Annotated in this window: 37 protein-coding genes (2 of these 37 only partly in view); 24 read left to right on the forward strand and 13 right to left on the reverse strand. The window is 45.4% G+C overall.

Going from position 1 to position 57,671, the window contains the following annotated elements:
• From hemH to K339_RS0111505, 3 genes are all read left to right on the forward strand, one after another.
• Positions 1 to 922: the 3' portion of a ferrochelatase gene (hemH, locus tag K339_RS0111495; RefSeq protein ID WP_028523702.1), read on the forward strand. Its footprint begins 140 nt before the window's first position; 922 of the gene's 1,062 nt are visible here — the last part of the coding sequence; its start codon lies off the left edge, out of view; its stop codon occupies positions 920 to 922.
• Between the two features lie 248 nt (positions 923 to 1,170).
• Positions 1,171 to 3,324, forward strand: coding sequence for a TIM-barrel domain-containing protein (locus tag K339_RS0111500; protein WP_028523703.1), 2,154 nt, complete (start codon positions 1,171 to 1,173; stop codon positions 3,322 to 3,324).
• Positions 3,325 to 3,376: 52 nt separating this feature from the next.
• On the forward strand, positions 3,377 to 5,563 hold the full coding sequence (locus K339_RS0111505) for an alpha-galactosidase (RefSeq protein ID WP_051397961.1): 2,187 nt from the start codon (positions 3,377 to 3,379) through the stop codon (positions 5,561 to 5,563).
• A 12-nt stretch (positions 5,564 to 5,575) separates the two neighbouring features.
• On the opposite strand, the gene K339_RS0111510 is transcribed toward K339_RS0111505, so the two are convergent.
• The 3 genes from K339_RS0111510 to K339_RS37870 all read right to left on the reverse strand — a co-directional run bounded on the left by K339_RS0111510 (position 5,576) and on the right by K339_RS37870 (position 8,575).
• The gene (locus K339_RS0111510) at positions 5,576 to 6,661 is read right to left on the reverse strand and encodes a T9SS type A sorting domain-containing protein (protein WP_028523705.1); all 1,086 of its coding nucleotides are present in this window, start codon (positions 6,659 to 6,661) and stop codon (positions 5,576 to 5,578) included.
• A gap of 142 nt (positions 6,662 to 6,803) precedes the next feature.
• Positions 6,804 to 8,291, reverse strand: coding sequence for an Asp-tRNA(Asn)/Glu-tRNA(Gln) amidotransferase subunit GatB (gene gatB, locus K339_RS0111515; RefSeq protein WP_028523706.1), 1,488 nt, complete (start codon positions 8,289 to 8,291; stop codon positions 6,804 to 6,806).
• Positions 8,288 to 8,575, reverse strand: coding sequence for a DUF6169 family protein (locus K339_RS37870; RefSeq protein ID WP_169731850.1), 288 nt, complete (start codon positions 8,573 to 8,575; stop codon positions 8,288 to 8,290). Before K339_RS37870 ends, gatB begins: the two co-directional genes overlap by 4 nt.
• Positions 8,576 to 8,780: 205 nt before the next feature.
• On the opposite strand from K339_RS37870, the gene K339_RS0111525 reads away from it, so the two are divergent.
• A complete protein-coding gene (locus K339_RS0111525; RefSeq protein ID WP_028523707.1) occupies positions 8,781 to 10,592 on the forward strand; it encodes an acyl-CoA dehydrogenase FadE in 1,812 nt (603 codons plus the stop codon).
• Positions 10,593 to 10,672: 80 nt separating this feature from the next.
• On the opposite strand, the gene purN is transcribed toward K339_RS0111525, so the two are convergent.
• Positions 10,673 to 11,245, reverse strand: coding sequence for a phosphoribosylglycinamide formyltransferase (gene purN, locus K339_RS0111530; RefSeq protein WP_028523708.1), 573 nt, complete (start codon positions 11,243 to 11,245; stop codon positions 10,673 to 10,675).
• 124 nt (positions 11,246 to 11,369) lie between these two features.
• Here purN and K339_RS0111535 point away from each other — a divergent pair, with 124 nt between their 5' ends.
• Positions 11,370 to 12,554 (forward strand): hypothetical protein, encoded by a 1,185-nt coding sequence (locus K339_RS0111535; protein ID WP_028523709.1) that lies wholly within the window; start codon positions 11,370 to 11,372, stop codon positions 12,552 to 12,554.
• Between the two features lie 65 nt (positions 12,555 to 12,619).
• On the opposite strand, the gene K339_RS33460 is transcribed toward K339_RS0111535, so the two are convergent.
• The 3 genes from K339_RS33460 to K339_RS0111550 form a co-directional block, all read right to left on the reverse strand.
• Positions 12,620 to 13,837: an N-acetylmuramoyl-L-alanine amidase family protein gene (locus tag K339_RS33460; RefSeq protein ID WP_051397962.1), complete on the reverse strand. Its 1,218-nt coding sequence runs from the start codon at positions 13,835 to 13,837 to the stop codon at positions 12,620 to 12,622.
• Positions 13,838 to 13,897: 60 nt separating this feature from the next.
• Positions 13,898 to 14,926, reverse strand: coding sequence for a LacI family DNA-binding transcriptional regulator (locus K339_RS0111545; RefSeq protein WP_028523710.1), 1,029 nt, complete (start codon positions 14,924 to 14,926; stop codon positions 13,898 to 13,900).
• Between the two features lie 136 nt (positions 14,927 to 15,062).
• Positions 15,063 to 15,854 (reverse strand): dolichyl-phosphate beta-glucosyltransferase, encoded by a 792-nt coding sequence (locus K339_RS0111550; protein WP_028523711.1) that lies wholly within the window; start codon positions 15,852 to 15,854, stop codon positions 15,063 to 15,065.
• A 250-nt stretch (positions 15,855 to 16,104) separates the two neighbouring features.
• On the opposite strand from K339_RS0111550, the gene K339_RS0111555 reads away from it, so the two are divergent.
• From K339_RS0111555 to K339_RS0111565, 3 genes are read left to right on the forward strand one after another with little or no spacing between them, the layout of a single operon-like run.
• On the forward strand, positions 16,105 to 19,158 hold the full coding sequence (locus tag K339_RS0111555; protein WP_028523712.1) for a putative glycosyltransferase family protein: 3,054 nt from the start codon (positions 16,105 to 16,107) through the stop codon (positions 19,156 to 19,158).
• Positions 19,158 to 20,102 carry a hypothetical protein gene (locus K339_RS37545; RefSeq protein ID WP_028523713.1) on the forward strand — a complete coding sequence of 315 codons (945 nt, stop codon included), beginning with the start codon at positions 19,158 to 19,160 and terminating at the stop codon, positions 20,100 to 20,102. Before K339_RS0111555 ends, K339_RS37545 begins: the two co-directional genes overlap by 1 nt.
• Positions 20,099 to 21,673, forward strand: a complete 1,575-nt coding sequence (locus tag K339_RS0111565) for a cellulase family glycosylhydrolase (RefSeq protein WP_051397963.1) — start codon at positions 20,099 to 20,101, stop codon at positions 21,671 to 21,673. Before K339_RS37545 ends, K339_RS0111565 begins: the two co-directional genes overlap by 4 nt.
• 68 nt (positions 21,674 to 21,741) lie before the next feature.
• Here the strand turns inward: K339_RS0111565 and K339_RS0111570 are convergent, their stop codons facing one another.
• From K339_RS0111570 to K339_RS33470, 3 genes are read right to left on the reverse strand one after another with little or no spacing between them, the layout of a single operon-like run.
• Complete coding sequence (locus K339_RS0111570; RefSeq protein ID WP_028523715.1) at positions 21,742 to 22,932, reverse strand: glycosyltransferase; 1,191 nt, start codon at positions 22,930 to 22,932, stop codon at positions 21,742 to 21,744.
• Positions 22,929 to 24,167 carry an oligosaccharide flippase family protein gene (locus K339_RS33465; protein ID WP_051397964.1) on the reverse strand — a complete coding sequence of 413 codons (1,239 nt, stop codon included), beginning with the start codon at positions 24,165 to 24,167 and terminating at the stop codon, positions 22,929 to 22,931. Before K339_RS33465 ends, K339_RS0111570 begins: the two co-directional genes overlap by 4 nt.
• Positions 24,160 to 24,480, reverse strand: a complete 321-nt coding sequence (locus tag K339_RS33470) for an STAS domain-containing protein (protein WP_037300192.1) — start codon at positions 24,478 to 24,480, stop codon at positions 24,160 to 24,162. Before K339_RS33470 ends, K339_RS33465 begins: the two co-directional genes overlap by 8 nt.
• Before the next feature lie 341 nt (positions 24,481 to 24,821).
• Here K339_RS33470 and K339_RS0111585 point away from each other — a divergent pair, with 341 nt between their 5' ends.
• Positions 24,822 to 26,864 carry a tetratricopeptide repeat protein gene (locus K339_RS0111585; protein ID WP_028523717.1) on the forward strand — a complete coding sequence of 681 codons (2,043 nt, stop codon included), beginning with the start codon at positions 24,822 to 24,824 and terminating at the stop codon, positions 26,862 to 26,864.
• On the opposite strand, the gene K339_RS0111590 is transcribed toward K339_RS0111585, so the two are convergent.
• The 3 genes from K339_RS0111590 to K339_RS0111600 are packed head-to-tail and all read right to left on the reverse strand — an operon-like array spanning position 26,861 to position 30,976.
• The gene (locus K339_RS0111590) at positions 26,861 to 27,550 is read right to left on the reverse strand and encodes a LytR/AlgR family response regulator transcription factor (RefSeq protein ID WP_028523718.1); all 690 of its coding nucleotides are present in this window, start codon (positions 27,548 to 27,550) and stop codon (positions 26,861 to 26,863) included. The genes K339_RS0111585 and K339_RS0111590 overlap by 4 nt on opposite strands.
• Before the next feature lie 29 nt (positions 27,551 to 27,579).
• On the reverse strand, positions 27,580 to 30,438 hold the full coding sequence (locus K339_RS0111595; RefSeq protein ID WP_028523719.1) for a PAS domain S-box protein: 2,859 nt from the start codon (positions 30,436 to 30,438) through the stop codon (positions 27,580 to 27,582).
• A 1-nt stretch (position 30,439) separates the two neighbouring features.
• Positions 30,440 to 30,976, reverse strand: a complete 537-nt coding sequence (locus K339_RS0111600; protein ID WP_028523720.1) for a heme NO-binding domain-containing protein — start codon at positions 30,974 to 30,976, stop codon at positions 30,440 to 30,442.
• Between the two features lie 130 nt (positions 30,977 to 31,106).
• On the opposite strand from K339_RS0111600, the gene K339_RS0111605 reads away from it, so the two are divergent.
• From K339_RS0111605 to K339_RS33485, 15 genes are all read left to right on the forward strand, one after another.
• Complete coding sequence (locus K339_RS0111605) at positions 31,107 to 33,527, forward strand: DUF4114 domain-containing protein (RefSeq protein ID WP_028523721.1); 2,421 nt, start codon at positions 31,107 to 31,109, stop codon at positions 33,525 to 33,527.
• A gap of 406 nt (positions 33,528 to 33,933) precedes the next feature.
• Entirely contained in the window at positions 33,934 to 34,695 is a 762-nt protein-coding gene (gene kduD / locus K339_RS0111615) for a 2-dehydro-3-deoxy-D-gluconate 5-dehydrogenase KduD (RefSeq protein ID WP_028523723.1), read from the forward strand.
• A 41-nt stretch (positions 34,696 to 34,736) separates the two neighbouring features.
• Positions 34,737 to 35,567, forward strand: coding sequence for a 5-dehydro-4-deoxy-D-glucuronate isomerase (gene kduI, locus K339_RS0111620; protein WP_028523724.1), 831 nt, complete (start codon positions 34,737 to 34,739; stop codon positions 35,565 to 35,567).
• Positions 35,568 to 35,604: 37 nt separating this feature from the next.
• Entirely contained in the window at positions 35,605 to 38,796 is a 3,192-nt protein-coding gene (locus K339_RS0111625; protein ID WP_028523725.1) for a SusC/RagA family TonB-linked outer membrane protein, read from the forward strand.
• Between the two features lie 44 nt (positions 38,797 to 38,840).
• Positions 38,841 to 40,631: a RagB/SusD family nutrient uptake outer membrane protein gene (locus K339_RS0111630; RefSeq protein WP_037300195.1), complete on the forward strand. Its 1,791-nt coding sequence runs from the start codon at positions 38,841 to 38,843 to the stop codon at positions 40,629 to 40,631.
• Positions 40,632 to 40,686: 55 nt separating this feature from the next.
• The gene (gene pelA / locus K339_RS0111635) at positions 40,687 to 41,769 is read left to right on the forward strand and encodes a pectate lyase (protein WP_211243797.1); all 1,083 of its coding nucleotides are present in this window, start codon (positions 40,687 to 40,689) and stop codon (positions 41,767 to 41,769) included.
• Positions 41,770 to 42,391: 622 nt separating this feature from the next.
• Complete coding sequence (locus tag K339_RS0111640) at positions 42,392 to 44,293, forward strand: pectinesterase family protein (protein WP_037300196.1); 1,902 nt, start codon at positions 42,392 to 42,394, stop codon at positions 44,291 to 44,293.
• Positions 44,294 to 44,679: 386 nt separating this feature from the next.
• On the forward strand, positions 44,680 to 45,816 hold the full coding sequence (locus K339_RS33475; RefSeq protein ID WP_051397965.1) for a sialidase family protein: 1,137 nt from the start codon (positions 44,680 to 44,682) through the stop codon (positions 45,814 to 45,816).
• 68 nt (positions 45,817 to 45,884) lie between these two features.
• Positions 45,885 to 46,775, forward strand: coding sequence for a sugar phosphate isomerase/epimerase family protein (locus K339_RS0111650; RefSeq protein ID WP_028523729.1), 891 nt, complete (start codon positions 45,885 to 45,887; stop codon positions 46,773 to 46,775).
• Positions 46,776 to 46,779: 4 nt separating this feature from the next.
• Positions 46,780 to 49,560, forward strand: a complete 2,781-nt coding sequence (locus K339_RS0111655; protein WP_037300199.1) for a glycoside hydrolase family 95 protein — start codon at positions 46,780 to 46,782, stop codon at positions 49,558 to 49,560.
• A gap of 18 nt (positions 49,561 to 49,578) precedes the next feature.
• Positions 49,579 to 50,211: a DUF3826 domain-containing protein gene (locus tag K339_RS0111660; protein ID WP_028523731.1), complete on the forward strand. Its 633-nt coding sequence runs from the start codon at positions 49,579 to 49,581 to the stop codon at positions 50,209 to 50,211.
• 154 nt (positions 50,212 to 50,365) lie between these two features.
• Positions 50,366 to 53,584, forward strand: a complete 3,219-nt coding sequence (locus K339_RS33480) for a SusC/RagA family TonB-linked outer membrane protein (RefSeq protein WP_051397966.1) — start codon at positions 50,366 to 50,368, stop codon at positions 53,582 to 53,584.
• An 81-nt stretch (positions 53,585 to 53,665) separates the two neighbouring features.
• The gene (locus K339_RS0111670) at positions 53,666 to 55,426 is read left to right on the forward strand and encodes a RagB/SusD family nutrient uptake outer membrane protein (protein ID WP_028523732.1); all 1,761 of its coding nucleotides are present in this window, start codon (positions 53,666 to 53,668) and stop codon (positions 55,424 to 55,426) included.
• A 104-nt stretch (positions 55,427 to 55,530) separates the two neighbouring features.
• The gene (locus tag K339_RS0111675; protein WP_229598727.1) at positions 55,531 to 57,258 is read left to right on the forward strand and encodes a pectate lyase family protein; all 1,728 of its coding nucleotides are present in this window, start codon (positions 55,531 to 55,533) and stop codon (positions 57,256 to 57,258) included.
• A 141-nt stretch (positions 57,259 to 57,399) separates the two neighbouring features.
• Positions 57,400 to 57,671 carry the start of a DUF6298 domain-containing protein gene (locus K339_RS33485; protein WP_051397968.1) on the forward strand. The gene runs 2,854 nt beyond the window's last position, so 272 of the gene's 3,126 nt are visible here — the first part of the coding sequence; it begins with the start codon at positions 57,400 to 57,402; its stop codon lies off the right edge, out of view.

The raw sequence follows: 57,671 nt of genomic DNA on the forward strand, positions 1-57,671 counted from the left end.
TGGGCGAGTGATTGACATTCCGTTTATCCCTCGTTTTTTGTTGGTTAATGGCATCATTGCACCGTTTCGCTCGCCAAAATCGGCCAAAACCTACAAAGAAGTATGGCTTCCCGAAGGCTCACCGCTGAAAGTGTATGGGTTGGCGGTTGAAAAAATGCTGCAAGAAGCGTTGGGCGACGATTACGTAGTCAAACTAGGAATGCGTTATCAAAATCCAAGTATTGAATCACGATTGATGGAGTTCCAAAAAATGGGCTTGACCGAAATCATCGTCATTCCATTCTTCCCTCAATATGCTTCCGCCACCACAGGTTCGGTATATGAAGAAGTAATGCGAGTGTTGTCTAAGTGGCAAGTGATGCCTTCGGTAAAGTTTGTGAACCAGTTTTTGGCACATCCTAAATTTTTGCAAGGATTTGTCCAAAATGCTCAAAAATACCTGCAAGCCAATAGTTACGACCATTTTATCTTCAGTTATCACGGGTTGCCTGAACGCCAAATTCGCAAAGGAGATTGTACCAAAGAGGTATGCAAACTGGGCAGCTGCTGCGATACCTTACACGCGATGAACCAACACTGCTACCGCGCGCAGTGTTTTGAAACGACTCGATTGTTAGTAAAAGCCCTCAACATTCCTGAAGGAAAATATACCACCTGTTTTCAGTCACGATTGGGCAACGACCCGTGGATTAAGCCCTACACTGAAGACGTTATCAAAGAGCTTCCCAAAAAAGGAATGAAGAGCGTTTTAGCTTTCTCTCCCGCTTTTGTTGCCGATTGCCTCGAAACCACCCTCGAAGTAGGTGAAGAATACAAAGAAGTATTTGAAAAAGAAGGTGGTAAACACTGGGATTTGGTCGAAAGCCTCAACGATAGCCCGATTTGGGTAGAAACGTTAGTGGATTTAGTCAAAACGTGTTAGCGCCCCGTGCCCGTGGTTGCCATTCCGTGCCCGTGGTTGCTTACAACCACGGAAAACGTGTCAGCGGTTGCTCACAACCGCGTTTGTTGGTGAAAGTGGTTGCTCACAACCACGCTTCCGCGTGTGTAGCGGTTGCTCACAACCGCGCGGTATAGAAATCAAAGTCGTTCAAAAAATGGTGAGTTTATAAGGAGAGTTGGCTTTTGTCTCTAATGTTCTATTGGGATAATTGCTAACCTTCCGATTTCATGCAACACCAACGACGTCTGTTCCTCACATTTCTACTCTTTACAGTACTTCATTGTTCCCGAGCCCAAGCTCCGCCCCAGTGGCAGGAAGTGCAGCCTGGCATTTGGAAAGCCACGGCGGGCAAGCCTGAGAAAATCAGCTTACTGAGCGCTGCGGGCGCCAAACCCAACCTGACAGCACTGGCAGCCTTGCCTAAAACGCCGTTTCCGCTGGCAAAAACCGACATCAGCGTGCGGGTTATCGACGGTAAAACGTACCTGCGCTTTCCGCTGGAAGAAGGCGAGCAGCTGTTTGGGCTGGGCCTGAATTTCCAGACCGTCAATCAGCGCGGACGAATCATGGAGCTGCACGTTGACCACTACGGCAGTAAAGACAATGGCCGTACCCACGCTCCCGTGCCTTTTTATGTATCGTCCAAAGGCTACGGCGTACTGGTAGATGCCGCGCGTTACATCACGGTCTATGCGGGTACGGCCGTGCGAACCGATGCCAAACACCCGCCCGTCCTGCGCGACCGCAACACCGACAAAAAATGGGAAGCCCAGCCGTATTCTGATGCGGTGGAAATGCTCGTTCCTGCCGAAGGGGCAACGCTGTATGTCTTTGGCGGACCTACGCCCATGAACGTGGTGCAACGGTATAACCTCATGAACGGCGGCGGTTATTTGCCCCCAAAATGGGGTCTAGGTTTCACCCAGCGCGTACCGACTTTGTACTCACAGGACGACATTCTGAACGAAGTACAGAGCTTTGAAGAACACAATTTTCCGCTCGACTTCATCGGCGTTGAGCCGGGTTGGCACAGCATGGCCTACCCGTGTACGTTTGAGTGGGAGAAAACCCGTTTTCCCGACCCCAAAGGTTTCTTGAAAAAACTGGCTGATAAAGGCATTAGCGCTAATCTCTGGATGAACCCGTACGTGTCGCCCGTCGGGACGTTGTACCCCAAAATCAAACCTTTTACGGGTTCACACACGGTTTGGAACGGGATTGTGCCTGATTTTACGATGCCGCAGGCTCGGCAGTTATTTAAAGAGCATTTTATGAGTCAGCACCTCAACATCGGAGTGGGCGGCTACAAAATCGACGAGGTGGACGGCTATGACAACTGGATTTGGCCTGATGTGGCCACCTTTCCGTCGGGAACGAGTGCCGAGCAAATGCGACAAACCTACGGGCTGATGGTGCAGCAGATGACGGGGAGCTGGTTCAGGGAAATTAATAAACGGACGTATGGGCTGGTGCGGGCATCCAACGCGGGCGCGAGCAGTTTTCCGTACGTGATTTACAACGATTATTACAGTCATAAAGACTTTATTACGGCATTGGTAAATAGTAGTTTTATCGGTGTCCTCTGGACGCCTGAGGTGCGCGCTTCCAAAACGGCCGAAGAATGGGTACGTCGGATGCAGTCGGTTTGTTTTTCGCCGATGGCCATGCTCAATGCCTGGGCCGATGGCACGAAGCCGTGGTCGTTTCCTGAGGTAGAACAAGCCGTTCGCGACGTGGCAAATCTCAGGATGCAGCTATTACCCTATCTTTATTCTACGTTTGCTCAGTATCGGTTTGAGGGAAAACCGCCGTTCAGGGCGATGAATCTGGTCGAAGGGTTTGGTTTTAAGTCGGTGACGGTGGCAGGAACGTTTGACGCGACGGGTAATCCGTACGCCATGAGCATCAAAAAAGACATCAAAGACCAGTACATGATGGGCGATTACCTGTTGGTGGCGCCGATGTTTGCGGGCGAAAAAAGCCGCGAGGTATATCTGCCACAGGGCAAATGGTATGATTTCTACACGGGGAAAGAGGTTGGCGAAAATCAGGTAATTACCGTTACGCCTGCATTGGACAAAATTCCGCTGTTTGTAAAAGATGGTGGCATTATCCCGATGACAACGACCCGTCGGCAAGCTCCTAAAAATGGTGAAGTACTTCCGCTAACCGTTCGTCACTACGGCACGGCGACAGGAAGTTTTCAGCTTTATGATGATGATGGAACGACCTTTGACTTTGAAAAAGGGGCGCGTTCGTTTACCCGATTATCGGTAACGAAAGGCGCTGATAGTAGGCTCAAAGGCGAAATGGATACGCCCACCAGCGGAAAGCCGTTTGGGTATTCAACAAAAATTAACTGGGAATTTATGACTCCGTAAATAAACTCCCCGAGCGTTTAAAACCCTCGGGGAGTTGAAAATACTATCTCTAATGAAAAATCTTTCCAAACTAAGCCGCAAGATATTGCGGCTTTATGTGATCTTCGCTGCCCTGACAGCACACGCCCAAACCCAACCCCGCTACAACCAACCCGCAACCGTTGACTGGCTGGTAACACCCGTTACCCAAAAGGCTGAAGTCATTACGGAAGGCAAAAACATCATTTTGTACAACGGACTGGTCAAGCGCGTTTTTCGCATCGAACCCAACGTCGCCTGTATTGATTACAAAAATCTGTCGAACGGTCAACAACTTTTACGGGCCGTTAAGCCCGAAGCCAAAATCGTAGTCAACGGAAAAATGTACAACATCGGCGGGTTAATGGGTCAAAAAGAAAATGCTTATTTGTTGCCCGAATGGGTTGATAAATTTACCGTCGGTAAAGACGATTTTGTAGCAGCGGGTCATTCAGTATCGGAAATAAAACCGTTTGTGAACTGGAAAGCCAATTCGTGGGCAGCGACCCAAAAAGGCCCTTCGGGCAAAGTGCTGACCTTCCGCTATAAAGCGCAGGCCGAAGCCGTGAAAGGGCTGGAAGTGACGGTTAACTATGAACTGTATGACGGTATTCCGTTGATTGTCAAGTGGGTGTCGGTTGAAAATAAACAAACGGGTGGGCTTAAACTCAATCGGGTGGTCAACGAGGTATTGGCATTGGTGGAAGAAGAAAGTGCCGTCGTGGGTAAGCCTACGGAAATGAAAAAACAGCACGGTATGTACGTAGAAACGAACTACGCCTTCAACAACGCCATGCGCTACGACATCAGCGACCAGACTACGCACTGGAAAATTGACTCGACTTATACCTCGCAGGTAAATTATAATTTTGAAACACCTTGCCTGCTGGAAGTATATCCCGAAAAAGCCCCGGGCATTGATCTTCAACCCAATGAGGTGTTCAAATCGGTGCGGACGCATGAGTTGTTGATGGATAGCTATGACCGTCAGCGGCGAGGGATGATGATTCGGAAAATGTACCGAACGGTGGCGCCGTGGACGACCCAAAATCCGATTTTTATGCACTTGGTGAGCAAAAATGATCAGGAAGTCAGGAGTTGTATTGACCAATGCGCCGCCACGGGTTACGAAGCGGTCATTCTGAGTTTCGGCAGTCACCTCAATATGGAAGATAGCACGGCCAAAAATATTGCTCGCTGGAAAGAATTGGCCGATTATGCGCATAGCAAAAACATTTTATTGGGTGGGTATTCGCTGTTCAGTAGCCGACGCATCAGTGACGAAGACGACGTGGTTGATCCGAAAACGGGTAAGCCCGGCGGCGCGTTTTTTGGTCATGCCCCTTGTTTTGGCAGTAAATGGGGACTAGCTTACCGCAATAAAATCAAGCACTTTTTTGCAAAAACAGGGTTTGACATCTGGGAAAACGACGGCCCTTACCCAGGCGATGTGTGCGGCTCAACCGTACATCCAGGCCACAAAGGGTTGGACGATTCGCAGTGGCGACAGATGGAAATCCAGAAGGAATTATATCGTTGGCTGAACGAGCGCGGGGTGTACATCAACGCCCCAGACTGGTATTTTCTGGACGGTACGCACAAAATCGCCATCGGGTATCGGGAAGTGAATTTCTCGTTGTCGCGCGAGCAGCAGCGTATTCTGAACCGCCAGAACATTCACGATGGCACGATGGAAAAAACGGCTTCCATGAGTTGGGGCTTTGTGCCGTTGACGCGTTATCAGGGCGGTGGGCCCGAGGCGGTGCTGGAGCCATTGAGCGAGCATTTGACGGATTATGAACAGCTAATGGTGCAGTACTACGGAGCGGGTGTGCAGGCTTGTTACCGTGGCCCGCGCCTGTACGATACCGAAACCACCCGTCAGCTGGTGTCGAAAACGGTGGCGTGGTACAAACAGTACCGCGACATTCTGAACGCCGACATGATTCACCTGCGCCGCGCCGATGGTCGCGACTGGGATGGTTTTATCCATGTTGACCCGCAACAGAAGCAGAAGGGGTTTCTCATGCTGTATAACCCGACCAAAGAGCGCATCACGCGGACAATCAACGTTCCGCTGTATTACACAGGCTTGACGTCGTCCGCTACGTTTAAAGAAAAAGGGGCAACTGCCAAAAAATACACCCTCAACCGCAACTACGAAGTATCGTTGACCGTCACGATTGACCCTGAAAGTTATACGTGGTTTACAGTGGAGTAACCGACTGAATGATTACTGTTTAATAAATTTACCCGTAGCGACTCTGTCGGCATTTATTCGAACCAAATAAGTGCCCGCAGAGAGCTGTGTCGTATCAAAACTGTGTTCGTGCAGGGAAGACAATCCCAACGATTGATATTCTGCAAGTACCTTGCCCGTCATGTCAATAAGCTGAAAAACAATAGGTAAAGTGGTTTTCCCTTGCCAAATGACATTGATTCTAGTATGAGCTATGGAGGGAACGAGGATAAGTTTGTTTGTCTCCAAATGATCTACTCCCGTAATGATGCCAGAAGGGTTATCAGGAACTTCAAAGGGCGGAACCTGAATGGGTGTACCCCCAAAATCGCCCACGGGAAGGGTGGTTTCGTACTGGGATTCGCTGATACGGACGCCGTTTCTCCATTCTTCCACGATGACTACAAAGCTATAATACCCAATTTTAGTGGGAGCGTTCCATGCCAACGAGCCTGTTCTTGAATCAACCCTAAACGTACCTTCGCGGGTTACTTCATTGGGGTAAAGGTACGAGCTGATAACTTCTCCAGTGCAAGAGGTTGTGCGGGTGGTCTTACTTTTACTAATTCGATACACAAGGCTGTCTCCTTCGGTGTCGGTGGCACGAAAGTCCCCATTGAAGGTTTGCCAAGTGCTCGCAACGTACGTACCGATGGCATCGTTGAACGTTGGTGTAGTATTGGTGACGTTGGCTGAAAAAGTTGTTTGAATGTAAAAAGGGGTATTTATGGCGTTGAAATTAGAAATGTTGTCACCGCGATTTTCGAGAGCTACCGATACCGTAAATGTGTTGGGAGTTGCGTAGGTGTATTGGGCTTGATAAGTATTCAGTGAAACCGCCCCTTGCGATAAAAGCTGTCGAGCTTGGCGAGAAGCCGTTATTGTTTGGCCGTTTTCTCCCGTGCAAACGTTGATGCTACTTTGCCCCTCAGCGGCAGCCATCAATAAGTAAACTGTAATGGAATAAGTTAAACCAGGGGTAGAAGTTCGTGCAACGCGAATGTAGCCTCCCTTGAGATGGGTGGCATAAGAAGTCAAAACAATGCCCCAAAAAAAGAAGAATATAGACAGTTTTTTCATGGCGTTATGTAGATAGAGTTTCTATTTAAACGCCTGAATATTAGAAGTTAGTATATTTTCAGTTGGTAAAATTTTAGCCAAAGAAAAAAGAAAAGCCGCCATTGTTGCCTAGCTTCTAACTAGGCAACAATGGCGACAGAGACTAGGCGAGCTTTTGCCCCAACAATTGATTGACAACTTTCGGGTCGGCGCTGCCTTTTGATTTTTTCATCACTTCGCCCACAAACAAGCCCATCAAGCCTTTTTTGCCTTTTTTGAATTCTTTTACCTTGTCGGGCATCGACGCTAGTACCTCATCTACAATGGTCTCCAGCGCACCTGCGTCGCTGTTTTGTAACCAATTGTTTTGCTGGGCAACGTCAAGCGGCGATAGAGACGGGTTTTCGAGTAAAACAGGCAATAGCTTTTGCGAAGCAGTGGTATGACTTACTTGATTGCTTTCTACCAATTTAATGACTTCAGCCAATTGAGCGGGCGAAAGCGGGAACTGTTCGGCCGTTGCGTCGTTGTTTTCGTTTAAGAAAGTTTTTACGGGGCCTAATACCCAGTTGGCCGCAGCTTGGTAATTGCCACAAGTGGCTCCGAGTGCTTCAAAGTAAAACGCCACGTCTTTGGTGTCAACGAGGGTAGTGGCATGACCTGCCGAAAGCCCATACTGAGTGGTGAATTTTTCGAACAAAACGCGTGGTAACGGAGGCATTTCGGCTTGAATTTGGTTCATCCATTCGTCCGAAATAAACACGGGAGCCAAATCAGGTTCGGGAAAATAACGATAATCGTTCATCGTTTCCTTTAGTCTCATCCCTGAAGTTTCGCCCGTTTCGGGGTCAAACATCCGCGTTTCTTGCAAAATCGTCTCACCGTTTTCGACCATTTGTACTTGACGAGGAAATTCTGTCTCCACGGCTTTCATGACGTTTCGGATGGAGTTCATGTTTTTGACTTCCACCTTTGTGCCAAATTCAGTTGCCCCTTTCAAACGCACCGAAATATTCAAATCGCAGCGGAGCGAACCTTCTTCCATGTTGCCATCGCAAATGTCAATAAAACGAACCAATTGGCGAACGGCTGTCAAAAACGCACCCGCTTCTTCGGCCGAACCGATGCAAGGATCAGTAACCATTTCGATGAGCGGCGTTCCTGCGCGGTTGTAGTCAAGCAAGGTATCCGTAGCGGCGCCATCGTGTACCGATTTTCCCGCATCTTCTTCTAAGTGAATGTGGTGAATTTTTACTGTCCGTTCCACGGTTTTTCCTGCTTTATCTTTGAACGAAACAGGAATTCCCCCTCCCACACAAATAGGGGCTTTGTCTTGCGACAATTGATAGCCTTTGGGTAGGTCGGGATAAAAGTAGTTTTTACGGTCAAAAATTGTGTGGCGAGTGATTTCGCATCCACACGCAATCCCCATCCGAACAGCGTACTCAACGGCTTTTTTGTTCAATTTTGGGAGAGTACCTGGGTGAGCCAATGTAATGACACTGATATTGGTATTGGGGTCGCTACCAAACTGGTTGGCGTCGGCCGCAAAAATCTTGGTTTGGGTCTGTAACTGACAGTGTACTTCTAAGCCAATTACGATTTCGTACTTGGCGAGTACTTCGGGCGATAGTGTAAGCGTTTCGGTCATTTATCTTCAGAATAGCCTCCCGTCACTTTTCGGAAGGCGTCGATGATTTCTACAAAGTAAGGATTCTCGCGGTGTAAAATTAAGGCATTCATATAAATGACCCCCATTTCGTCTGTAATAGAGGCATCAACTTTCATGAATTGAGTTGTTTTAAATTTCTCAAACCATAGCCCAAATTTTCGGGAGCGGGCGAGATGTCGTGCATCAGCGGTGTCACAGATGTAAACGATAATTCGTTCGCGACTTTTGAAAAAATCGGTTACGATATCTGCTATCGTAAACATAATGAGTCCGTTTCGCCCAGGCTACTGCCCGCTCTTGGCGCAACTGCTCCTCTGTTTTTGCGATAGTTTCCATGCTCGTTGGATTTTTTTTACAAAGATAGTAATTCAACCGCTAAAAATTTTTAATAGTATGCTTGCATACTATTTTTGTTTGTTCTAATTTTGTATGCAAGCATAACAACAGTTTAAAAATTCCTGAAAAACCATGACAACCGTAGAAAACCGTGCCAGTATCAAAGGTGGAGAATTCTTGATTAAAGATACGGAAGCCTCTCAAGTGTTTATTCCCGAAGAGTTTACCGAAGAACAGTTGATGATTGCCCAGTCGTGCCGTGATTTTTTGGCGACTGAAATTTGGCCTCGCGTGGAAGAAATCGACAAAGCAAAATCTCCTGAATTGATGTCATCATTGCTTGATAAAGCAGGGGAGTTGGGTTTGTTGGGAACGGCGGTTCCTGAAGAATATGGCGGATTTGGCATGAACTTTAATACGTCGATGCTTGTCGCTGAGGCAACGGGGGCAGGAAATTCCTTCTCAGTCGCATTGTCGGCGCACACGGGTATCGGTACATTGCCTATTGTTTATTACGGCAACGAAGAACAGAAATTAAACTACTTACCAAAGTTAGCTTCTGGCGAATGGAAAGCAGCTTACTGCTTGACGGAGCCAGATTCGGGTTCGGATGCAAACTCGGGAAAAACCAAAGCAGTGTTGAGTGAAGATGGCAAAAGCTACGTGCTCAACGGCCAGAAAATGTGGATTACCAACGGTGGTTTTGCCGATGTATTTATTGTATTTGCCAAAATCGAAGAAGGCGGCAAGACCGATAAAAATTTGACGGCTTTCATCGTAGAGAAAACGTTTGGTGGAATTACGATGAATGAACCCGAGCACAAAATGGGTATTAAAGGCTCGGATACGCGTCAGGTTTTCTTCAACGATTGCCACGTTCCCGTTGAAAATATGCTTTCAGACCGTGGAAATGGATTTAAGATTGCGGTTAATATCCTTAACATTGGCCGTATCAAACTAGCAGCAGCTACCATGGGTGGCGCGAAACAAGTAGCAGCACAGGCGGTACAATACGCCAACGAACGTAAACAATTCGGAACGGCGATTAGCAATTTTGGCGCTATTAAGCACAAATTGGGCGAAATGGCCGTGAAATTGTACGCTACCGAGTCGGCTTCGTATCGTGCAGGACAAAACATCGACGATGCCATTGAAGACCTCAAAGCAAAGGGTGTAAACGACGCTGAAGCGAAATTAAAAGCCTTGGAACAGTTTGCCATTGAGTGCGCCATGATGAAAGTACACGGATCGGAAGTGCTTGATTATGTGGTAGATGAAGGGGTGCAAGTATATGGAGGTATGGGCTTCTCGGCCGATGCACCGATGGATCGCGCGTACCGCGATAGCCGTATCAACCGTATTTTTGAAGGTACAAACGAAATCAACCGCATGTTGACGGTCGATATGATGCTCAAACGTGCGATGAAAGGTGAGCTTGATTTGATGGGGCCTGCGATGGCCGTAGCCAAAGAAATCATGTCGATTCCTGATTTTAGCAGCACTGACGATGAGGTGCCTTTTGCGGCGGAGAAAAAAGTAATCAAAAACTTGAAAAAAGCAGCCTTGATGGTAGCAGGAGCAGCTGTGCAGAAGTTTATGATGAAACTTTCGGACGAGCAAGAAGTCTTGATGAATGTTGCCGATATGGCCATTGAGATTTATGCGGCAGAATCAGCCGTTTTGCGTACCGAAAAACTAATCGGTATCAAAGGCGAAGCGGCTTGCGCATTGCAGAAAGACCTGGCTATGTGTTATTTACACGAAGCGGTAGAAAAAGTGAACAGTGCTGGTAAATCGGCTATTATGTCGTTTGCTGAAGGCGATGAGCTTCGCGTGATGCTCATGGGCTTGAAACGCTTCACGAAAATTGAGCCATTTAATACCAAAAACGCACGTCGTCGTATCGCAGATGCGATGATTGCCGAGAACAAATACGTTTTTTAATCAACGAACATAGTTACACTTTAAGCTAAGAACCAAATAGTTGTAAAGCCGTGTCTCGATGAGGCACGGCTTTTTTTATGCTATGCGTTCAACAATTGCTCCACTACTTCGGGAAAATGTTTGTGTTCTAATACTTGTATTTTTTTAGCAACATCCTCGGGGGTATCGGTTGATACGACGGGGCAGGTGGCTTGAAAAATAATGGCACCTTCGTCGTAATGCTCGTTTACGTAGTGAATCGTAATGCCCGATTCTGTTTCTTGAGCGGCGACTACTGCCTCATGGACAAAATGCCCATACATGCCTTTTCCGCCGTATTTGGGAAGAAGAGCGGGGTGGATATTGACAATCTGATTGGGAAATGCCTGCACCATTGCCTCAGGGATAAGCATCATAAAGCCCGCCAAAACGACTAGGTCGATGTGTTGGTTTTGTAAAAATTCGATAATGCGGGGTGAGTGATAAAACGTTGTTCGGTCGAATACCACCACAGGAATGTGAAGGCGGCGCGCCCGGGCAATCACCCCCGCTTGCGGATTGTTGGTGAGGATAAACGAAATCTCTACTTGGGGGTTAGTGGCAAAATGTTCGGCGATTTTTTCGGCATTAGAACCAGAGCCCGAAGCAAAAATCGCAATCCGTTTTTTAGTCATGGGAGGTGAGTTTTGATAGATTATCGGGGGCAAAGTTAGCTTTTTGTCACCTCAGATGCGCTATAATCGGTTAGAATCGCCTAATTTCGCTGTCCATTGATACCTGAGATTGATTTTTGAGACTATGCAAATTCTTGAAGTAGGCACCGATGCTGCCCGTCAGCGCGAGTTTTTGATGTTACCCGTGCGGCTTTATAAAGATAATACTTTCTGGATTCGTCCACTTGATAAGGACGTGGAGGACACTTTTAACCCTGACAAAAATAAATATTTTAAAGGTGGTGCGTGTGTACGTTGGATTGCCGTCGATGACCAAGGCCAGACCATCGGACGAGTGGCGGCTTTTGTGAACCAAGGAACGGTCCTGAAAGGCAACGACCAACCTACGGGCGGAATGGGATTTTTTGAGTGCATCGAAGACCAAGCTACGGCTTTTGCGCTTCTTGATACCAGTAAAACGTGGCTACAAGCACAAGGCATGGAGGCGATGGACGGCCCGATTAATTTTGGGGAACGTGACCGTTTTTGGGGGCTTTTGACCGAAGGTTTTGACAAAGAACCCCTTTATGGAATGGGGTATCATTTCCCTTATTATCAAACCTTCTTTGAAGCGTACGGATTTCAGACGTACTTCAATCAGCTCACGTTCTTTTTGCACATGTACAAAGAGAAATTTATGGAGCGAGTAAATATGGTGTTTTTTGAACGAGCAGAGCGTATTTTAAACAATCCAGAGTTTTCGTTTAAACACATTGATAAAAAAGAGTTGGGTAAGTTTGCGGAAGATTTTCGGACGGTTTATAACAAAGCCTGGGCAAAACACCTCGGTACCGACGATATGACTCCCGAAAAGGCCAAGGCCATTATGCTGCGGATGAAACCCATCATGGACGAAGAAATGATGTGGTTTGGCTACCGAGACGGCGAACCTGTGGCATTTTTTATTATGTTGCCCGAGCTAAATCAAATCTTCAAACACGTCAACGGCAAGCTAGATTTGATTGGGAAAATCAAGTTTTTGTACCACAAACTACGGAAGAAAAATTACAAAGCGTTTGGGGTGATTTTTGGCGTTATTCCTGAATATCAAGGCAGAGGTGTGGAGTCGGCCATGGCTCTTGCTTCGACGCGCGTGGCTTGGCGTCCCAATTACCAATATACCGAACTAGAATTTAACTGGATTGGTGACTTTAACCCTAAAATGGTGCGCTTTGCCGAGCTTTTGGGGGGAGTGCCTCATAAAATTCATACGACGTACCGCTACCTTTTTGACCGTACCAAAGAGTTCAAACGTCATCCGATGATTTAGAGTTTGCCGACATTAATAGTAAGCGTCGGGTTGTGAGCAACCCGACACACAGTGGAGAGGGTTGCTCACAACCCTCCTTTTTTGTCGTTACGCCTGATGGCTTTCAACCAATCTTCTACGCCTTTACGAATCTGTTTCGCCATTTTTTTGCGAAAATCATCTTCTATCAACAACGCTTCGTCTTCGGGGTGACTCATAAACGCGCCTTCTACAAGCACGTTGGGGTATTCGATGGGGCTATTCAACGCAAAGTTGAAGCGTCCAATGTTACCGTATTCTGTGAGTCCCATTTCGAGCAGACGCTCCAATATCGCTTGACTTAGTGGTCGGTAGCCAATGTGTTTGTAGTACGTACTTGTTCCGCGCGTTTTGGTGGTATCTCCTGCGGCATTGTTGTGAATACTAATCAACAAATCAGGTTGAAGCGCGCGGAAGTGTACAATGCGGTCGGTGTTATTAAAGAGGGTATCGTTAGTGCGGGTCATGAGCACGCGTGCCCCTTTGTCTTCAAGTTCTTTTTTGAGGTGTAAAGCGATGCTCAAATTCAGGTCTTTTTCCCATTGCTTAGAGCGTAATCCCCGCGCACCAAGGTTGGTGCCTCCGTGTCCTGCATCGATGGCAATTGTGAGGCCGTCAAGTTTAAGTTTTTCGGGTTGGTGTTTGATTCGAATCACGAGGCGGCGGCCTTCGTATCCAATCTTGTACCCCCAATGCTGGGCGTGGGCTAGTTGGATGGTTACACGCAAATGCTCGTCGGCAAGTTGTTCATAATCAACGTGTTTTATTTCGGTGGCGGACTTAAACTGCGTAATCCAGTTGGTATTGGTAGTTGCCCCAAAAATATCAACGACAATCCGAGAAGGATTCATTTCTTGCCAACTCCGATAAGGAAGACGCTCCGTGAGTGGAATAGAAATATAGTCAAAACGGTCATCGCCCCACGTTCTCCACGAAGTTGTTAAATATTGAATCGGTGGCTTGACGATGGTATCGCGACGGGTAAGGTTTTGCGGAACCCAAGCCGATAGCGTAGAAGTCAGCCGAACGCGGTATTGGTCTTTGTATCGCCCCGTTACTTTCAGCAATACGAGTGAGTCGAGGTAACCCATTTTTGCTCCTCCCAGACGGTCTTCGCCAAGGCCATAATTGAGGTAGGCCAATGGGCCTTTGGTGCGGACAAAAACGGCCGAGTCGGGGCGAAATTGGTAAAGTGTATCGCGGAGTTGGGCGAAACCAGTGACGTAAAAAAAGACAAGAAAGAGGCTATAAAACAGACGGGGCATTGGAGTAAGATTTGGCTAAAAGTACGTAAAATCTTACTCCAAATGAAAAAGAAGCTACCATCAAGCAGGTTTCAGCGACGATTCCCGAATGACCAATTTGGTTTCCAAACGCTTGGTTTCAAAGCGGATGGTACTTTTGGGGCGTTCGATTAAATCAATCAAAAACTCCGTAGCGAGTTGTCCCATTTCGTAGGCGGGCTGGGTGACGGCACTGAGTGCAGGACTGAGCAAATGCGCCGAAATGAGGTTGGTAAACCCGACGATGGCAACGTCTTCAGGAATGCGTAAACCTTCGCGTTTGATTAGCGACATCGACGAAGTAGTAAGGCGGTCGCCTGCGGAAAAAATTGCGTCGGGGCGTTCGGGATGATGAATGAGTTCGAGGACGGCTTTTTCCACTTCGTCAGGATTCATCCCACCGTGGCTACAGTACTTAATGTACGATTCTTCAATGGGTATTCCGTGGTTTTGCAGTGCCTTTTTGTAGCCTTCAAGTCGTTCGTAAGTGATTGATAACCAAGACGGACTCGTAAGGTGGGCAATTCTTCTAAAACCTTGTTGAATCAAATGAGCAGTGGCTTCATAAGCCCCTACAAAGTTGTCGGCGCTTACTTTGTGAGTGATATAATCTTGCGGAACGCGGTCAAAGAAGACAATCGGCATTCCTTTCGTTTGAAGTTCTTTAAAGTGTTCTAAATCATTGCTTTCTCCCGAAAGAGAAACAATGAGTCCATCGACGCGGCGTTGGGCGAGGTATTGGGTATTGACCAGCTCTCGTTCGTACGATTCATGATTTTGCGAAATAACTACATGGTAACCTCGATTATAAGCAATCGACTCCATGCCATTGATGGCCTGCGAAAAGAAGTTGTTGGCGATTTCGGGAATAATGATCCCAATCGAACGACTTCGGTTTTCTTTTAGACTAAGCGCGATGGGGTTGGGGCGATAGTTCATGCGTTCGGCATACTCCATCACAAGCCGTTTGGTTTCGGGGTTAATTTCATAACTCCCCCGCAAAGCTCTTGAAACAGTAGAGGTCGAAAGGTTGAGAGCTTTCGCAATGTCTTTGATAGTAATGACTTCCACTCTTGTAGTATAGGTTTACACACGTGTCATAGTTAAGCTATGGCCATGTAGTTTGAAGAGGTGAAGGTACATTTTTTACGGCTCAACTCAAATCAATTGGGCTAGTAGGGTTGCATTTAGGCGCTACTTTTAAGAATTATGATTCCAACGATAGCGTCTCATTGGCAAAAGGCAATGTCAATGCAAACTTAGGCTTAAGTTGGTAATGATATTGAATCTTAATGAGTTGGAGTGGGATTTTGATTAAATCAGAGGCGCCTATTTTTGAGTCTTCTACATGGACCCAACGACGAAGAGGGTATTCAAGAATGAAGTTCATGGCAGCCTGAATACCGTAATATTTTTTCATGCGCATAAATAGCTCGACGTCAAATAGCCACGCACTCTGAAATGGTGAACGGAAACCGACGTGGACTAGCTCTTTACGAAATACCTTAGCCCCACACTGTGTATCATAAAATGGCATACCTAATAATAGGCTAATAAGAGTGGCTATGCTTCTACCAATGAGGTGGCGTTTGAGGTTACGATTGATGACCGCTCCCATACGCTTTACTCTTGAACCGCTTACAATTTTGAGCGTTGAGTCGGAGTGGATAGTCTGTACTAGGTCGGTGAATTCTTCTAAGCTTACCGACAAATCGGCATCAAGAAAACCTATATATTCCAATTCGGGTACTTGTGACATCTTTAGGATTCCTTGGCGTACGGCTTCGGCTTTTCCGCCATTTGTCTTACAATCAACAATGGAGATTTGAGTTTCGAAACCTTTTTGCATACGTTTCAAAAATGCCAGTGTATCATCTTTACTTCCATCGTTGACAAAGCACAAATGATAGTCTGAATGCAAGGTTAAAAATGACTGAAATGCGTTGTAATCTAGGCGGTTGGCTTCGTTATAACAAGGGATGACAATTCCTGTATTCATCTTTTTTGATTTTCTCGTGTTTGATGATACAAAGGTGCTACGTATAAATTTTTTAAAATGAAGTCTTCGATAAACTGCATTAAACAGCAGTTTTTTGGAGGAATTTGTCCGATATTTAGCAGCAAGAAATAAAAGGATTTTAGCTCGATAAACACGAACAAGCCGAAATACGCTTAAAAATTTTTTTATTGATAAAAACCCTTCTTATTTCGCAATTTCCTCGTGGAAGACAAAGAGTTAACAACATACCATGCCACCCAAAGCAGATAGATTATTGTTTGTAGCATTGATTGTCGCCGTGTTGTTTCACGGTTCGGCTTTGGTATATACTATCGACAAAACCTACGATGCCTTTGTGCATATTTTCTTTGGCGATCACTACGCTCGTTTGTGGTTTGAGCCTTGGGAGTATCGCTGGTACACGGGCTTTCCTGTGATAAGTTATCCTCCGTTAAGTCATCAATTGATTGCATTCTTGTCAAAAATCGGGGGGCTCAAATTTGGCTTTGGGGTGGTTATCTTATCCGCGCTGTGTTTTTTTATTGTTGGAATTTACCGTTTTTCCCAACTATGGGTACCAAAGCGTTCGGCGGGATATGCGGCTTTGTTTGCCGTGGTAGCTTCTTCTATTGTTCAGACGATTCACATTTATGGACAATTACCTACCATGATTGGAATCGCTTGTTTGACCAATGCTTTACCCGAAGTGTATGGTTATTTTCGAACGGAGCAAAAGCGGTACTTAGTCACGGGGCTTGCTATTTTGGGGGTAACGGTTGCTTCACACCACGTGACAACCATTTTTGGGATGGTGTTTTTTATTGCTCCCATCATTGCTACGGCATTGTTGGACCAAGTGGGGGTAGAAGGTAGCTTTTTTAAAGTAGCCAAAGACGCTATTGTATTGGCGTTCACGAAGTGGAAGTTGATTGTTACGTTTTTTCTAATTGCGGGGATAGAAATCGTACTTATTATCTTCCCTTATTGGTTTTGGTCAAAAACAGATCCTATTACGCAAGTGTCCATTCCGCATGGTTCCCGCGATTCATTTATTGAGGTTACGTCGTCAGGGCTAATGTTTTTTATTATTCCCTTGGGCTTTACGCTCCTTATGCTCCCCTACATTTTTCGAAGTCTTTATACGCGTCGAACTATCTTTCTGGCGCTGTCATTTTCGTTACTTTTATTACTAGGTACGGGGGGAACTACCCCTATTCCCAAGCTGCTGTTAGGTAAAAACGCCTTTGAAATTCTCACCTTAGACCGTTTTACGTTTTGGGCATCCGTGATAGCGATTCCTTTTGTAGGTGACTTTTTTAAGCGTTTGGTAGAAGGAGATATTCGTGAACGTATCATCGGGCGGTATGGGAAAAAGATGTACCGTTTTATGAGTGTTCTGATGATAGGCTTGGTAGGTTTTCAAGCACTTTTGATTGTTGATTTTCATAAACTCCGTGCGCTACAGCCATCAAGTGTAGATATACAACCTATTCTAAGTTTTTTAGAACGCGATCAGCACGATCGTTGGCGTTTTATGACCCTTGGTTTTGGGGACCAGATGGCGTGGCTTTCGGCCAATACTATGGCACTTTCGATTGATGGCAATTATCATTCGGCTCGAAGAGTGCCCGAGATGACCTCTCAGCCATTGGAAAGGCTCGAAAATTCAAAATTTAAAGGAGTTCAGGGAATTGGTTCTTTGCAGCAGTTTCTCACTATTCCTGAAAAATATCACCTCAAATTCATTTTTTCCAACGATAAGTTCTATGACCCTATTCTGTATTTTGCGGGGTGGGAGCGTCTTCAGCGTCTCGAAAATGGCATTATGGTTTGGCAGAAACACGATGTACCAACGTTGCCTAGTGTTTTACCTCAGAGAGATATGCCTGTAGTGCAGAAACGGATGTGGGGGATTTTGCCATTGTGCGCATTTCTCGTTATGCTAACCGTCCTTTATTATTACCGTCGTGTATTTCTGAGTAGTGCCTTTCCTGATGTTGAAAATAGAGGTTACAATGCTCACCAAGACAATCGTTGGTTGTATAGCTGGATGGCAGCGGTGCTCATCATCGCAGGTGGTTTTTGGCTGAAAGCCTTGCTTACTTCCTATCAAAAAGACCCTGTTTTTTTGGTCAAATCCTACTATAACGCCCTAGATTTTAAACGTTTTAAAGAGGTACACAGCTATTTTCCTCCCCATAGTATCGGTTTTGATGATTATGTTTTGCAGCTTTCGGTACGCGATGGATTGCTGGCTTCGTACGGGAAGTTAGACGCTTTCTCGGTCAAAATCTTGGAAAAGCAACCCACCCAAATGAGGGTTTTAGCCATTACTGATTGGGTGACTCCCCTTGAAAGGTATCATCAAGAAACGGAACATACGGTGGTGAAAATAGGAACAGATTGGTTTATTGAGCCTCCTATTTTTGATCAGGCAATACCTCCCGACGAGCACATCGAAAAGGGAGTGTTGGGTTTGCATAGTCAAGGAAAACGTAAAATTACGACGGCTACCACGGAGCATGATGACGTATTGGATCGACCTGAATTGCATATCTTGTCGGCTAAATTGATGAAAATTGATAGCCAGTATGTTGTTGTGGGCGAAATTCAGAACATTGATCATCTCCCTGCGCATCTAACGATTGAGGCTCAATTGTTTGATAAACAGCGTCGTAAGTTGGTGTCATACAATGCCAAATATGTGGCCATGCACAATGTACTTCCTAAAGAGATTGTCCCGTTCAGAATCGAATTTGAGGAAACAGCTTGGGTAAAAGAAGAAGATAAAAACCCGCTCAAATTTAACCCTACCGAATTTACAGCCTACCGTTTTACACATCAGCCTACCGAGTTTCGATTGTTTGCGAGAGCCGTGGTAGCCGACCGAGACATGTATCGCGATGCGGGAGTTCAGCAAATCAAAGTAGTGGGTACTCAAAAAATAAAAGGAGAAGTTTATAATCACGGAATTGACGAAATCAGTGTACCGCAACTACTGTTTACGTATTATGACCAGGCCCAAACAGTAAGATGGGTGGATCACCTGTTTTTAAAAGAAGGGGTTAGACAGCAGGCGAAGCAGGTATTTGAAAAAAAATTACCCAATTTTGACCAAATACGTCTTGTAAGAGCAGGCACAATCAATGATTTTTTTGTCAACGGATTGCCTCAGAGTAGCTTTTTAAATCATATAACGATGGTAAACAGACCTTCCAACGATGGGTTGCTCCCTCTACCTACCCAACAAGGTTATGTGCGGTTTTTAGTGAATGCCTATATCGGAAATCCCACCCTGTATTGATGCGAAATTGGTTTTTACATATTGCTGTTATTTTTCTGTTGTGCGGGCAATGCACCACAAAACAAACGCATGAAGCATCCCTTCCCGACGTAAAATTGCTCGGACCAGATTCGGTAACGGTGGGACAAAAGTTTACGATTCGGCTCATCGGGAAAGAAAAACTTCCTGATTCGCCTGTTTACTTACTTCGGCATACTACTTGGGGAACAACAATTGATACTTTTGGCCAAAATCACGCGATAACGATAGTGGATACCTTGGCAGGTATGGTTTTGGCCGAAGTGATTTATGGGGGCACAAAAATCAGCCAAAAGCTCTATCATGTACTGCCAATGACTACTACCATGCCACTTGATACCTATTTAGGCTCAAAATCCATCATTGCAAATGGGCAAGATTGGGCCATGCTCACGGTAATACCGACGGATACGTTTGGAAATTTGGTTCAAGCACAGACTCCTGTGCGGTTTGAGTTAGTCAGGCCGAGCAATGTTGCAGAAAACAAGCAAGCATTGACAAAACACGGCGTGGCTTACCAAATTATTGTTGCCCAAACAAAAGCAGGTAAAACGTTGGGGTATGTAACCGTGAATGGCCTTAAAAGCAAAGAAAAAGAGTTGCTAGAAGTGGCCGACTACCCCGCCGATTTTCGAATTTGGGCGGAAGGTACGACGCCCTTCGCCGATGGCCGCCAAACGTTTAAAGTAAAGACAGATGTACTCAAAGACCGTTTCGGCAATACAGTTCCCAACGGTACGCTGGTTTTGTTTGAATGCCAGGACACCAACCATACCTTACGCCAACTCAATGGTTATACACTCGAAGGTGTTGCAACCATCGCGGTGCAAAATCCTGTATCGGCAGGGAGCCTTCGCATTCGTGCTTCGGTAAGCGGTGGTGGAAAAAGCAATCTATTCACAGTATCTTTCATGGCAAAGAAATGACGGCTCAACCTTCAATCAAATACTACAGAGTTTATTTCGGCATCATTACGGTGGTAGGTTTGTGTTTATTGATTGGCGTAACGGCCAACTTATGGACGTACTTTAACACGGGTGCCGACCGTGCCACGGCCCTCAATCTACCCCCAAATCTGCCCGAATCACATGTTCCTTCTGTTGAGTGGTTGCCCGATGATGAGCCGATAGGCCGTAAAATGGAGGATTTTACCCGACAAGAAATTGTTAAAGATTACATCCGTGGGTGGTATCAGCAGCACTTGAGTTATATGACGGGAGAGACCAAGGGGTTGAAAGAGTATTTTACTCCATCAGCCTTGCCCAAGATGCAAAATCCAATCAAAGAGCTGACTAACAAAGGTTTTGAATTACATCAAACGGATTTAGAACACCATATTGAACTGCATTTTTATTCCGCTGATGGCCAAATTGTGTCGTTTACGGATAGGCAAGTGCGACTAAAAAAACGCCTTTACCAAAAAGAGACGCATCAAAAAATCTATTCGACCGAAGTAGTAACCGACTACGAAGTAGTGATGTTGCTGGACGATGGGTATTGGCGAATCAAAAACTTGGTGCGTAAACAACCTACTCCCTTTGCTCAAGATACCTTGCAGGCAGATAAGTCGAAGATGGTTCAGGTGAAAGGCAAACGGTTTTACGTCGCCAACAAACCCTTTGTCCCTAAGGGGGTTAACTACTATCCCCAGAAGACGCCTTGGACTTCTTTTTGGTCGAAATTCAACGCTCAAGTTATTTCCAAAGACTTTGCGTTGGTACAGTCCCTAGGCTTCAACACCGTACGAGTTTTTGTGAATTTTCATGATTTTAATAAAGGAAACGTTCCTGGCGAACAAGTCGAAAAATTGCGGCAGTTGCTGGATATGGCCCAAAAACATCAGCTAAAAGTCATCGTTACATTGTTCGATTTTTTGGGTGATTATCGTTTGTTAAACTTTTCTGCTACGGACCGACAACTCGAAACATTGTTGATAACATTTAGGACTCACCCTGCAATTATGGCGTGGGATGTAAAAAACGAGCCTGACTTAGATTACAAATACCACGATACCGCCGATGTCCAAGAATGGTTGCAGTGGGTGCTGAAACGGGCCAGAAGCTATGACCCAAACCACTTGCTTACCATTGGGTGGGCGTACCCTGAAAATGCGGAAATGCTAAGTAAAGACCTTGATTTTGTGTCATTTCACTCCTATAAGTCGCCCGAAGAACTGGCAAGGGGCATTGATGGGTTACAGAAAAAGGTAAACACAAAGCCTGTTGTTTTAGAAGAATTTGGGCTTTCTACGTACCGAGGTATTTGGGCTCCGTTTGGTAAAAATGAAGAAGATCAGGCCATTTATTTCGCTCAAGTAAGAGAAGTCCTTCGCCAAAAAGGAGACATCCCTTCCGTTGTGTGGGCCTTATATGATTTTGTTGATGTACCTGCCGAAGTAGTAGGCAAAATGCCGTGGAATCGTTATCCACAGAAAAATTTTGGCGTGTTGAATACCGCAGGGAAACCTAAAAAAGGACTGACGGTATTAGTAAAATAAAAAGCCTGCGCATGTGCAACAGGCTTTGGGAATTGTAGGGTAAAGAAAAATCGTAAAGATGGTAGTAATTAAGCCGCTTGGAGTAGTCTTCCAAAGTGAAGGTAGTACCAATCTACGATATCGGCCATGGGTAGTGAAACTGCGGCAAAGTAATTTTGAACCCCTAAGTGACGGCGATGGTCGTCGTTTTCTACTACTTTTTGGATGGCCTCTGCTAAACTTTCGGCATCGTCTGGTTCAAAAAGTTCGCCCGCATACCCTTCTTCTTTAATCAACTGACCTAAATCGCCGATGTTAGGTAATATCACGGCTTTACCATAACTTCCTGCTTGGTGCAAAACGCCAGAGCTACCTGTAGTGCTGGTGTAAGGAAATACCACTACGGCGCTTTCGTTGAATACCGTAGGTACGTATTCTTCGGGTACATAGCCAGTAAAGGTTAGGCCATGCACGTTGGCGTATTGTTGTTGTACTGCTGCTAAGTAACCTTTTTTGTTGGGACTGTCGGTACCTGCAATCACGATTTCGAGCGGTACTCTGATACGCTGACGCACGAGTTCTACTGCTTCAATCATTACTTCTACTTTTTTGTAAGTCCCAAATTTGCCAAAAGTCATGACGCGCTTGGGGCCTTCGGGCAAGTCAAAAGAAGGCATGGGAGGCAATTCAAAACTACCGTGCGGAACCAACGCTACGTTGTTGACTTTGTATTTTTTTTCTAACACTTCTACGTACTTCGCAATGGTAACAGCCACTAAGTCAGCTTGCAATACCAGACGTGTGAGCATTGTGCCAATAAAGCGAAAGAGAGCAGCTAAAACTGGATTTTGAGTGATTCCTGCCGTTTTCAAATCTACTTCTTCCATGATATTGTGTAACAACACAACCGATGGAAAACCAAATAGCTTCACCAACCATGGCGTAAGTAGCCCTAGTGCAGCAGGGATTTTTTTGTCGCCAAATGATAGGAACTGAATGTTGAAAAGTACGACGTCGGGTTTAGTCTGACGGATGGTGTTGAGGATAAACCAAAAGTTAAACCAGTGGTTGAATTGCCATACAGGGCGAACTTCTATTGGGCATCCTTCGGCATCAAACTCATACACTTGGCCTTCGGGGAGTTGGTCGGCAATCAATACTACTTCTTTGGTGTCATTGTTTTGACGAAAATGATTGACCAAATGATAACCGTACTCATTGAGCGTACATTTGCTCGGAGGGAAAGGAGAAACAATGGCAACTTTAAGGTTGGAGTTCATGACAATTGAATATTTTTTTGTTGGAAAGAGAAGTCTCTAGTAGTGACTGAAAAATGATAAACCAATAGCGAAAAGAATAAAAAGAGCATGGCAATGCACTGTCCTTGAATCACATCTCCAAAATTGCCATGCTTAAAATAGAGTAGGGTAAGTTGTAAAATGCCTGCAAAAACTGAAAGTACAATGGGCGTTTTGCGGTCGAGTGATAGGTGATAATACACCCAGACGTTGGCACAAGCAAACAGCGCAGTTACGGAAGCATATTGCCACAAGTAATGGCTGATACTAAGGTAGTTTTTGCCAAATAATGTACCTACGATATAGTCAGGGAAGGCCAAACATCCAACAACGATGAGAATAGCAATCAGTGCCACAATGGCAAAGCTTTTGATAAGTAAATGGTGGGTAGGTTGGCCCTTCTTTTTTTGTTCAATTACCTTTGGAAATAGCACCATTACTACCGACCACGTTCCGAAATAGACGACCCGACCCGTCAACGCCAAGGCCGCATATAGACCCGCGTCTTGGGTAGTGAAGTAATGTTTTACCATTAAGACATCGCCGTTGTTAATAACAATTTGACTCAGCTCATATACCAATGTTGCTCCCAAAAAAACACTAACTCCTCCAAAAGACTTGATGTGTATTGAGCCCGATTTCGAGGATTTTTGTGCCAAATGCGTGTAGATAAATCCACTGCCAATTGAGACGAATAAACCTATGACTATGCCCCATGCAGCGCCGAATAAAACAACCATGCTGATGCCTACGATGAGCCGCGTCCACATTTCGATTTGATAAGTAGCCGCAAAATGTCCAAAACGTAAATCTCCTTGTAACTTGCCTCGCCCTACACTCATTACGAAGTAGAATGGAACCGCTATGGCAAGAAAAAGAAGCGAGGTTTCTGAGGTGAGATGAAAGGTATCAACGATTGTATTTGAACCAACTATGACACTTACGCAGATAAGAAAGCCTATTAACCAAGCCAAGTCAGTCAGCTGATTTTGAGCGTCCGAAAACTTGGCCGCTGTTAGCTGAAATGCCGTAGCAATAAAAGAAATGGCCAACAAACAGGTTACTAAGAAATTGGCTTCACCAAAGGCTTCAGGACTAAGCAAGCGCCCTGCAAGTAGGTTGAAAGCATAATTGCCAATGTTTACCACTAACGTGCTGACCATTAGCATAAATCCTGTGCTCAAAAGGGCTTCGTTGGTTGTTTTGAGCTTACTCATAGTCGTAGAGGTAATCAGGAATAGAAGTAATGATATTTAAAACAAGGTCAAACTTCGTGAGATGAAACGTATGCCGTCCTTGGGCGGATTTAGGCAGTACTACTTTGAGATTTTTACGCTTGTGAGCAATCACCAAAGCATTTATCGCAATCAAATCAACTTTAGTTACTTCGCTTAAATCAATAAATAATTGTTCGGCGGTTTCAGCCAATAACTCATTTTTGAGCGTCATGGCATCAGTAGCGCCAAACTCTCCCCTATAACGATAGATGCGAAGGCGTTCAGCAAATTGTTGATAATTGGGTGCGTACATGGTTTGTGGTGTTTTGTTGGGACAAAGTTGCGACAAACGCCCGCCCTGAATGGTAGTAATTCGATGAATGACAAAAAGCGGAGGTTTTTTGGGAGATTTTGCCCGTTTATTCAGCAGTGAGCTCAGGCATTGGACCAAACCCAGCCCTGAAGACTAATTACCCAACTTCCATTGGTGTAGTAGAATCCACCGTTAGGTGACTACCAATCGATATATAAGAATAGCCAAACTGTAAAGGTGATTTTTCTGCCAAAAACACCTCAAAAACTGCACTTCATCGAAATACAGGGCATCACTACTGTAGTAGATGGTAGTTTTGCTTCATCAAATCGACAATCGTAATGAAAAAGATACTCGTAGTTTTTCTGGTGATATTTGCAGGAGCTGTACAGGCACAAGAGGTATTGCAGGCAGGTTTTAAATTGCTTGAAAATGGGCAATTTGCCGAAGGGGCTGCTTTTTTTAAGCACTACCTTACTACGCAAGATGCTACCAACAAAACTGCATTGCTTTGCTACGGACGTGGCACTGGGTTGTCGGGAAATGTAACTGAGGCCAAAGAAGTGTTTGGAAAACTCCTCCAACGTTATCCTGGTGATTTTGAAATATCGCTCAATGCTGCGGAGGCACTTATGTGGTGCAAAGAATATGCCGAGGCCAAACGCTATTACGAAAAACTGTTGACTGAAAAACCCAATGATTTTGCGGCCAATTTAGGGTATGCCAATGCGCTTGCTTCGCTGTTTGAATACGAAAAAGCATTGGTCTTTACCGAAAAAGCACTTCAAATTCAGCCTTCTAACGACAATGCCAAGCTAAGTCGTAAATATGCGCGTTTGGGATTGGCCGATTATTTTGTAAAAAACCAAGATTATCACCGTGCCGCTCCGCTGCTTGAGTCTATTTTGTCGGAAAATGCGACGGATAAAGAAGCTCTTTTTGCCAAAGCACAGCTCTATATTCAACTTGAGCGCTACAATGAAGCGGAAAAAATATATCAACAATTGCTTCAACTTACCCACGGTCAGACTGAGGTATATCTGAACCTTTCGTACTTGTCTTTTTTGCAGGCCAACAAGCCTTTGGCTTTTGAATATGCCAATAAAGCAGTTGAAAGTACGGCTACTCAGCCGCAAAAATACCTTACGGCGCGGTTGGGACGTATTACGGCCTTGGGTTGGAACGGAAAATTTAAGCAGGCTTTTGCCGAATTGGATTCGCTTGACTCTGTTTTTCCTAACAATAACGACCTATTAATCAAAAGAGCAGGGCTTTCAATTTGGAACAAAGAATTTGCCCATTCGGTCTCGCTCTTCAAAAAATCATTGCGTAATGTTCCTTCTTCTTTTGATGGCAATTTGGGCGTAGCCGACGCCCTTTTTGCCCAAGAACTGGATGATGAATCGAAAAAGTACGTGTTGAAGACCCTGGAATATTACCCAAATCAAAAAGATGCCAAAGACTTTTTGGCAAAACTGGCATTACGTCACGCACCTGCCCTCACTACCCACAATTTCATCAGCAGTGATAAAGGTGGTAACGCATCAAAAAATTACCAAGCCAATGTGGCATTTGATGTCGCAACTGCTTTACGGTTCAATGTGGGTTACCGCCGCCGTGAAGTGAGTAATTCGCTCGAAAATAATAGCGCAAACGTGCAAACAATGACCGCAGGTTTGCGGTGGAGGGTCAAGCCGTTTTGGTTGATTACTGGCGCAATCAATGTCACAAAATTAGAGAAAGACGGGGCTGTTGCTCCTTTCAAAACCTTTGATATTGCCAGTGAATTCAGATTAAATAAGTTTCAAACGCTCGAACTTCGTCACAACTCAGACGTTCAGAGTTTTACGGCAGGTTTGGTGGGCAATCAGTTATCATTCAAAAATTACATTGCCACTTATAACCTCAGTACCCCTTTCAAGGTAGGGGTTTATTCCCAGTATTATTACACAAAAAACTCGGATGGAAATACGCGTAATTTGCTCTTTGCTTCGCTTTACTATGATTTGAAAGCAACTCCTGTCGTGAAGTTTGGTATAAACTACCAGCGCATGACTTTTGAGAAACGGATGTCTCGGGTTTATTTTAGCCCTTTTTTGTTCCGTTCGTATGAAGTATTTGGTGTGTCAGAAAACCTCAATGTACCTAAGCAAAAATTCCTGTATCAGGTTTCGGTAGCGGGAGGGATGCAGCGTATTGAAGACGAAGCATATCAGGCTACTTATCGGGCATCGCTCACGCTTGGTTACAAACCTAGCGCCAACATCGAACTAACGGCATACAGCTTGTACAGCAATAGCGCTACCTCGTCGGTGGTGGGGTATAGCTACTCAGAAACAGGTATTAAAGCAAAATGGATTTTGTTGAAAAAACAGCAATATTAAATCATATTGAGTCGGGTCATCAATTCAGATTTGTTGGCTCTACTGATGGGAATGACTTTGTTGCTAATCACGAGGTTGTTTTCTTCGATGTCCACAATTTTGTCTAAATGAACGATAAACGACCTGTGTACCCTCAAAAACTGATTGCCCAGCTTTTCTTCTAAATATTTCATGGTTGTATGTACGACATAGGAGCTTTTGGTCGTAAAAATTTTAACATAGTCCCCTACATTTTCCACAAAGAGAATCTCCGCATAGGGTAACCGAATGTATCGACCCTCTATTTTTACGTAGATTTCTTGGCGCTCCAACGAAACGGCCGTTTTTCGGGTATTGAGCTCGAGTACTTTCTCTACGGCTACTTTGAAACGAGGCAACGTGATTGGCTTCTGTAAGTAGTCGGTTACTTGGTACTGGTACGCATCAAAAGCATACTCAGTTTTGGTGGTAGTCATGATCACCTGTGGCATAGAGGTCAGGTTTTCTAACAACCCAAATCCTGATAAACCAGGCATTTCAATATCCAGCCATATTAAATCTACTTCTTCAGCAGATAAAAAAGTAAGGGCATCTTCGGCATTCTCAAAGGCAGCGATTAGTTGAAGCGAGTCGTGTTGTTCACAGAGCCGTTGCAGCGACTTGCGAGCCATTATTTCATCTTCAACAATGATACATTTTAGTTTCATGGCATCTTTGTTAGTCTTTGGGAGTAAGCTTATTGTGTGGGTTCTTGTAGTTGAACCAATTCTTTTTGCAGAATGGGTATAGCGGCATTCAAGCTATTTTGGGCATCATCCCAAAGCTTTTGTAGTTGTTCTTCTTTCGGATTTTCTTTAGCGGTGGTTTCTATTTCTAACAGTTGAAGTTCGAGTTTAGTAAGCCCAACCATACCGAGTGTAGGTTTTAATTTATGAGCCAGTTTACTCAAAGACTCCCAGTCGTTTTGTAGGATTAAGTCCTGAATAGCAGGGAATTCGAGTAATACATTGGACAAAAATGTTTGAAACATATCTGCGGCATACGACTTGTCATCGCCATACATTTCTTGCAAACGAGTATGGTCAAGTTGAGTAGTATAGTTGCTTGATGTTTGTGGGTTTGAGTCGGTATTACTGATTTTTATGTAACGTTTCAAGATTCCCAGCAGCTGATTGGGTGCAAAAGGTTTGGTGATAAAATCATCCATCCCAACCAGCTTGGTTTTGCTCTTTTGGTCAAGCATCGCCGAGGCGGTAAGGGCTACGATAGGTGTGTGTTGGTTGGGGTTTTTGGTATTACGAATGGTGATTGTTGCTTCATAGCCGTCCATGTTAGGCATTTGAATATCCATTAAGATAATGTCAAACGCCTGTTTTTGTGCTTTTTCCACCGCTTTTTTTCCGTCGGAAGCAATCACAAAGTCAATATCCCATTTGTTCAATAAGCTACTAATGTACTTTTGGTTCATTAGGTTATCCTCGGCTACCAATACTTTACATCCCAACAAATCGCTTGAAACTTTTTGAATCTCGAAGGTATCAGGGACAACATCCAAGTCCGACTTTTGAAAGGGGAGCATAAAAGTGAACGTTGTTCCTTCGCCTTCGCGGCTTTTGACTGAGATGCTTCCGCCCTGTAAATCAATCAATTGTTTGGTGATAGCTAGTCCTAATCCTGTGCCTTTATGTTTATGGTTGTTGGCATTGACCTGTTTAAATTTCTGAAAAATCTCGTCTAATTTATTTGCAGGAATCCCAATCCCAGTATCGCTTATCTTAAACTCAATCCAGAGCGTATTTTCTTCTTCTTTTTTGAGTTTTACCGTAATCTCAATGGTACCTTCTTCCGTGAATTTCTCCGCATTGCCAATCAAATTGAGTAAGATTTGGTTGAGCATAAGGTCATCACCAGAATACATACCCGAGATACGGGCATCAATCATCATATCTAATTCAACTGGGCGATTTTGAAGCTTAATTTGAAAAACCCGCTGTGTTGTTCGTAGCAGTCCCACTAAATCAAAAGGGTGGTTTTGTACTTCAATGCGTCCAGCTTCAATTTTTGCCATATCGAGTAGGTCAGAGATGAGGCTGTGTAGAAAGTCAGCCGAGGTTTTAAGTATTTCTAAAAATTCAAATTGCTGTTTGGTCGGTCGTGTATCAAAGAGCAGGTGGGTCATGCCAATGATGGCATTAAGTGGCGTACGAATTTCGTGGCTCATATTGGCCAAAAATTGTTTCTCGGCTTGGCGAGCATCTTCGGCTATTTGTTTAGCAAGGGCAAGTTCGTGTTCGAGTACTTTTCGATCTGTAATATCATAATGAATACCCATCGAGCCAGTCACTTTGCCGTGCTCGTCCATAATAGGAGCTCCACTTATAATGACCCAGATAGGAGTTCCGTCTTTTTTGAGAATCTGCATCTCATAAGAGCTTGCGGTGCCTTTGGGGCGAAGCGCTTGATTATTATTCAAAACTTCCTCAAACTCCCGAGTGATTAATAACTCTGGTGCTAGTTTTCCGATAAGTTCTTCTTGGGTATAACCTACCAGCTTACAGAAACGATCATAAGCTCTAACAATGCGCTGGTCGTTGTCCACTTCCAACAGGCCGAGTTCCATATTGTTCATGATGCCTCGGTATTTTTCTTCGCTCTTACGGATTTGTTCCCTGATTAGGTGTTTTTCGGTAATATCGGCGTACTTCCAAAGGTGTCCACGGTAATGGCCTTCCAAGAAAATAGGGATATAATCTCGCTGCAATATGCGCCCATCCACCATTTCAAGCTCCTCTTCCACAACAATCTCTCGTTTTAGAAGCAGATCTTCGATGCGAGCCACAAATTGCTCAGGGTTTTTGAAAAGATGCTTGGATTGTTCGGCAGATTGAGAGCAATCTAGTCCTTTCAGCGTATCAGGAGGGGCAGGAATACCGAAAAGGTCGCAGAAAAGCTGATTGACTAGAATAATTCTGCGATACTCGTCTTCTACCAATACCCCTTTTTGGAGATTGGTGATAAGAGTAGTGAGGCGAGTTTGGGTAGTACGGAGGGCATCTTCCGTGGTTTTGAGTTCGGTCACGTCGCGAGCTACGGCTACCAATTCGGTTATTTGTCCCGCTTGCTCAATGATTCTTACGGTTTGGCCAATCCAAACAACCTCGCCGTTTTTTTTAAGTGCAGGAAAATCTTTGTAGGTACTCTGTTGCTTCTCTTCAATCATTTGCCTGTAAAAAGCAATGAGTTCTTGACGGAATTCGGGGACAACCAAGGTCGAAAAATGCTGCCCGATTAATTCGTTTTCGGAATACCCCAAGCGTTCTTGTACAACTGAATTAACAAATAAGAAATAGCCACTTGGCGAAATTTTATAAATGATATCCTGCACAGATTCAATGAGTTCTCTGTGCCGTTTTTCGCTTTCTTGGAGTTCTTCAATTCCTTGTTTAACTTGTTGTTCAAGATTCTGATTCAGAAGACTCAGTTGCTCGTTGGCCTTATATAGCTCCAATGCTTTTGTCTCCAAAATAGCCTCGGCTTGTAGTCGGGCTTTTCGTTCTCGATCAACACGTCGTTTGAGCAGTTCAACCTCTTCCATGTTATTTTACAATCACAAATTGTACGTGGCTTCCGTCTTCTTTAATGGCTTGTTGGGTAATAGTAGCATTTTCGCTAAAGTGTAGCAGTGTGCCTTCTATGAGTCCGTGCGCAAAATCGGCCATTTTTCGTTTTGAATAGTAGTTCATGATGAGGGTATTGTCATCCACGCGCTCAATGTCAAAATGGGGTAGTTCGGCATCGGGATAGAGTTTTTGTACCTCAACGTGAATATAGTTATGAATACTGCCCAAAAAAGTAAACGCATCGGAGGGGCTTTGGAGAAAACGATTATAAATTCGAGTAAAAGACTTAAATAAATACTTGCCATAAGCCCTCAAAAGTGCAGGCACGGGTATCTGGGTGCGTTGACTAAGGTTGGCCACTAAGCTTATTATTTCATTGTAGTCGTACGTGCCGACTGCTGTATAAATACCTCCTGATGGTAAAACAGTCGTCTCCACCAGAGTATCGACCATTTCATAACCAAACTCTTCCTCGACCATCTCGAAGAATTCTGTAAAAACAATGCCTTTCATACGTTGTGAGTTGATAGTGTGTTTACAAAAATCGTCAAAAACTGCTGAAAATATAGGCTTTTTTTCCAAACATCGAAAAAAGAGTAAGCAGCTGTGCCTAAGCGACATCTTTGCATCAAAAATGAAGAGAATGAAAAAATTGACATGGTTACTTGTCGTTGTTGCAATGACCGCACAGGCGCAGTATAAATACTTAAGTTCATTTAGTAGTGATGGTGTGCCCGCTGTTTTAGATTATGAACCAATTTCGGCAAGAATGCGCGCTAATATTAAAGCTTCCTTGCCCGAATCATACCCAGTACCATCGTATCATCCTCAATATATTTCGAGCGGTAGCGACACTGACATTAAGGTTACGCAAGATGCAGACGTTTGGGTGACATTTGTAGATGAAGGAGCGGGTTATCGCAACACCCTTGGGTTTTATACGTATAAGGGGGCACCAAGTAAACCCAATGCAGGCGACATTACGATCATATTTCCAAATGTCTCAAAAATAGGGAGTGGTGGAGGACTTGGAGAGGGCTTTAAGGTGTACTTGGGGCGTTTTTCAGCAGGAACAAACATTGGATGGGTGTTGATTGCGGATGGTTTTCGGAATGGACAAGTGACAAATGGCAACTGGATTTTGTATTCTACTCCCTCCTTTAACCCTGAAGGAAATCCTGCCCTGCAATACCATAATGTGTTGCTAAAAGATGAGGTAGAACAAAAAATGGTTCTGAGTTTTGAAGATATTCGCCGCGACTATGGCAGTTGTGACCAAGATTTTAACGATGCTATTTTTTATATTAGCACCAATCCCGTGGAAGTATTGATGAATTCAAATGTGAATACTGTGACAGAGTCGGGGTCGGCTAGTACTGGAAATACAGGAGGGTTGGAAAGCAATGGAGCGTTGGCACAGCAGGTAGCCCAACGGCATTTTCAGCGACAAATTACTCCCCAACTCAACTATGATATTCCTGCGGAGAGTCAGGTGTTTAGTGCCGAAAAAACAGCAGCCCGAGCGCGGGAAAGTGCGTTTGATTTATCTCAATGGATTCCCCAAAAGCCATTTGAAGAGGCTACTGAAACTTTTACATCAACGCCCTCAGATCTAGTGACAATTACAAATGCGAGTTCTGTATTGGCCGTAGATTACTTTTCAAATAACAAACGAATAGCGGCTATACTTAGCTTATATACCGAAAACGAAGTTTATAACCACACGAAGACCATTTGCGACCGCCTAAATGGTAGCGTTATTAATGATATTCGGCCGATTACAGTGCGAGATAAACAATTTATTCTCACCCAAATTAAGCATTCTGATCAAAAAGTCGAATACGCCATCTGTTTTTCTGTAGCTGATTTAGCAGCTAGTTTTTCGGTTGAGAGGCATTGGAAAATTGGCGATTTTCCCAAGGGAAACAACTATATTAATTTTCAAGTATGGGCAGAAGCTCCGCATTTAGCTCAAGCTTTGGTGGAAAAAATTCTGCAACAGATTGAAAGCAAAAAAACACTGATTTTCAAGGAAGATAAGGTAGCCATTCCCAAAGTATATGTACGCCAAGGGTATTATAAAAATGGATTTTTGTACCTCGACCTAAGCAATCTTGCCAATGCGAAGCACGTAAAAATAAACGGCTCTGCTTCTCGCACTGAAACTCAGTCGAAAAAGGACAATTGGGTTTGGGAAACGCCGCTTACGGGAGATAAAATTCAGCGTATTGCTGTACCAACGAATCAGTTGTTTGACAGTGGGTTAGAAGTGTCTAGTGATGTATCAGAAGCGAATGATGTATTGTATTTGGCTGATAGCCCTTGGGGAGTTAATACAAAAACGGATAGTATTGAACGCTTTGAAGTAAGTAATAATGAGCCCGATAATAAGTCAAACAATTATTGGTTGGAAAGAAATGCTTATATGAAAGGCACCGTAAAAAATAATGTCTCTCTCTTCAAACTTCTTAAGTCTTCGGCCCAAGAAAGCGATATGAGCAACTACAAAGGAATTCAGTTTGAGGCCCAAGGAACGGGGATTGTGGAGGTTATTTTAATGAAAAAATCCATTAGTAACCCCGATGAACAATTTCGAGTAGAGCTTCAATTGACTGAAAAAGCCAAAACGTTTACCATTCCTTACGGTGATTTTTACTCGACTAAGTCAAAAAGTTTTAAGGCAGATGATATTACGGCAGTTGTATTCTCGTTTAACGGGGCTAATTTGTCTTCCAAACCTTTTGAAATTCAGGCAAATAATGTGCAGTTTGTGAATGAGGTAACACAAGTAAATGAGCAACAGCTCGCTACAGTTGAAATAACTGTATTTCCAAATCCTTGCACCGAAGTTATTAATGTAGCATTTGAAATGAAGGAGATGGGCCAGAGTGAAATCAGAGTGATTGATAGTCGAGGTAATCAACTGCTAGGTGTGTCAAAATCGACGGAGGTGGGTCAAAATAGTGTGTCGATTCCTACGGCTGATTTGCCTTCGGGGCTGTATTTTGTCCAAGTTAAAAGTAATAACCAATTAAAAACTCAAAAGCTTATTGTTGCAAAGTAACATTACAAAATTTTTTATTGCTAAAGGGGGGTGAACACGTTGTTCGCTCCCTTTTTTTATGAAATAAATAGGGTTTCGAGTGGGCCGCTTTTTAGGTTCTTTCGCATTGCCTTGGGGGGGAGTTTTTTTGACAGTTTAAATATTGGTTTTGTTCAATTTTACTCATTGATAGTTAGGGAAATAATTTGGAGAGGTGAAGAGGCTGTTTTTTATAAAGTAACTAAAAAAAAATCCTTAAAAGTAAAAACTGCTCTTTTTGGCAACGTTACCGACAACGATTGCATAAAAAAAGTCAAGAATTTATTTGTAATGTACTATAAAGTCGTCATAAACTTGGATACTGCTCTCCAAGAGGGAGTTGGAGTAACCATAGTTCAGTTTCTAGAAAAAATTAAAATTAATACGAATGAACAACTTTAGCTTGACGGGCAAAGTGGCGTTGGTTTCGGGATGCGATAGTGGTATCGGAATGGCCATGGCCGTGGGCTTGGCCGAAGCAGGAGCTGATATTGTGGGTGTATCGCGTTCGATGCCTTTGGAAGGAAGTGGAATCGAAAAGGCCGTTACGGCATTGGGGCGGAAATTTAGTCCTTATCAAGCAGATTTAGGAAACCGAGATTCGTTGTACCAATTTATCAAACGAGTCAAAGAAGATTTCGCTCAAATTGATATTCTATTCAACAACGCGGGTATTATTTTGAGAAATCCAGCGGCGGAGCATTCTGATGAATATTGGGATCAGGTTCTTTCGGTGAACTTGGACGCTCAATTTATTTTGGCGAGGGAGTTTGGGAAAGAAATGATAGCGCGCGGTTACGGAAAAATCGTCTTTACGGCATCTATGCTCACTTTTCAGGGAGGAATCAACGTGCCAGGCTACGCCGCCAGTAAGGGAGCCATTGGGAGTGTAGTGAAAGCGTTAGCCAACGAGTGGGCGCCCAAAGGGGTCAACGTCAACGCGATTGCTCCAGGGTATATTGCGACGGCCAACACGGCGGCGCTTCGGGCCGATGATGACCGAAGTGCCGCGATTTTGGGACGTATTCCTGCTGCCCGCTGGGGACAACCCGAAGATTTTAAAGGGCCTGCCGTGTTTTTGGCCTCGTCGGCTTCGGATTATGTCCACGGAACCATTCTGACCGTTGACGGTGGCTGGATGGGTCGCTAATTTTTATTAAACGAACAAATCGACTGAAAATAAAGAACCAAATGCAAATCAGACACGAAAGTAGCCGTAAGGAAGTAGCCCAAATGAACACCGAGGAATTGCGGGAAAACTTTTTGATTGAAACCTTGTTTGCCCCTGACCAAATTTCGTGGGTCTATTCTCACTACGACCGCGTATTGGCGGGGGGAGTAATGCCAGTGCAATCGGCTGTGACCCTCGAAACCCATGATGCGCTCAAAGCCAATTTCTTCTTGGAACGTCGTGAATTAGGAATAATCAACGTGGCAGGCAAAGGGTCGATAGTGGCTGATGGACAAACGTTTGAGTTGGATAAGCTAGGCTGTTTGTATCTTGGAAAAGGTACGCAGCAAGTGAGTTTTCAAAGCGAAGACGGCGAAAATCCTGCGCGCTTTTTCTTGCTTTCGTCCCCAGCGCATTATACGCACCCTAATCGTGCTTTTACCAAAGAGGAGGCATCACCTGTTACGTTGGGAACACTAGAAACTTCTAACCACCGCACGATTTACAAATACATCCACGAAGGAGGGATTCAGAGTTGCCAGTTGGTAATGGGGCTTACAGTGCTTCAGCCAGGTAGTGTTTGGAATACCATGCCGTCGCACACCCACGACCGCCGTATGGAAGCGTATTGCTATTTCGATATTCCCGAAAACCACGCCGTGTTGCATTTGATGGGTGAACCTACTCAGACGCGTCACCTGTGGGTGGCTAATCACCAGGCAATTATTTCACCACCTTGGTCAATACACTCAGGCTGCGGTACATCGAGTTATTCATTCATTTGGGGCATGGCGGGTGAAAACAAAGATTTTACTGATATGGATGGAGTACCTATTCTTTCATTGCGATAAACGATTGCTCATTTACTTAATTTAACTAACACTTGATATGAAAAAACAATTATTCACACTGCTGTTACTGCTGGGCTGTATGTCGGTGGGATGGTCGCAAAACCGTCGGGTGACGGGGACTGTGACCGACGGCAATACAGGCGAAACTCTACCAGGGGTAAGTATCTTGGTTAAAGGTTCGTCGGTAGGAACGACGACCAATACCGACGGAAAGTTTACCATCAACGTTCCTGATAAAAAAGAAACGGCGATTATTTTCAGCTTTGTAGGGTATTTGCCCGAAACGGTTGTTTTAGGCGCTCGTTCGGAAGTTTCTGTTGCCTTAAAAACCGATCAAAAGATGCTCGAAGAAGTGGTCGTGATTGGTTATGGCGATGCCATTAATCGCCGCGACCTAACGGGTTCTGTATCGTCAGTTGGCGCAAAACAATTGAAAGATATTCCGTTGACCAATGCTGCCGAAGCCCTCACAGGACGTTTGGCTGGTGTGCGCGTAACGACTTCGGAAGGAGCACCAGGAGCTGATATTCAGATTCGTATTCGTGGGGGTGGTTCGATTACCCAAGACAATTCACCCATTTATATCGTGGATGGGATTCAGGTAGAAAACGCGCTTAATTTTTTATCACCCCAAGACATTGAAACCATTGACGTCTTGAAAGATGCCTCAACGACAGCCATTTACGGAGCGCGTGGTGCCAACGGGGTAGTTATTATCACCACCAAGTCGGGTAAAAATGGGAAGACGACTGTTAGCTACAACGGTTCGGTAGGTTTCCGCGAAATCTTCAAAAAAATGGATGTGATGAGTCCATACGATTTTGTGCGTTGGCAATACGAGCGTAGTCGCAACGATGCAACGGCGGAGAAAAGCTTTGCCGATATGTACGGAACGTGGGAGAATTTAAACCAATACAAAACCGTTACGCCCATTGACTGGCAAGAAGAGGTATTTGGACGTAGAGCCCAGTACCAAAATCATAACTTGAACGTAAACGGAGGCAACGCCAATACCAACTACAATCTCAGCCTAACGGCCAACCGCGAAGACGGCGTGTTGTTAGAGTCTGGATTTGACCGTTATTTGGCCACGTTCAAGATGGATCACAAAGCCAATGATAAGTTACGTTTAGGGTTTAACGTTCGTTATTTGAACCAGACTGTGAATGGGGCAGGAACGACGGCAAGTGGTACAAAATCAACCAACCGTTTGCGCCACTCGGTGCAATACCGCCCTTTGTTGGTGGCAGCGCAGCCAGATGTGGATGATTTTGACGAAAACCTCTACATTTCGTCAGGAAACTTGGTTAATCCTATTTTGATGACCCAAGCCGAATACCGCAAAGCATATACCAAAGCTATTAACCTGAGCGGGTACGCGAGCTACGCTATTTTGAAGAATTTGACCTTCAAAACTACCGTTGGGATTGATAACAACGATGGAAGAACCAATTCGTTTTGGAGCAAAATCACGGGAACAGCTCGTAACTACGCGTCACAGCCAGTAGCGTCGATTCTTCAGCAAAATGCCGTTACCATCAACAACTCAAACACCTTACAGTATGCCAAGAAGTTTGATAATAAGCACGACTTAAACGTGATTGTCGGACAAGAAATCTATCACAATGAGTCAAAAAATACCCAGGTGGAAACGCGTTATTTTCCTTCTGATATTTCGGCCGAACAGGCACTGGCCAACATGGGCTTAGGCTCTGCGCCTACGGGAGCAGCACAGCCCCGCCCAACCTCAAATGAAACGCCGCCTAACCGCTTATTTTCGTTATTTGGGCGCGTAAGTTATGGCTACAATGATAAATATTTGGCAACGGTCTCGTTGCGTTCCGACCGTTCGACCAAGTTTAAATATGCCAACGGAGCGTTGGTATTCCCGTCTGGTACGTTGGCGTGGCGCTTTACGAAAGAAGATTTCTTGAAAAATAATCAAATCTTAACCGATGGTAAACTTCGTCTTGGGTACGGGGTAGCGGGGAACAACCGCATCGGTGATTTGTTGTACCAACAATTGTACGGCGTAACTGGTGAATATGCGCTCAACCACACCGTGGTACCAGGCTATGCGCCTGTGGCATTGGCCAACGAAGACTTGAAGTGGGAGTCAAACGTATCGCAAAACGTTGGCCTTGACCTTTCATTTTTAAATAACCGCTTCCAAGTGTCGATTGATGCTTACAAAAACTCAGGAAATAACCTTCTTTTGGCCGTAGCCATTCCGCCAACGTCGGGTTATTCGTCACAAATCAAGAACTTAGGTTCGACGACCAACAAAGGCGTTGAGTTGCAACTAAGTGCGTATATCATTCAGAAAAAAGACATTACTTGGAACTCGAATTTTAACATTTCTACCAACAAAAATACGGTGACTAGCCTTGGTTCTGTGAGCCAGTTGACACGTACTTCGGGCTGGCAAGGGTCGGATGGTGCCGACGATTACTTGGTGAAAGTAGGCGAGCCGATTGGATTGATGTACGGATTTGTGACGGATGGTTACTACAAAATCGACGATTTTACTTACAACGAAACCACCAAAACTTATACCATCAAACCAGGCGTTGCTGTCAATTCGGTGTATGGAACGCCGCAGCCAGGAATGTTGAAATGGAAAGACATCGACGGCGATGGCTTGATTACGGCCGATAAAGACCGTACGGTGATTGGAAATGCAAACCCGAAATTTATTGGCGGCTGGAACAACCAAGTGGTGTATAAAAACTTTGACTTGAGCTTGTTTTTAAACTGGGTGGTGGGTAACGATATTTACAACGCCAACAAAATCGAAATGACCGACGGAGCATTTCCAAACTTGAACATGTTGTCGTCGATGAAAAACCGTTGGACCAACATCAACGACCAAGGGGCGGTAGTAACAGATCCTACCGAATTGGCCGCAATTAATGCCAATGCCACCATCTGGTCGCCTGTGCGGGTTCAGCGTTATTGGTTGCACTCGTGGGCGGTAGAGGATGGCTCATTTTTACGGGTCAACAACCTAACAGTAGGCTATTCATTGCCAAACGAGTGGTTGAAAAAAATCAAGATTTCGCGTTTTAGAGCGTACGCAACGGTCAACAACCTAGCCACCTTTACGAAATATACGGGCTACGACCCAGAAGTAAACACGCGCCGTACTGACCCATTGACGCAAGGTGTCGATTTTGCAGGTTATCCTCGGGCAAAAACGTGGGTAATTGGGGTAAATGTAACCTTCTAACACGTACTAAAACTGATTTTAAGACATTCTAACTTTTGATAGAAATGAATAAATTACTAAAAAAAATAGCCACTTTGGGCCTGCCATTTGCCATAACAATGACGATGGTGACGGGTTGCAAGGAATTCTTGGAAGTACAACCTAAGTCTCAGATTAGCATTGCGGACGCGTTTTCTAACCTTGCCAATGCCACCAACGCCGTGATTGGTGTCTATGACGAACTCATGGGCGACAACGGCTACGGAATCCGTATCAACATGTATTATCCGTACGATTCGGACGAAATGATTGTGTCAGGAAACATCGACAACGGACGCCGTGGCATTGGCCGTTATCAGTTGTTGTTGACCAATACCGAAATTCGTAACCCGTTTTTGCAATTGTATCGTGGTATTGAAAAAGCCAATTTGTGTATCGAACAGATTCCACAAATGGCGCTTTATAACAACGGTAGTGAAGCAGATAAAAAAGAACTACGCCGTTTGCACGGAGAAGTGCTGACGCTGAGAGCACAGTTTATGTTTGAATTGCTTCGTAACTGGGGCGATGTTCCTGCCCCTTTTACGCCAGCTTATAAACAAACCGATTTGTTTATTCCGCAGTCAGACCGTGATGAGACGTATAAAAAACTCATTGATGACCTCAAAGTTGCCACCGACCTTGTGCCTTGGAGAACCGAAATTCCCGTGCGTAACGAACGCGTGACGAAAGGGGCGGTAAAAGCGCTTCGAGCGAAGTTAGCGATGTTTAGAGGAGGTTATGCGTTGCGTAGCAGTGGTAAAATAGAACGTAACGCTGACTACCAAACTTACATCAAAATTGCCCGTGATGAGTGCGCCGACCTACTGGCAAAGCGCGGAGAGCATACGCTGAATCCAAGTTTTGAGGATGTTTGGCGTAAGCTAACGTCATTTACGTACGACCCTTACGGTGAAATTATTTTTGAAGTGGGCGCGGGTGGTTCCAATTCTAACTCTGATAGCCGCATGGGGAATTACAACGGCCCGTCGGTCAATGCTTCGTCGCGTTATGGCACAGGAGGCGGTGGTTTATTGGTGTTGCCTAATTACTTCTACGCCTTTGACTCTACCGATACGCGTCGTGATGTAACGACAACGTTGTACGCCGTAGCTGCTACCAACGTCAAGTCGCCGCGTCGTTTGGGAGAAATCACCGATGGTAAATTTCGTAAAGACTGGCGGAATCCGTTGTTGCCAGGAACTGCCCTGAACCCAGGTTATAATTGGCCGTTGATTCGTTTTGCAGATGTTTTGTTGATGTTTGCCGAGGCAGAAAATGAATTAAATGGAGGCCCCACGGCGGCCGCGATTGCGGCCTTTGAGGAAGTTCGTAAGAGAGCTTATAAAGCAAATGAAAGCAAAATTGGTAAAACACCTACGGATAAAGATGGCTTCTTTAACGCCATTGTCAATGAGCGTTATTTGGAGTTTGGAAGTGAGGGTATTCGTAAATTCGACTTGATTCGATGGAATTTATTGGCCCAAAAAATTGCCGAAACGCGCCAAAAAATCCAAGATATTCGCGATGCCAAAGGAGCTTATGCCAACGTGCCTCAGTATATTTTCTGGCGAAATAACGGCGAAGAAATCCAATGGCAGAATTCTTTCTACAAACCAAGCACAACCACAACGGCTCCAACGGGTTGGACGCGTTTGGATTGGCGTCAGCACTTAACGACTAATCTTATTGATGGGGTGCAATTGCACGCGGGCATTGCTCGTTTCTTTGTGACTGGTAAAAGTGAGTTATTCCCGTATGACCAAGCAACCGTAGATGCTTACCAAGGGAAATTAAAGCAAAATCCAGGTTATTAATATTAACAAGAAGACCTATAAGGTTTCCAAAACCTTATAGGTCTAACTATCCCCTATGAAACAGCACTTTTATACTTATTCAAAAAAACTTCTTACTGGAAGTTTAATGGGCATCTTTTTATTGCCATTTTTGGGAATAGGAGGTTGCTCGTATGGTATTTCTACCCTGCAAGAAGTTGCCAAAGACTCGGTAGCCGAGCGAATGTTGCTGTTTCAACGAAACAACGGTGGTTGGCCGCAGCCAGGAGGTGACCCGATCAATTATGACCTCGTCTTGACCTCAACTCAAAAAGCGACGCTGCTCGCAGAAAAAGCAAAACTTGACGCGACCATCGACGATAAAGCGACTACCCGTGAAATAAATGCGTTGGTGTCGGCTTTCAAAAAGACCCAAAATACAGCCTATTTGAAAGCAGCTGAAAATGGGATAAAGTATCTGTTGACGGCGCAAAACTCCGCAGGAGGCTGGGGACAGTTCTTCCCTGATACCAGTGGATACCATAAACACATCACTTACAACGACCAAGCGATGATGGATGTGATGTGGATTTTTAAGAACATTATAGATGGAAAAAAAGATTTTGATGCAGTAAAAACCTTGATTCCCCAAGCCAAAGCCGCAATGGCGAAGGGAATCGACTGTATTCTGAAAACACAATACGTCCAGCAGGGAAAACTTACTGCTTGGTGTGCCCAACACGACCGAAAAACGCTGCTGCCCGCTAAAGCTAGGGCGTTTGAGTTAGCCTCACTAAGCGGCAATGAAAGCGTAGGGATTGTTCAGTTCTTGATGGCTATTGACAACCCTTCGCCCGAAATCAAAAGAGCGATCCAGGCCGCAGTAGCGTGGCTGGACTCGGTAAAAATAGTAGGTATTCGCGTTGATAATGTGGTAGATGCATCGCAGCCAAAAGGCAAAGACCGTATCGTAGTCGCCGACCCTACATCGACTTTATGGGCGCGATTTTATGAACTTGATACCAATAAACCATTTTTTACGGGGCGCAATAGTGTACCAAAGGCGACCTTGGCCGAAATAGAAAACGAGCGCCGAGTAGGGTATGCTTACTATGGCAATTGGCCCGTAAAACTTTTATCCACCGAGTACCCCAATTGGGTGCAAAAGTGGGAAAAATAACCCTGTCGCCGACTTGCAGTCGGGCACGCCCTGGTGTAAGTCTCCGACGTTAATTAGTAAGTTGCAAGTCAGAGACTTTACACCATGCCCGTCCCGACTGCAAGTCGTGACGAGCGCGTAAGCTGTCGCCGACTTGCAGTCGGGGACGCTCTGGTGTAACGTCTCCGACGTTAATTAGTAAGTTGCAAGTCATAGACTTTACACCATCCCCGTCCCGACTGCAAGTCGTGACGAGCGCGTAAGCTGTCGCCGACTTGCAGTCGGTGACGCTCTGGAGTAACGTCTCCGACGTTAATTAGTAAGTTGTAAGTCAGAGACTTTACACCATACCCGTCACGACTTACAGTCGGGACGAGCGCGTAAGCTGTCGCCGACTTATAGTCGGGGACGCCCTGGAGTAACGTCTCCGACGTTAATTAGTAAGTTGCAAGTCAGAGACTTTACACCATCCCCGTCCCGACTGCAAGTCGTGACGAGCGCGTAAGCTGTCGCCGACTTGCAGTCGGGGACGCTCTGGTTTAACGTCTCCGACGTTAATTAGTAAGTTGTAAGTCAGAGACTTTATACCATGCCCGTCCCGACTGCAAGTCGTGACGAGCGTGAATAATAAATGATAAAAAATATGAAAAACGTCTTTTTGCTGTATCTTTTGTTGACGGGGTCGTTGTTTGCTCAAACAACCTCTAAAAACTTGTTGATTGTTGCCCAAGACGGTTCGGGAGATTTTACGACGGTGCAAGCGGCATTCAACGCCATTCCGCTCAACAATATGAAAGGAGTGCTGATTCGCATCAAAAAAGGCGTTTACAAGGAAAAGCTGACCCTTGATTCAACCAAAAATTACGTCACTATCATGGGAGAAAACCCTGAAAATACGATTTTGACGTACGATGATTTTTCGGGTAAAATAAACCCACAAGGCGTTAAATTAGGCACGACTACTTCGACCTCAACTCGGATTGTTGCCAATGATTTTACGGCGATTAACATCACCTTTGCCAATTCTGCGGGTCCAGTTGGGCAAGCTGTCGCAATGCTTGTGGATGGAGACCGTGCTCGTTTCATCAATTGCCGTTTTTTAGGATGTCAAGATACCCTGTATCCCAAGCGTGAAGGTACTCATCAGTACTATCAGGACTGCTACATTGAAGGAACGGTCGATTTTATTTTTGGCTGGGCTACGGCCTATTTTCAACGATGCCACATTCGTTCAAAACTCAGCGGAGGGTATTACACGGCAGCTTCTACCCCCCAAGGGCAAGCGCATGGTTTTGTGTTCAACGAATGTACCCTCGACGGTGAATCGCCTGAGGCAAGTGTGTATTTAGGGCGACCGTGGCGAGATTACGCCCAAACGGTGTTTTTGAACTGTACGATGTCAAACGTGGTGAAGCCCGAAGGTTGGCATAATTGGGATAAGGTTCACGCCGAAAAAACTGCTTTTTATGCCGAATATGGTTCAAAAGGAGCGGGTTCCATTGCCTTAAAACGAGTGTCGTGGTCAAAACAGTTGACCGAAATCGAAGCCCAAAAATATACGATTGGAAAGGTACTTGGAGGGAAAGACCAATGGAATCCAGAGGGGCCACTGTTGACGTTTGGCTTGACGAATATCCCTGATACGTCGTTCAACGTCCCTAAAGCGTTTTCTCAACTTCAAAAACAGTACCCAAAAGCCGCTAAAGTATCCTTTTCGCTGCCTATTTCAGTAGTTGAAGAACGAAATGTGACCTATTGTTCGGTAGGTGCTCGCAATTTGCAGCTGGATGTGTTTTACCCCAAAAGCAAGTCCAAAAAAACTCGTCCTGCGGTGTTGGTTATCCACGGCGGCGGCTGGCGTTCGGGCGACCGTACGCACCACGTACCTTTAGCCCAAAAATTAGCGGAACAAGGCTTTGTCGCCGTTACGGTAGAGTACCGCCTTTCAACGGAGGCGTTGTATCCTGCTGCCGTCCACGATTTAAAAACGGCGGTACGCTGGATGCGGGCCAATGCCAAAAAATACCAGATTGACCCCAATAAAATTGCCGCTTTGGGCTTCTCGGCGGGAGGACAATTGGCGGCCTTACTAGGAACAACCAACGACAATCCAGCTTTTGAAGGAAGCCAAGGTGAGTACATGGCTTTCTCAAGCCGAGTCAACGCCATTGTCGATTTGGATGGAACGTTGGCCTTCATTCATCCCGAATCAGGCGAAGGCGACGATAGCAAAGGGATTTCGGCCGCTACGTATTGGTTTGGGTACAACAAAACCCAAAAACCTGAACTGTGGCATGAAGCTGGAGCGTTAAATCACGTAAATAAAAACACGCCTCCTATTTTGTTCATCAATAGCTCGGTGGATCGAATGCACGCTGGCCGTGACGACATGCGGCGAAAACTTGATGCGCTTCATATCTATTCTGAAGTCCATTCTTTTCCCGACGCTCCACATACGTTTGTACTGTTTCATCCTTGGTTTGAACCCGTCTTGAACCACAGCGTTCGGTTCTTAAACAAGGTTTTTGAAACGAAAATAAAGTAGCCTTTTTTAACCAAATCATAGTTTCGTATTTTTTCGAGAAAGGGAGCGCTTTGCTCCCTTTTTTATTGCTAATAAATAAAGCTAAAGTTCTATCCAAGCAGACAGTTCAGGAGGGTTAGTTCTTTTTAAAAAAGTATAATTGTCATCAGGTTTCGGCGGGTAATTCTTGAAAAATTACAAAAACCCCTTTAAATGGCTCAAAAAGCCTTTTTTTAAGAAGCCACCTTAACACAATGAAGTCCTGAAGAGCCCATTGACGGAGAAAAACGACAAATGAGCTGAAAAGAAAAAAGAAAAATCTTTCATTTGTTTTTGTTTTTGTTGCTTTTTTCTTCGTTTGTCAGGAGTAGTTAACCAAAGAAATAACACAATTAGCTTTTGTTTTCATGGTAATCCAACGAGTTTTTATTCCTTTTTTCTTCTGCTTAGTCGTCACTCAAGCTGCTTTTTCGCAATTGGCCAAATGGCAGTCGGGAGTAGTAGTAGATGAGTTTATTTTTGAAACAGCGCCTTTTCCTGAGAGCCACGCCTCAACCATCGCCGAGACGCCCAAAGGTTTGGTCGCGGCTTGGTTTGGAGGAACCAAAGAACGCAATCCAGACGTATGTATTTGGGTCAGCCGTCAGGTAAATGGCAAGTGGACTGCCCCCCAGAACGTAGCCGATGGCGTTGTTAACGACAAACTCCGCTATGCGTGTTGGAACCCCATTTTGTACCAAATTCCGAACGGCGGCCTGATGTTGTTCTACAAAATCGGTCCAAGTCCCTCCGAATGGAAAGGCTGGTTGAAGACCTCTTCAGACGGTGGCCTTACGTGGTCAGAAGCTAAAGCACTGCCCGAAGGGTTTTTAGGCCCGATTAAAAATAAACCCGTATTGCTTTCCAACGGAAACTTAATGTCGCCTACCAGTACGGAAGGCAAAGGCGGTTGGCAAATTCATTTTGAGGTAACGCCCGATTTTGGCAAAACGTGGCGAAAAATAGGCCCCATCAACGACGGCAAAACCATCAACGCCATTCAACCGAGTATTTTGAATCACGGCAAAGGCAAATTGCAGATTTTGGCCCGCAGCCGCAACCGTGCATTAGTGGAAGCGTGGTCAAATGATAATGGCGAAACTTGGTCGGAACTAGCCAAATCAAGTTTGCCCAACAACAACTCTGGTACCGATGCCGTGACGCTCAAAGACGGCCGTCACGCGCTGGTTTACAATCACGTATTGCCTCCAAGTGACTTGGCCAAAGGCCCTCGCACGCCCTTGCACCTTTCTATTTCAAAAGATGGCAAAGAATGGGCGGCAGCAGTGATTTTAGAAGATTCACCGATCAGTCAATATTCGTATCCTTCGGTGATTCAGACGGCCGACGGAATGATTCATGTGATTTATACGTGGCGTCGTCAGCGCATCAAACACGCGGTAGTTGACCCGAAAAAAATGAAGTTAATTCCCATCAAAGAAGGAAAATGGCCTGAGTTGGACGGATACAAAGCCCCTCAACCAATTGAAGCCGCAAAAGACTGAAAACTTTCCAAGTTTTCAAAACTTGGAAAGTCTCGCCAGAATCCTCTAATAACCATAAATAAGTACCCATGCTCACCCAACGTCGTCAATTCCTGAAACAAAGTAGCGTACTAATTGCAAGTATGCTATTGGGAGTGGCGCGTGGGTGGGCGGGTTCAAGTCACCGTTACAAAGTAGCGGTAGTGGATTTGATGATTTTGAAACGTCAAAAATTAAGTGCTTTTCAGCTGACCAAAGAGATTGGTGCCGACGGACTCGAAATCGACATGGGAGGCTTGGGTAATCGGGAAACCTTTGATAACCAATTAGCTAAGTCAGAAGTACGCCAGCAGTTTTTGGACAAAGCCAAAGAACTTCAACTGGAGATTTGTTCGCTGGCAATGACGGGTTTTTATGCCCAGTCGTTTGCGACGCGCCCTACATACCAGCGCATGGTGCAAGACTGCATTGATACCATGAAAGCCATGAACGTCAAGGTAGGTTTTTTGCCATTGGGTGTTCAGGGAGATTTGGTCAAAAACCCAGAGCTGAGACCTGCGATTGTCGAACGCCTAAAAGTAGTGGGGAAAATGGCCAAAAAAGCAGGGATAGTGATTGGCATCGAAACGTCGTTGGACGCTCAAGGAGAAGTAGAATTATTGAAAGAAATAGGCTCTAAGCACATTCAAATCTATTTCAATTTTTCGAACCCGCTCAAGGCAGGGCGAAACTTGCTGAAAGAACTTAAAATACTGGGTCGCAAGCGTATTTGCCAAATTCACTGTACCGATGAAGACGGGGTTTGGCTTGAGCATAATACCCGCCTCGACCTCAACAAAGTAAAAGAAACGCTCGACGAAATGAAGTGGGACGGCTGGCTGGTTATCGAGCGTTCCCGCGATGCCAAAGAGCCGCACAACGTCAAGAAAAATTTTGGAGCTAATACCCAATACCTCAAATCCATTTTTCAGGCCTCTTAAACGGATGAAAAAACTGCTTCTTCATATTCTTTTATTCCCTTTCTTGGGTTATGCGCAAGACTACAAGCTGTGGTACACTGCGCCTGCCGAGAAATGGACGGAAGCATTGCCGATTGGGAACGGCAGAGTAGGAACGATGGTGTTTGGAGGGGTGAACAAAGACCGTATTCAGTTCAACGAAGAAACCTTGTGGACGGGCGAGCCGCGTAATCCTAACCGACCTAATGCCGCGAATTATTTGGCCGAAATGCGTCAATTATTGGCTGAAGGAAAACAAAAAGCGGCTGAACAACTGGCCGAAACCCATTTTATGGGCCTAAAAACCCAAGCAGGTAAGAAGGAGCAGTGGACAAGCGATATGCTGGCTTTGAAAGGGCTGGAAGGAAATCCTGCGTTGCCAGACTATGACGACGCGACTTGGGAAACGATGGCTGTTCCAGCGTATGAAGGTTGGGAAACCGTTGGGTTTGAGGGCTTAGATGGAGCCGTTTGGTTTCGGACGGTAGTCGATATTCCCGCCAACTGGCAAGGAAAAAATGTGGTGCTGGATTTGAACCGCGTTCGTGATTATGATTTGACCTACGTCAACGGGCAACTGGTGGGTACAACCAATAATATGGATCCCCGCAAATACCGCATTCCTGCCAATGTACTTCGGACGGGACGAAATGTGATTGCAGTTCAGGTGCTGAACTACGTGGATAAAGGAGGCATCGCAGGTTATAAAGATACTTCGCGGCCCATTGGGCTCTATCCTGAGGGCGAACCGAGTGCGTTGATTTCGTTGGTAAAACCTTGGAAATATAAAATTCAAGATGATAATCCGCCCGTGACTCCAAAATACCAGGCCGATTATCAGCCGTTTGGGGATTTGACGTTGACATTTTCAGATTTGGGAGAAATTAGCAACTATCGCCGCGAACTCAGCTTATCGGAAGCACTTTGTAAAACTAGTTTTAGCGCCAACAGAACGCGTTTTACCCGAACGTATTTTGTGAGCCAGCCTCAACAAGTCATGGTCGTTCGCTTAGAAGCTGACCGCAAAGCTAGTTTGTCTCTTACAGCCGCGTTGAGTAGTTCGCACAAAGGCTACTTACTTCGTCGCGTGGACAATCACACGCTGGCATTGTCGGTAAGAGTGAAAAATGGTGCGTTGAAAGGTGAAAGTTACTTGACAGTGCAGCTGCAAAATGGCACGCTTACATGCACCGACCAAGGCATTGAAATTGAAAAAGCCGACAAGGTTACGTTTTACCTAGCAGCGGCGACCAACTACGTCAATTACCAAGATATTTCGGCCAACCCAAGGGTGCTTTGTGAAAAAACAATCGCGGCTATTGGGAAAAAAACGTACGAAGAAATACGAACGGCTCACCTGAAAGAATACCAATCGTACTACCAAACGTTCTCGATTCATCTGGGGAAAACCCAAGCCGACGACCTTCCTACGAATCAGCGTCTTGCACAGTTTGGCCAAACCTCAGACCCTGCTTTAATGGCGCTTTACGTACAATACGGCCGTTATTTACTCATTTCTAGTTCGCGACCTAACACCCGCCCCGCCAATTTGCAGGGGATTTGGAACGACCTACTGACGCCACCTTGGGGAAGTAAATATACCACAAATATCAACGCCGAAATGAACTATTGGGGTGCCGAAGTGCTCAACCTTTCGCCGTTGCACGAGCCGTTGTTGAAAATGGTAAAGGAATTGTCGGTGGTGGGGCGCGAAACGGCCCGCACCTACTACAACGCACGCGGTTGGGTCGTCCACCACAATACTGATATTTGGCGAAATACTACCCCCATCAATGCCTCCAATCACGGCATTTGGGTAACGGGAGCGGCATGGCTTAGTCAGCATTTATGGGAACATTATTTATTTACCCAAAATAGAGAATACCTCCAAAAAACGGCCTATCCGATTATGAAAGAGGCTTCGGCCTTTTTTGTGGATTTTTTGGTGAAAGACCCGAAAACGGGTTGGTTAATCAGTACTCCCTCCAACTCACCCGAAAACGGCGGGCTGGTTGCGGGGCCAACGATGGATCACCAAATCATTCGCGGATTGCTCAAGAGTTGCATCGCGGCGTCGGAAGTCTTGAAAATAGACGAAGATTGGCGAAAAACACTGCAACAGACGTACGTCCAAATCGCTCCCAATCAAATAGGAAAATACGGGCAGCTACAAGAGTGGCTCGAAGACAAAGACGATACAACCAACAAGCATCGCCACGTATCGCACCTGTGGGGGCTACACCCAGGCAACGAAATCAACTGGGATGAAACTCCCGAGCTGACCAAAGCCGCCCGCCAATCGCTGCTGTACCGTGGCGACGAAGGAACGGGTTGGAGTTTGGCGTGGAAAATTAACTTTTGGGCACGTTTCAAAGACGGTGAACATGCCCCAAAAATGGTAAAAATGTTATTGCGACCTGCCTCGGGAGCAGGTGGGTCGTATGCCAATTTATTTGACGCTCACCCGCCGTTTCAGATTGATGGAAATTTTGGGGGCTCGGCAGGCATCGTTGAGATGTTGCTACAAAGTCACACGCAGTTTATTGATATTCTCCCTGCTTTGCCCGCTGAGTTATCGGAAGGAACTGTGCGGGGTATCAAAGCAAGAGGAGGTTTTGAGCTGGATTTTAGCTGGGAAAAAGGCAAGCTCACGAACCTAAAAATTGCCTCAACTGCGGGAAGTCCTTGTACCCTTCGCTACGCGGGGAAAGTGACGAAATTGGCCATAAAGAAAGGGCAAGTGGTTGAATTAAAAGAGTTTAGGTAGAAATATAATTAATTGAAAATGAAAAAATTATTGTTTGTTTTTATGGTTGTTGCCACTACGGCAGTGGGGCAAACCAACGACAAAGAGGCGTCGTACGAACAAGTGGTGATGCAGCGCGCCCAAAAGATTGTAGCGACGTTGCAACTGCCTGATTCAGTCCAGTTCAAGCGGGTGAGCAGCCGAGTTGCTCAACAATACCTCAGACTGAATACCATCCACGAAGGGCTGAAAACGGCTAAAAAAGCATTGACCGAACCGTCGGAAGAAAAAGTAAAACAGTTAGAGTCGGAAACGAACGTTCAACTGGGGCAATTACACAAAAACTACCTTGCTGACCTTGTCAAAGATCTCACGCCCGCCCAAGTTGACCAAATAAAAGACGGAATGACGTACGGTGTGTTGCCCAAAACGTACCGAGGCTACCAAGAAATGTTACCCGATTTGACCGAAACCCAAAAAGCCCAAATCCTGACGTGGCTCACCGAAGCCCGCGAGTTGGCCATGGATGCCGATACGTCGGAGAAAAAACATGCGTGGTTTGGTAAGTACAAAGGAAAAATCAACAACTACTTATCGGCCCAAGGTATCGATATGAAAAAGGCGGGCCAAGACTGGGAAAAACGAATCAAAGAAGCAAAAAACAAATCTTAATGTGCCTCGGTGCACGTGGGTGCTCACAACCTAAGGTGTGCTGTGCCAGCGGTTGCTCACAACCGCGCCTCCGTGCACGTGGTTGCTCACAACCACGACTTCAAAATACCAATAAACCTCAAACTAAGTTCAAAACTAATCCAATTACTCTTCAATGAATCCTTTTTTACAAACCAAACTAACATGGGACAAAAGCCTCACCAAGGCGTGTCTCACGGCGGTAGTAGCTGTTTGTTTTATGGGAGTTTCCTACGCTGAAAAACAGGGAGGAACTACGCCAAAAACAACCGTGAAAACGGCCGCAATTACCGTAACAGGAAATGTAAAGGACGCTGCTGGGCAACCTATTCCAGGGGCCAACGTAATTATTAAAGGCACGAAAGTAGGGACATTTACCAACGGTGAAGGGAATTTTAAAATTGATGTGCCTAAAGGGAACGAAATCCTAGTGATTAGCTCAGTAGGGTATAAAATGCGGGAAGTGGCCGTTAATGGCCAAACCAACATTAACCTAACCCTCGACGATGACGTGGCTTCCATCAGCGAAGTAGTCGTAGTCGGTTATGGTTCGCAGAAAAAAGTGAGCCTTACGGGAGCGGTGGCCGCCGTTGACATGAAAGCCATTCAAGAATTACCCGTCGGGAGTTTGTCGGCGGCGTTGCAAGGCCAAATGCCAGGGGTAGGCGTTTCGGGAGGAATGAGCCGCCCAGGGGACAATGCCCAGCTGACGGTTCGGAATCCGATTGTTTTATCCAAAGATGGTGGTACGTTACGCCCTTTGTTTGTGATTGACAACGTGGTACGAACCGAAGACGATTTTAACCTTTTGGACGTATCGGAAGTAGAAGCGATTTCGGTCTTGAAAGATGCCGCAGCGGCTATTTACGGAGCGCGTTCTAACCAAGGGGTAGTGGTGGTAAGCACCAAACGCGGAAAAGCAGGCGCACCCAAATTTAGCTACAGTGGCTCGGTAGGGGTATCGGATGCGGCGATGTTGCCCAAAATGATGAATGGGTACGAACATGCTACCTATATGAACGACCTCAATTTTGCAGGTGGAAAAGCAGCCACCGACCCGTTGATCTATACCCAAGACGAACTCGACCATTTTAAACAAAACAACTACGATTGGTTAAAAATGGCGTGGAAACCTTCGTCAGTGATGCGTCATGCGCTCAATGTGAGCGGAGGAAGTGAGCGGGCTACGTACTTTGCAGGGATTACCTACAATGCCCAAAACGCCAATTTCGACAAGATTAACGCCAACAAATGGACGTTTCGTGCCAGCGCTGACATCGTGGTGGCAAAAGGGCTAAAAACGGGCTTGTCGTTGAGCGGTGATTTGTACGACAAACAAATGTATTACCTCAAACAAGGCGGCGAAAACCCCGAAAACGACATGAAGTCGCTGCTGTTTACGCCGCAGTTTAACCCACCTTATGTAAACGGTCTTCCAGTATTGTTGTCAAATGCAGGGAACGTAAATACAGTTGACGCGTTCCACTTTTTTGAAGTTCAAAACTCAGATAACTTCACCCGTACACGTAATACGGGCTTGAACGTTACGGCCAATATTGACTACGAAATACCTTTCATCAAAGGCTTGAAAGCCCGCGTATTGTTTGCCAAAACCCTTGATAATAGCTTCGGAAAGCAATACGGGACGAAGTATAATGTGTATGCCTTCAGTATGTTAGGTCAGAATAAACACATCTACGGAGGCGATATTTTACGGACGGTATCTATGAATAATGGCGACCGCGTGCGTATCAACCCAAGCTATAACGATACGTACCAATTTAACGGCTATTTGAACTACGACCGCCAATTTGGGAAACATCACGTGTCGGGAATTGCCTTTTTTGAACAATCGGAAACCAACTACGACAACGTGGCCGCGATGGCCGAAGGCGTTATTCTTGGGGGATTGCCTAATATGCGTTATGCCACAGGTACTCAAACGGCTTCTGAAAGCCAATCAGAGTCAGGAAACTTGTCGTATGCAGGTCGTATCAATTACAATTATGCCAACAAGTACTTACTCGAAATGGCTGCCCGTTATGACGCCTCTACCAACTTTGCCCCCGAATACCGCTGGGGCTTTTTCCCGTCAGTGTCGGCTGGTTGGGTGATTTCGGACGAAAACTTCTTCAAAAACAACGTGTCTTTTGTTGACTTCTTGAAATTCCGTGGGTCAGTGGGCTTTATGGGGGGAGATGCCACCAAAGCCTATAACTGGCTAACAAGCTACTCTATCCAAACGGGCAAAGGAGCTGTGTTTGGCGGAAACAGCGACCGTCCGTTGATTATTTCTCCCAATAATGCCATGGCCAACCGTCAGGCACGTTGGGACAACAACACAAAATATAACTTCGGGATTGATGCGCAATTCCTGAAAAATCGCTTGTCGTTGGGGTTAGATGCCTTTTATGATCATCGTTACAACATGCTGACAGCCTTGACTTCGTCGGTTCCATTGCTCGTCGGGGCAACTCTTCCGTCGGAAAACTATGCGTCAGTCGATGGTTTTGGCTACGAAATCTCATTGGGCTGGGCTGACAAAATTACCAACGATTGGACGTATAAAGTCAACGCGTTTTTGTCGTGGAGTGACAACAAACAATTGAAGGTAGATGTGGACAAAGGTAAAATAGGCACTTACGAAGATCCTATCGGAAAATCTACTGACATGGGCGTGCAAGGCTACCAATATGCGGGAATGTTCCGCACGCAGCAAGACGTGGACAGCTGGTTGGAGAAAAACCCAGGCTATACCATTTTTGGGGCTGCTCCTAAGCCAGGAATGCTTTATTATCAGGACGTGCGAGGGCCAAAAGATGCAACAGGACAATACACCGCTCCCGACGGGAAAATTACGACGGATGACCAGTTGTTTTTAACCAAAAAAGCAAACAATCATTACGGATTGGGTTTCAATGTAAGCACTACCTACAAAAACTTATCGGTATCGGTCGTAATGGGGGCTTCGTTTGGAGGGCAAGCCGTCATCGAATCATCAGCGCGTAATCAAGCGACCCTGACGGCCAACCGCCCGCAGTTCTGGGCTGATCACTGGACACCACAAAATACTTCTGCTGCTTATCCAAGCCCTTATTATAGAGATACTTACCAAGTACTGTCTGATTTTTGGTTTGCCAATTCGTTGTCGGCAGGGATGCGTAACTTCAATGTTTCGTATGGATTACCTGCGAAGGCAGCAAAAAAATTGGGCATGAGCAACCTGAAGGTGTATCTGGTGGCGGTGAATCCGTTCAATTTCTACAATCCATACAGCTACAAAGCGTACTCAGGAAGCTACGATGCGTACCCAACTTTGCGCTCGTTCTCGTTGGGGGTAAATCTTGGTTTGTAGTGAAAGCGGTTGCTCACAACCGCGTCATAACCTGTTAGTAATGAACAAAAAAGGTGGTTCGCCACAAAACAAATGACAACAATGAAACGTAACTATTTTTCTATACTCAGCCTTTTGGGACTGCTTGGACTGGCAAGTTGCGAAAAGGTACTCGATAAAACCGATTTAGGCTCGGTCAACGGAAGCCTTATTTTTAAAGACTCAGTCCTTGCGCGGATGAATTTGGACTATATCTACGATCAAAACCTGCCTACGTGGGGAGGTACGTGGGGAAGTCGCCCTGATCTTTCGGACGAATCATCGGGTGAAAGCAAGTTTTTTGAAGGAACTCTCTTGGTAAACGATGTTGGAGATTTTGGAACGGCGCTCAATGCGACAAACAACTACGGAAAAATTCGGGTGATTAATACCTTTATCAATGACGTAAACGCAGGAACAATTGCCCAAGGTGCTAAAAACCGCCTCAACGCGCAGGCTCAGTTCTTTCGGGCGTGGCGTTATTTTGACTTGGTTCGTTTGTATGGAGGCGTGCCTTTGGTCACAAAACCCCTTCAAGCTGTGGGAGTAGAAGCGCGTGATGCAGCGTTTTTGTCAAGAAATACCACCACTGAAACCTACAAGCAAATCGCCAGCGATTTAGATTCTGCCATGTTGTTTTTGCCTGGGAAATGGGGCTCGTCCGATTGGGGACGTATTACCAAAGGAGGAGCTGCTGCGCTCAAAGGCAAAGCGTTGTTGTACGCCGCCAGTCCACAATTTAACCCAACGGATGATGCTGCTAAGTGGCAAGCGTCGTATGCAGCCAACAAACAGGCGTATGATTTGTTGGTGGCAAACGGATACGGCCTTCATTCGTCGTTTGACCAGCTTTGGTTTCAGGAAGTGAATAATCCAGAAGCGGTTTTCTTGACGGGGTTCAATACCTCAACGGGTGATCAAACCAGAAAAAACAACGGCTACGATAACTCTACTCGGCCATCGTACGCAGGTACGGCGGGAGGTTCCAATCAGCCTTCGTGGGAAATGGTAAAAGCATTCCCGATGAAAGACGGTAAAAAAGTGGGAGAATCGACGAAGTATACCTATTCCGACCAATTGTTCTATAAAAACCGTGACCCTCGTTTTGACAAAACCATCGCGTATAACGGCGTAAACTGGCCTTTAAACGGAAATACTTCTTACAAACTTTGGACGTATTTTGTGAGTAACAAAACAGTAGAAGTAAAGGCTTCAAACACGGGCTTTTATACACGAAAGGCGATTAACCCAACAGTAGGCGTAAGTGATGTACAGTTTTCTGGTACCGACTGGATTGAAATTCGTTTTGCGGAAGTGTTGCTTAATTTAGCCGAAAGTGCTTGCGGCATCAACAGCCTCGACGAAGCTTATACGCACCTTAAAGCCATTCGCAAAAGAGCGGGCATTGAAGCAGGAACCGACGGAATGTACGGCCTAAAATCCAACATGACGCGTGCCGAAATGTTTGATGCGATTTTGTTTGAGCGTCAGATTGAGTTTGCTTTTGAAGGAAAGCGTTTTTGGGATTTGCGTCGTTGGAAACTTATTGAGAAGACGTTGAACGGCAAAAGAAGAACGGGCGTCACCATTAACCTTAAAACAACGGGCGTACCTGCCGATTTTGCGACCAATCGCGACAATGTTGATTTGGACGTAGCTTATACCAATTATTTCACGATTGTGACAAAACAATTGGATACTAAATATGCAATCAACTGGAAGCCAGAGTATTATTTCTTCGCTATCCCGCAGTCGGCCATTGACAATAATCCTAAGATTATTCAAAATAATACGTGGGGCGGCGGCTTTGATCCTTTGAAGTAAAAAATCACCTCACCCCTTGCCCCTCTCCTTGTAGGCGAGGGGTAAAATATAAGACCGCGACGGGTTACCGTGAGGAGGCAGGGGTGAGATAAAAAAACAAATCTATGACAAAGACAGTGATCACACCAGACTTAGAATTATACAATACTGGTTTTCTAAAAAATCAGCGGCTATCTGCGCTTGAAAATCTGCGTCATCTGCGGACTAAATTTTCATCACTTTTGGTGATAGCGGTGTTACTGGGAACAAAACAGTCCGTTTTGGCCCAGTATCCGCAAGTCCCCCAAGACGTGCAAAAAGCCAGCGACGATATGCTCAAAGAAGCGATGCACCAGTCGAATATTGCTTGGCAAAAGGCATTACCCATCATTCAAAAAGAATCCCGCGAGGGAAAACCGTACATTCCGTGGGCAGCACGTCCTGTCGATTTACCGCAAGCTTCGATTCCCGCTTTTCCAGGAGCAGAGGGGGGAGGAGCCTTTTCGTTTGGCGGTCGCGGGGGAAAAGTCTATGTCGTTACGAGTTTAGAAGACAATGGCCCAGGTACATTGCGGGAAGCGTGCGAACAAGGCGGGGCGCGTACCATTGTGTTTAATGTCGCAGGTATCATTCGTCTCAAAACTCCCTTGATTATCCGCGCTCCTTACGTTACGATTGCAGGGCAGACTGCCCCAGGTGATGGCGTTTGCGTAGCGGGTGAGTCGGTTTGGATCAATACGCACGATGTCGTAATTCGGTATATGCGTTTTCGTCGGGGAGAAACTTTTGTAGGCCGCCGTGATGACTCCATCGGTGGAAATCCCATTGGGAATATCATCATCGATCACGTCTCGTCAAGTTGGGGGCTAGACGAAAATATGTCGATGTACCGTCACATGTACAACGACAGTACGGGAGCCATTGAACAAAAGCTACCCACGGTCAATATTACCATTCAAAACTCCATTTTTTCGGAAGCATTAGATACGTGGAACCACGCCTTTGGAAGTACGTTAGGGGGCGAAAACTGCACCTTTATGCGCAACCTTTGGGCCGATAACGCGGGGCGTAATCCTTCGATTGGTTGGTTTGGAGTCTTCAATTTCGTCAATAATGTGGTCTTTAACTGGGTACACCGCTCGGTGGACGGCGGTGATTACCGCGCGATGTACAATATTGTCAACAATTATTTTAAGCCAGGGCCATTGACCCCCAAAGATTCACCCATCGGGTACCGTATTTTGAAACCCGAATCAGGCAGAAGCAAATTGGGCTACTTGACGTTTGGGCGGGCGTACGTAAACGGTAACGTAGTAGAAGGAAACGACGTGGTAACCAAGGATAACTGGAACGGTGGGGTACAAGTCGAAAACTTTAAAAATGCCGATAAATACATGCCAGACATCAAAGTGAATGCGCCACTTCCGATGCCCGAAATGACGATTCTACCTACCGCCAAAGCCCACGATTATGTATTGGCCAATGCAGGAGCTACTTTGCCAAAACGTGACCCTGTGGACACGCGCATTGTGGAGCAAGTTCGTACGGGAAAAATTACGTATTTAGAAGACGTAAAACTTCCTGAGACGCAGTTTAAGCACCGTCGTTTGCCCATTGATTCGTACAAACAAGGTATCATTACGGACATTGCGCAAGTAGGCGGGTATCCTGACTACAAAGGAACTCCTTATGTCGATACCGATAAAGACGGAATGCCTGATGCTTGGGAAACGAAGAACGGTCTCAACCCACGCGACCCATCGGATGCAAGTGCGGATAAAAACAAGGATGGCTATACCAATATCGAGGACTACCTCAATAGCGTAGTGTCGGTAAAACAGGTTAAACCCTAGTTTTACTTGTGCTGAGGGTTGCTCACAACCCGACGAATAAAATGTCGAGTGCAGAGGGCAGAATGTCGAATATTATGTTCCTCGTGCTGAGGGTTGCTCACAACCCGACCAAATCATAAACGAATTAAGTAAACGTCCGTTTTGAGAGCATTTTTTTTACATACATTCCTTTTTCTAACGCTGGCCATAAGAGGTGAGCTTCAGGCTCAAACTCCCAAACCTGTCAAGAAACAACCCCCTGTTTACCAAAATGAGCAGGGGCATTTGGTTTACACCCCTGATTCTCTCGGCAACCGCATCCCCGATTTTTCGTACTGTGGGTATCGGGCAGGTACCGAGGCCATTCCCGACGTACCGATTCAGGTTGTAGTAAACACGCAAAAAGGCGATGCAACCCACCGCATTCAGGCGGC

Source organism: Runella limosa DSM 17973, from assembly GCF_000482465.1.
GTDB classification, from domain to species: domain Bacteria; phylum Bacteroidota; class Bacteroidia; order Cytophagales; family Spirosomataceae; genus Runella; species Runella limosa.

Coding starts and splice junctions, on each gene's coding strand:
- K339_RS0111500 (WP_028523703.1), top strand. CDS start 1,171: ATGCAACACCAACGACGTCTGTTCCTCACATTTCTACTCTTTACAGTA.
- K339_RS0111505 (WP_051397961.1), top strand. CDS start 3,377: ATGAAAAATCTTTCCAAACTAAGCCGCAAGATATTGCGGCTTTATGTG.
- K339_RS0111510 (WP_028523705.1), bottom strand. CDS start 6,661: ATGAAAAAACTGTCTATATTCTTCTTTTTTTGGGGCATTGTTTTGACT.
- gatB (WP_028523706.1), bottom strand. CDS start 8,291: ATGACCGAAACGCTTACACTATCGCCCGAAGTACTCGCCAAGTACGAA.
- K339_RS37870 (WP_169731850.1), bottom strand. CDS start 8,575: ATGTTTACGATAGCAGATATCGTAACCGATTTTTTCAAAAGTCGCGAA.
- K339_RS0111525 (WP_028523707.1), top strand. CDS start 8,781: ATGACAACCGTAGAAAACCGTGCCAGTATCAAAGGTGGAGAATTCTTG.
- purN (WP_028523708.1), bottom strand. CDS start 11,245: ATGACTAAAAAACGGATTGCGATTTTTGCTTCGGGCTCTGGTTCTAAT.
- K339_RS0111535 (WP_028523709.1), top strand. CDS start 11,370: ATGCAAATTCTTGAAGTAGGCACCGATGCTGCCCGTCAGCGCGAGTTT.
- K339_RS33460 (WP_051397962.1), bottom strand. CDS start 13,837: ATGCCCCGTCTGTTTTATAGCCTCTTTCTTGTCTTTTTTTACGTCACT.
- K339_RS0111550 (WP_028523711.1), bottom strand. CDS start 15,854: ATGAATACAGGAATTGTCATCCCTTGTTATAACGAAGCCAACCGCCTA.
- K339_RS0111555 (WP_028523712.1), top strand. CDS start 16,105: ATGCCACCCAAAGCAGATAGATTATTGTTTGTAGCATTGATTGTCGCC.
- K339_RS37545 (WP_028523713.1), top strand. CDS start 19,158: ATGCGAAATTGGTTTTTACATATTGCTGTTATTTTTCTGTTGTGCGGG.
- K339_RS0111565 (WP_051397963.1), top strand. CDS start 20,099: ATGACGGCTCAACCTTCAATCAAATACTACAGAGTTTATTTCGGCATC.
- K339_RS0111570 (WP_028523715.1), bottom strand. CDS start 22,932: ATGAACTCCAACCTTAAAGTTGCCATTGTTTCTCCTTTCCCTCCGAGC.
- K339_RS33465 (WP_051397964.1), bottom strand. CDS start 24,167: ATGAGTAAGCTCAAAACAACCAACGAAGCCCTTTTGAGCACAGGATTT.
- K339_RS33470 (WP_037300192.1), bottom strand. CDS start 24,480: ATGTACGCACCCAATTATCAACAATTTGCTGAACGCCTTCGCATCTAT.
- K339_RS0111585 (WP_028523717.1), top strand. CDS start 24,822: ATGAAAAAGATACTCGTAGTTTTTCTGGTGATATTTGCAGGAGCTGTA.
- K339_RS0111590 (WP_028523718.1), bottom strand. CDS start 27,550: ATGAAACTAAAATGTATCATTGTTGAAGATGAAATAATGGCTCGCAAG.
- K339_RS0111595 (WP_028523719.1), bottom strand. CDS start 30,438: ATGGAAGAGGTTGAACTGCTCAAACGACGTGTTGATCGAGAACGAAAA.
- K339_RS0111600 (WP_028523720.1), bottom strand. CDS start 30,976: ATGAAAGGCATTGTTTTTACAGAATTCTTCGAGATGGTCGAGGAAGAG.
- K339_RS0111605 (WP_028523721.1), top strand. CDS start 31,107: ATGAAAAAATTGACATGGTTACTTGTCGTTGTTGCAATGACCGCACAG.
- kduD (WP_028523723.1), top strand. CDS start 33,934: ATGAACAACTTTAGCTTGACGGGCAAAGTGGCGTTGGTTTCGGGATGC.
- kduI (WP_028523724.1), top strand. CDS start 34,737: ATGCAAATCAGACACGAAAGTAGCCGTAAGGAAGTAGCCCAAATGAAC.
- K339_RS0111625 (WP_028523725.1), top strand. CDS start 35,605: ATGAAAAAACAATTATTCACACTGCTGTTACTGCTGGGCTGTATGTCG.
- K339_RS0111630 (WP_037300195.1), top strand. CDS start 38,841: ATGAATAAATTACTAAAAAAAATAGCCACTTTGGGCCTGCCATTTGCC.
- pelA (WP_211243797.1), top strand. CDS start 40,687: ATGAAACAGCACTTTTATACTTATTCAAAAAAACTTCTTACTGGAAGT.
- K339_RS0111640 (WP_037300196.1), top strand. CDS start 42,392: ATGAAAAACGTCTTTTTGCTGTATCTTTTGTTGACGGGGTCGTTGTTT.
- K339_RS33475 (WP_051397965.1), top strand. CDS start 44,680: ATGGTAATCCAACGAGTTTTTATTCCTTTTTTCTTCTGCTTAGTCGTC.
- K339_RS0111650 (WP_028523729.1), top strand. CDS start 45,885: ATGCTCACCCAACGTCGTCAATTCCTGAAACAAAGTAGCGTACTAATT.
- K339_RS0111655 (WP_037300199.1), top strand. CDS start 46,780: ATGAAAAAACTGCTTCTTCATATTCTTTTATTCCCTTTCTTGGGTTAT.
- K339_RS0111660 (WP_028523731.1), top strand. CDS start 49,579: ATGAAAAAATTATTGTTTGTTTTTATGGTTGTTGCCACTACGGCAGTG.
- K339_RS33480 (WP_051397966.1), top strand. CDS start 50,366: ATGAATCCTTTTTTACAAACCAAACTAACATGGGACAAAAGCCTCACC.
- K339_RS0111670 (WP_028523732.1), top strand. CDS start 53,666: ATGAAACGTAACTATTTTTCTATACTCAGCCTTTTGGGACTGCTTGGA.
- K339_RS0111675 (WP_229598727.1), top strand. CDS start 55,531: ATGACAAAGACAGTGATCACACCAGACTTAGAATTATACAATACTGGT.